51 protein-coding genes and 1 riboswitch (2 of these 52 running past the window's edge) are annotated in these 57,080 nt (G+C 65.0%); of the genes, 33 read left to right on the plus strand and 18 right to left on the minus strand.

Translation table 11 applies throughout. The features are described 5' to 3' along the window. The 3 genes from C8J36_RS03100 to C8J36_RS03110 form a co-directional block, all read left to right on the plus strand. Positions 1-1,203 carry the 3' portion of a mechanosensitive ion channel domain-containing protein gene (locus C8J36_RS03100; protein ID WP_132533015.1) on the plus strand. The gene continues 1,698 nt to the left of window position 1, outside the view, so only the last 1,203 of its 2,901 coding nucleotides appear in the window; its start codon lies beyond the left edge, outside the window; it ends in the stop codon at positions 1,201-1,203. A gap of 168 nt (positions 1,204-1,371) precedes the next feature. Beyond that, complete coding sequence (locus C8J36_RS03105; RefSeq protein WP_062592669.1) at positions 1,372-2,205, plus strand: response regulator; 834 nt, start codon at positions 1,372-1,374, stop codon at positions 2,203-2,205. A gap of 273 nt (positions 2,206-2,478) precedes the next feature. After that, complete coding sequence (locus tag C8J36_RS03110) at positions 2,479-3,798, plus strand: diguanylate cyclase (RefSeq protein ID WP_132532526.1); 1,320 nt, start codon at positions 2,479-2,481, stop codon at positions 3,796-3,798. Between the two features lie 49 nt (positions 3,799-3,847). On the opposite strand, the gene C8J36_RS25705 is transcribed toward C8J36_RS03110, so the two are convergent. The 3 genes from C8J36_RS25705 to C8J36_RS03125 form a co-directional block, all read right to left on the minus strand. Then, a complete protein-coding gene (locus tag C8J36_RS25705; RefSeq protein ID WP_062592672.1) occupies positions 3,848-4,876 on the minus strand; it encodes a GlxA family transcriptional regulator in 1,029 nt (342 codons plus the stop codon). Between the two features lie 420 nt (positions 4,877-5,296). Further along, the gene (locus C8J36_RS03120) at positions 5,297-5,503 is read right to left on the minus strand and encodes a hypothetical protein (protein WP_132532532.1); all 207 of its coding nucleotides are present in this window, start codon (positions 5,501-5,503) and stop codon (positions 5,297-5,299) included. A gap of 72 nt (positions 5,504-5,575) precedes the next feature. Next, positions 5,576-5,827: a hypothetical protein gene (locus tag C8J36_RS03125; RefSeq protein WP_132532535.1), complete on the minus strand. Its 252-nt coding sequence runs from the start codon at positions 5,825-5,827 to the stop codon at positions 5,576-5,578. Between the two features lie 120 nt (positions 5,828-5,947). On the opposite strand from C8J36_RS03125, the gene C8J36_RS03130 reads away from it, so the two are divergent. After that, positions 5,948-6,832, plus strand: a complete 885-nt coding sequence (locus C8J36_RS03130) for a LysR substrate-binding domain-containing protein (RefSeq protein WP_062592678.1) — start codon at positions 5,948-5,950, stop codon at positions 6,830-6,832. 9 nt (positions 6,833-6,841) lie between these two features. Here the strand turns inward: C8J36_RS03130 and C8J36_RS03135 are convergent, their stop codons facing one another. Beyond that, positions 6,842-8,044, minus strand: a complete 1,203-nt coding sequence (locus C8J36_RS03135; protein WP_348631347.1) for a DNA topoisomerase IB — start codon at positions 8,042-8,044, stop codon at positions 6,842-6,844. An 87-nt stretch (positions 8,045-8,131) separates the two neighbouring features. Here C8J36_RS03135 and C8J36_RS03140 point away from each other — a divergent pair, with 87 nt between their 5' ends. Further along, positions 8,132-8,290 carry an entericidin gene (locus C8J36_RS03140; RefSeq protein ID WP_062592680.1) on the plus strand — a complete coding sequence of 53 codons (159 nt, stop codon included), beginning with the start codon at positions 8,132-8,134 and terminating at the stop codon, positions 8,288-8,290. A gap of 131 nt (positions 8,291-8,421) precedes the next feature. Then, the gene (locus C8J36_RS03145) at positions 8,422-9,165 is read left to right on the plus strand and encodes a phosphodiester glycosidase family protein (protein ID WP_245506455.1); all 744 of its coding nucleotides are present in this window, start codon (positions 8,422-8,424) and stop codon (positions 9,163-9,165) included. Between the two features lie 10 nt (positions 9,166-9,175). Here the strand turns inward: C8J36_RS03145 and C8J36_RS03150 are convergent, their stop codons facing one another. Continuing rightward, on the minus strand, positions 9,176-9,556 hold the full coding sequence (locus tag C8J36_RS03150; protein WP_245506434.1) for a hypothetical protein: 381 nt from the start codon (positions 9,554-9,556) through the stop codon (positions 9,176-9,178). Positions 9,557-9,639: 83 nt separating this feature from the next. After that, on the minus strand, positions 9,640-10,632 hold the full coding sequence (locus C8J36_RS03155) for a glycine betaine ABC transporter substrate-binding protein (RefSeq protein ID WP_132532543.1): 993 nt from the start codon (positions 10,630-10,632) through the stop codon (positions 9,640-9,642). A gap of 630 nt (positions 10,633-11,262) precedes the next feature. Between C8J36_RS03155 and C8J36_RS03160 the strand changes: the two genes are divergently transcribed. Then, on the plus strand, positions 11,263-12,720 hold the full coding sequence (locus C8J36_RS03160; RefSeq protein ID WP_132532546.1) for a cobyric acid synthase: 1,458 nt from the start codon (positions 11,263-11,265) through the stop codon (positions 12,718-12,720). 30 nt (positions 12,721-12,750) lie between these two features. On the opposite strand, the gene C8J36_RS03165 is transcribed toward C8J36_RS03160, so the two are convergent. Then, on the minus strand, positions 12,751-14,511 hold the full coding sequence (locus tag C8J36_RS03165; protein ID WP_062593384.1) for a chloride channel protein: 1,761 nt from the start codon (positions 14,509-14,511) through the stop codon (positions 12,751-12,753). Between the two features lie 153 nt (positions 14,512-14,664). Continuing rightward, a riboswitch (cobalamin riboswitch) is annotated at positions 14,665-15,065 on the plus strand. Positions 15,066-15,260: 195 nt separating this feature from the next. On the opposite strand from C8J36_RS03165, the gene cobU reads away from it, so the two are divergent. Genes cobU through cobO form a run of 4 tightly spaced genes read left to right on the plus strand, consistent with a single transcriptional unit; the run spans position 15,261 to position 21,311 of the window. Continuing rightward, the gene (cobU, locus tag C8J36_RS03170) at positions 15,261-15,785 is read left to right on the plus strand and encodes a bifunctional adenosylcobinamide kinase/adenosylcobinamide-phosphate guanylyltransferase (protein ID WP_132532550.1); all 525 of its coding nucleotides are present in this window, start codon (positions 15,261-15,263) and stop codon (positions 15,783-15,785) included. Positions 15,786-15,788: 3 nt separating this feature from the next. Further along, entirely contained in the window at positions 15,789-16,883 is a 1,095-nt protein-coding gene (gene cobW / locus C8J36_RS03175) for a cobalamin biosynthesis protein CobW (RefSeq protein ID WP_132532553.1), read from the plus strand. 19 nt (positions 16,884-16,902) lie between these two features. Beyond that, positions 16,903-20,664, plus strand: a complete 3,762-nt coding sequence (gene cobN, locus C8J36_RS03180) for a cobaltochelatase subunit CobN (protein WP_132532556.1) — start codon at positions 16,903-16,905, stop codon at positions 20,662-20,664. Positions 20,665-20,681: 17 nt separating this feature from the next. Next, entirely contained in the window at positions 20,682-21,311 is a 630-nt protein-coding gene (gene cobO / locus C8J36_RS03185; protein ID WP_132532559.1) for a cob(I)yrinic acid a,c-diamide adenosyltransferase, read from the plus strand. A gap of 99 nt (positions 21,312-21,410) precedes the next feature. Here cobO and C8J36_RS03190 read toward each other — a convergent pair whose 3' ends face one another. Further along, positions 21,411-22,196, minus strand: a complete 786-nt coding sequence (locus C8J36_RS03190; RefSeq protein WP_132532562.1) for a TSUP family transporter — start codon at positions 22,194-22,196, stop codon at positions 21,411-21,413. Positions 22,197-22,634: 438 nt separating this feature from the next. Here C8J36_RS03190 and C8J36_RS03195 point away from each other — a divergent pair, with 438 nt between their 5' ends. The 12 genes from C8J36_RS03195 (at position 22,635) to C8J36_RS03250 (ending at position 34,029) form a co-directional block, all read left to right on the plus strand. Beyond that, the gene (locus tag C8J36_RS03195; RefSeq protein ID WP_348631348.1) at positions 22,635-23,132 is read left to right on the plus strand and encodes a cobalamin biosynthesis protein; all 498 of its coding nucleotides are present in this window, start codon (positions 22,635-22,637) and stop codon (positions 23,130-23,132) included. After that, positions 23,129-23,974, plus strand: coding sequence for a uroporphyrinogen-III C-methyltransferase (gene cobA / locus C8J36_RS03200; RefSeq protein ID WP_132532565.1), 846 nt, complete (start codon positions 23,129-23,131; stop codon positions 23,972-23,974). Before C8J36_RS03195 ends, cobA begins: the two co-directional genes overlap by 4 nt. Beyond that, positions 23,971-25,305, plus strand: coding sequence for a cobyrinate a,c-diamide synthase (locus C8J36_RS03205; RefSeq protein ID WP_132532567.1), 1,335 nt, complete (start codon positions 23,971-23,973; stop codon positions 25,303-25,305). Before cobA ends, C8J36_RS03205 begins: the two co-directional genes overlap by 4 nt. Then, complete coding sequence (gene cobD, locus C8J36_RS03210) at positions 25,302-26,303, plus strand: threonine-phosphate decarboxylase CobD (protein WP_132532569.1); 1,002 nt, start codon at positions 25,302-25,304, stop codon at positions 26,301-26,303. Before C8J36_RS03205 ends, cobD begins: the two co-directional genes overlap by 4 nt. After that, positions 26,303-27,277 carry an adenosylcobinamide-phosphate synthase CbiB gene (cbiB, locus tag C8J36_RS03215; protein WP_132532571.1) on the plus strand — a complete coding sequence of 325 codons (975 nt, stop codon included), beginning with the start codon at positions 26,303-26,305 and terminating at the stop codon, positions 27,275-27,277. Before cobD ends, cbiB begins: the two co-directional genes overlap by 1 nt. Before the next feature lie 193 nt (positions 27,278-27,470). Then, positions 27,471-27,755 (plus strand): acyl carrier protein, encoded by a 285-nt coding sequence (locus C8J36_RS03220; protein WP_132532573.1) that lies wholly within the window; start codon positions 27,471-27,473, stop codon positions 27,753-27,755. A gap of 238 nt (positions 27,756-27,993) precedes the next feature. Next, positions 27,994-28,500: a 3-hydroxyacyl-ACP dehydratase FabZ family protein gene (locus C8J36_RS03225; protein ID WP_132532575.1), complete on the plus strand. Its 507-nt coding sequence runs from the start codon at positions 27,994-27,996 to the stop codon at positions 28,498-28,500. Between the two features lie 4 nt (positions 28,501-28,504). Then, entirely contained in the window at positions 28,505-29,722 is a 1,218-nt protein-coding gene (locus C8J36_RS03230; RefSeq protein ID WP_132532577.1) for a beta-ketoacyl-ACP synthase, read from the plus strand. Next, a complete protein-coding gene (locus tag C8J36_RS03235) occupies positions 29,719-31,002 on the plus strand; it encodes a beta-ketoacyl-ACP synthase (RefSeq protein WP_132532579.1) in 1,284 nt (427 codons plus the stop codon). Before C8J36_RS03230 ends, C8J36_RS03235 begins: the two co-directional genes overlap by 4 nt. Before the next feature lie 63 nt (positions 31,003-31,065). Next, entirely contained in the window at positions 31,066-32,094 is a 1,029-nt protein-coding gene (locus C8J36_RS03240; protein ID WP_132532581.1) for a zinc-binding dehydrogenase, read from the plus strand. Then, positions 32,091-33,059 (plus strand): lipid A biosynthesis lauroyl acyltransferase, encoded by a 969-nt coding sequence (locus C8J36_RS03245; protein WP_132532583.1) that lies wholly within the window; start codon positions 32,091-32,093, stop codon positions 33,057-33,059. The genes C8J36_RS03240 and C8J36_RS03245 overlap by 4 nt, the downstream gene beginning before the upstream one ends. A 238-nt stretch (positions 33,060-33,297) precedes the next feature. Next, positions 33,298-34,029 (plus strand): PAS domain-containing protein, encoded by a 732-nt coding sequence (locus C8J36_RS03250; protein ID WP_132532585.1) that lies wholly within the window; start codon positions 33,298-33,300, stop codon positions 34,027-34,029. An 82-nt stretch (positions 34,030-34,111) separates the two neighbouring features. On the opposite strand, the gene C8J36_RS03255 is transcribed toward C8J36_RS03250, so the two are convergent. Then, positions 34,112-34,513 (minus strand): SRPBCC family protein, encoded by a 402-nt coding sequence (locus C8J36_RS03255; RefSeq protein ID WP_132532587.1) that lies wholly within the window; start codon positions 34,511-34,513, stop codon positions 34,112-34,114. A gap of 280 nt (positions 34,514-34,793) precedes the next feature. On the opposite strand from C8J36_RS03255, the gene gndA reads away from it, so the two are divergent. After that, complete coding sequence (gene gndA, locus C8J36_RS03260; protein ID WP_132532589.1) at positions 34,794-36,233, plus strand: NADP-dependent phosphogluconate dehydrogenase; 1,440 nt, start codon at positions 34,794-34,796, stop codon at positions 36,231-36,233. 101 nt (positions 36,234-36,334) lie between these two features. Here the strand turns inward: gndA and C8J36_RS03265 are convergent, their stop codons facing one another. Further along, entirely contained in the window at positions 36,335-37,414 is a 1,080-nt protein-coding gene (locus C8J36_RS03265) for a LacI family transcriptional regulator (RefSeq protein ID WP_132532591.1), read from the minus strand. Between the two features lie 443 nt (positions 37,415-37,857). Between C8J36_RS03265 and C8J36_RS03270 the strand changes: the two genes are divergently transcribed. From C8J36_RS03270 to mgrA, 8 genes are all read left to right on the plus strand, one after another. Then, on the plus strand, positions 37,858-39,093 hold the full coding sequence (locus C8J36_RS03270) for an ABC transporter substrate-binding protein (RefSeq protein WP_132532593.1): 1,236 nt from the start codon (positions 37,858-37,860) through the stop codon (positions 39,091-39,093). Positions 39,094-39,290: 197 nt separating this feature from the next. Next, positions 39,291-40,217, plus strand: a complete 927-nt coding sequence (locus C8J36_RS03275) for a sugar ABC transporter permease (RefSeq protein WP_132532595.1) — start codon at positions 39,291-39,293, stop codon at positions 40,215-40,217. After that, the gene (locus C8J36_RS03280) at positions 40,210-41,154 is read left to right on the plus strand and encodes a carbohydrate ABC transporter permease (RefSeq protein WP_062592733.1); all 945 of its coding nucleotides are present in this window, start codon (positions 40,210-40,212) and stop codon (positions 41,152-41,154) included. The genes C8J36_RS03275 and C8J36_RS03280 overlap by 8 nt, the downstream gene beginning before the upstream one ends. A 5-nt stretch (positions 41,155-41,159) precedes the next feature. Next, positions 41,160-42,248 (plus strand): ABC transporter ATP-binding protein, encoded by a 1,089-nt coding sequence (locus C8J36_RS03285; protein ID WP_062592736.1) that lies wholly within the window; start codon positions 41,160-41,162, stop codon positions 42,246-42,248. 155 nt (positions 42,249-42,403) lie between these two features. After that, entirely contained in the window at positions 42,404-44,869 is a 2,466-nt protein-coding gene (locus tag C8J36_RS03290; protein ID WP_132532597.1) for a glycoside hydrolase family 2 protein, read from the plus strand. A 50-nt stretch (positions 44,870-44,919) separates the two neighbouring features. Next, positions 44,920-45,681 (plus strand): sugar phosphate isomerase/epimerase, encoded by a 762-nt coding sequence (locus C8J36_RS03295; RefSeq protein WP_132532599.1) that lies wholly within the window; start codon positions 44,920-44,922, stop codon positions 45,679-45,681. A 30-nt stretch (positions 45,682-45,711) separates the two neighbouring features. After that, a complete protein-coding gene (locus C8J36_RS03300; RefSeq protein WP_132532601.1) occupies positions 45,712-46,845 on the plus strand; it encodes a Gfo/Idh/MocA family oxidoreductase in 1,134 nt (377 codons plus the stop codon). A 202-nt stretch (positions 46,846-47,047) separates the two neighbouring features. Then, positions 47,048-48,079: an L-glyceraldehyde 3-phosphate reductase gene (gene mgrA, locus C8J36_RS03305; RefSeq protein WP_132532603.1), complete on the plus strand. Its 1,032-nt coding sequence runs from the start codon at positions 47,048-47,050 to the stop codon at positions 48,077-48,079. 55 nt (positions 48,080-48,134) lie between these two features. Here mgrA and C8J36_RS03310 read toward each other — a convergent pair whose 3' ends face one another. The 4 genes from C8J36_RS03310 to C8J36_RS03325 form a co-directional block, all read right to left on the minus strand. After that, positions 48,135-49,160 carry a sulfate/molybdate ABC transporter ATP-binding protein gene (locus C8J36_RS03310; RefSeq protein ID WP_132532605.1) on the minus strand — a complete coding sequence of 342 codons (1,026 nt, stop codon included), beginning with the start codon at positions 49,158-49,160 and terminating at the stop codon, positions 48,135-48,137. Further along, the gene (gene cysW, locus C8J36_RS03315) at positions 49,157-50,083 is read right to left on the minus strand and encodes a sulfate ABC transporter permease subunit CysW (protein ID WP_132532607.1); all 927 of its coding nucleotides are present in this window, start codon (positions 50,081-50,083) and stop codon (positions 49,157-49,159) included. The genes C8J36_RS03310 and cysW overlap by 4 nt, the downstream gene beginning before the upstream one ends. A gap of 2 nt (positions 50,084-50,085) precedes the next feature. Further along, positions 50,086-50,907, minus strand: a complete 822-nt coding sequence (cysT, locus tag C8J36_RS03320; RefSeq protein WP_165914932.1) for a sulfate ABC transporter permease subunit CysT — start codon at positions 50,905-50,907, stop codon at positions 50,086-50,088. Between the two features lie 175 nt (positions 50,908-51,082). Further along, positions 51,083-52,060: a sulfate ABC transporter substrate-binding protein gene (locus tag C8J36_RS03325; protein ID WP_132532609.1), complete on the minus strand. Its 978-nt coding sequence runs from the start codon at positions 52,058-52,060 to the stop codon at positions 51,083-51,085. A 340-nt stretch (positions 52,061-52,400) separates the two neighbouring features. Here C8J36_RS03325 and C8J36_RS03330 point away from each other — a divergent pair, with 340 nt between their 5' ends. Beyond that, positions 52,401-53,507 carry a TRAP transporter substrate-binding protein gene (locus tag C8J36_RS03330; protein WP_132532611.1) on the plus strand — a complete coding sequence of 369 codons (1,107 nt, stop codon included), beginning with the start codon at positions 52,401-52,403 and terminating at the stop codon, positions 53,505-53,507. Between the two features lie 226 nt (positions 53,508-53,733). On the opposite strand, the gene C8J36_RS03335 is transcribed toward C8J36_RS03330, so the two are convergent. The 4 genes from C8J36_RS03335 to C8J36_RS03345 all read right to left on the minus strand — a co-directional run. Then, a complete protein-coding gene (locus C8J36_RS03335) occupies positions 53,734-54,405 on the minus strand; it encodes a nucleotidyl transferase AbiEii/AbiGii toxin family protein (protein WP_165914933.1) in 672 nt (223 codons plus the stop codon). Next, positions 54,365-54,703, minus strand: coding sequence for a hypothetical protein (locus tag C8J36_RS24760; RefSeq protein ID WP_165914934.1), 339 nt, complete (start codon positions 54,701-54,703; stop codon positions 54,365-54,367). Before C8J36_RS24760 ends, C8J36_RS03335 begins: the two co-directional genes overlap by 41 nt. Positions 54,704-54,905: 202 nt before the next feature. Next, on the minus strand, positions 54,906-56,669 hold the full coding sequence (locus C8J36_RS03340) for a TRAP transporter large permease subunit (RefSeq protein WP_132532614.1): 1,764 nt from the start codon (positions 56,667-56,669) through the stop codon (positions 54,906-54,908). After that, positions 56,666-57,080, minus strand: partial view of a TRAP transporter small permease subunit gene (locus tag C8J36_RS03345; protein WP_132532616.1) — the 3' portion only. Its footprint extends 185 nt past the window's final position; 415 of the gene's 600 nt are visible here — the last part of the coding sequence; the start codon falls outside the window, past its right edge; its stop codon occupies positions 56,666-56,668. The genes C8J36_RS03340 and C8J36_RS03345 overlap by 4 nt, the downstream gene beginning before the upstream one ends.

A 57,080-nucleotide genomic window follows, 5' to 3' on the forward strand; every position in this document is an offset into this window, starting at 1 on the left:
CTTCTGCAATGGGGCTTCAAGATCGCGGATATCGAGGCATGGGCCTACCGGATCTTCACCGAGATCCGCATCGGCACGATCACCATCTCGCTGGTCGGCATCTTCGCCGGGATCCTGCTGTTCATCCTCGGCTTCGTCATCACGCGCTGGCTGCAGCGCTGGATCGACGGCAGCGTGCTTGCGCGCAGCCGCGTCGATCTTGGCGTGCGCAACTCGGTCAAGACGGGCATCGGCTATCTCGGCGTCGGCATTGCCGGGCTGATCGGCATCTCGGCGGCCGGCCTCGATCTGTCGAGCCTCGCTCTGGTGGCCGGCGCCCTGTCCCTCGGCGTCGGTTTCGGCCTGCAGAACATCGTCTCCAACTTCGTCTCCGGCCTGATCCTGTTGGTCGAACGACCGTTCAAGGTGGGCGACTGGGTCATTTCGGGCACGACCGAGGGCTTCGTCAAACGCATTTCGGTGCGCGCGACCGAGATCGAGACGTTCCAGCGGCAGACGATCATGGTTCCGAACTCGCTGTTCATCAACGCCTCCGTCGGCAACTGGACCCACAGGAACAAGCTGGGGCGCGTGGACATCACCTTTACCGCCCATTCCTCCAACGACCCGCGCAAGGTCGTGGAATCGCTGCGGGCCGCGGTGACCGGATTGCCGAACATCCTGCGCAATCCCGAGCCGATCATCGTCTTCCGCGGCTTCACGGCCGCAGAACTCGAGTTCGAGGTGCGCGTTTTCCTCGCCGATATCCTGCAGGGCGTCTCCGTCCGCACGGATGTCCGCATGGCCGTTTTCGAACGGTTCCAGGCTGACGGCATCACGCTTGGCGGGCCCGCGGCGCCCGAAGTGCCGATCAAGATCTCGCCCGAGGACGCCGAAGTCCTCTCGGCTCTCTTCCAGGGCACGCGGTCGTCGGAAGGCAGCCGCGCCTCGACCCAACTGCCGGGAGATGCCGGCGGCTACGTGGAGCAGCCGGGCGCCGAGCCGCCGGACAGCCGGAGCAACGACATCCCGGATTCCTCGGAAAGCGGGCGCAACGATGCGCTGCGCGGAGAGGAACTGCGCGCCGACGTAAAGCCGCCCATGTCCGCCCCGCCGTCGCAGGTCTCGCCAGCGCCGGTGCAGAAGAGCGATGTCGATCCCGAGACCGGGCCGGGTGCCCCGACCACCGGCGCGCGCAAGAGGCGACCCGGCCGAACGCGCTGATCGTTCGCGGTCTGGAGGAGAGAAAAGCAAGCTGGCGGAGGAGATGGTGTAAATGCCGCCGGCTTTCTCCCGTTATTGATGAAAAACAGATATAAAGGTCTCGACCTTTAACGACTGCGAAAACCTTTGTTGCTACCGTTCCTTTCAGTTCAGAAAAGAGAGCGCTCAATGTCGTTTTTCGGTGTGTCGGGGATGTATTACTCCGGAGAGTCCCTGCAACAGCACCGTATCGTGCTCGCAGAAGATAGCAATCTGTTCGCGGCGATGGTGTCGAAGCGCCTTAAGGAACTTCTCGATATCGACGTCATCGTCTGCAAGGACTATGACGAAGTCACCTTCGCCATCGAGAATGCCTCCTTCCCGGCGACGCTCGCCATCTCCAACATCAATCTTCCGGGTGCCGAGAACGGCGAGGCGCTGTCCTATCTGGTCGATATGAGCGTTCCCACGATCGTCTTCACGGGCACCTTCCAGGAGAGCACGCGCGAATCGATCCTCGCCCGGGATATCGTCGATTACATCATCAAGGACAGCGTCTTCGCGGTGGATATGCTGGTGGAATCGGTCTGCCGTTTCCTCACCAATCATCGCCACCATGTCATGATCGTGGACGACAGTCCGACGGCGCGGGCGCTGCTGACGTCGCAGCTCAAGCGGTTCAACTTCCGCGTCAGCACGGCCGATTGCGGTGCGACCGCGCTCGAACTCTTGAAACGCCACTCGGATATCGGCCTCGTCATCACCGACTACAACATGCCGGATATCGACGGTTTCGAGCTGACGCGCCGCATTCGCGGCGCCTACGGCCCGCATCAGTTGCGGATCATCGGGGTGTCCTCCTCCACCAACCGCCTGCTCTCGGCGCGGTTCCTCAAGGCTGGCGGCAACGACTTCATCATGCGGCCGTTCGTCAACGAGGAATTCTACTGCCGGGTCAACCAGAACCTGGACACGCTGACGAAGATCCGCACGCTCGGCTCGCAGATGGCGCTCAGCGCCTGAGCCCATCCGGGCAGATCCCGCGCATCCTCACGACGTTGCAAACGCCCGGTCTCGGGCGTTTGTCGTTTCATGCCGTCGGCAGAGTTTCCCGCTGCAACCTTTTCGAAAATTTCCGTTTCGCTACCTGCTTTTAGGGGTGACGTTAACGGATCACAAAAGGCTTCATGGTAAGCCATATGAAACAGAATAGATCGTAACCGCGCACTTTCGACGGCTGGGATCTGGGAGGAGCAGAACCGTCACGCGGTCGCCTGCTCGAAAAGGGTGGGAACCTTGACGTTCAGCAAGCAAGAGCCGAAGGGGGAGGCCGCGCCGAGAGCCAGCGGCAGGCACCTTCTGCTGATCGAAGACTCGCGCGTCTTCTCGACGCTCATCCGACACGAGATCCAGAACGGCCCCGTCACCACGGTCACGCACTGCGCATCCCTCGAGGAGGCCAAGCGGGCGCTGGAGTGCCAGAATGTCGATGTCGCCGTGCTCGACCTCAACCTACCGGATGCGCCCAATTGCGAAGCGCTCGACCTCGTCCTTTCGCACGGCATTCCCGCCATCGTCTTCACCGGCAGCTTCAACGACAGCACGCGCGAGCGGGTCATGGCGCGGGGCGTGGTGGACTGCATCATTAAGAACGAGCGCGAGTCGGTCGCCGCCGTGGTGGCGGCCGTCAATCGCGTGCTGAGCAATGCCGGCACGACCGTGCTCGTGGCCGACCACGATCCGGAGCGTCGCCACGCCGTCGCCCTGATGCTGCGCGAGCAGCGCTTCCAGGTCATGGAGGCGGAGGCGGCTGAGGACGTTCTCAGCGCGGTAACGGAGGGGTCCGTCGATCTCGTGGTTTCGGAATATGTGGCGGGCGACCTTTCCGCGCAGCAGCTTCTCATCGGCATGCGATCCTACGAGGCCGAGACGGCCGTGCCCGTGATTGCGGTGGCGTCGCAGGCCGCGCGCGGCGACGCTGCACGGTTTCTCAAGGCAGGCGGCGCCGATTTCATCGAGCGACCCTTCGACCGCGACGAGTTCGTCAGCCGTGTCAATCGCTCGATCGTCGTTCACCGCCGGATCACCGCCCTGCAGCAACTCGCCTCGCGCGATTATCTGACGGATCTCTACAATCGGCGCTTCTTCTTTCAGGAGGGGCCGCGCATCGTCGAGAAGTGCTTTCGCAACAAGGCGGGATCGTCGATCGCTATCCTGGATATCGACCACTTCAAGCGCCTGAACGACACGTTCGGCCATGAGGTCGGCGATCTCGTGCTCAAGGCGGTGGCGCGGACCCTGCGCAATTTCGTCGGCAACGATCATCTGCTGGCGCGGCTCGGCGGCGAGGAGTTCGGCGTCTTGTTCGATGGCCTGGATATCACGGCGGCGACGCTCTATTGCGAGCAGCTGCGCGAAACGATCGCCCGCACGCAGGTGGTCACCGACGACGAGGATCTCTCGATCACGGTCTCGATCGGCCTTGCCCCGATCGAGCAGCGCGAGGTGTTCGACAACTACCTGCACGCCGCCGACCAGTTTCTCTACATGGCCAAACATGCCGGCCGAAACCGGATCGTCTCCGAACTGACGATGATCAACACGATGGTGTCCTGAGGCGGAAGCGCCGGGCCCGTCGAAGAAACGAGCCGTCCCGCCCGCAGCGTCAGGCGGACCGTGCCGTCTGCGCCAGCGTCACCTTGCGGTCGGCACGCTCCTGCTGCGGCGAGCGATTGTAGAGTTCGCGATAACACTTGGAGAAGTGCGAGGCGGAGACGAAGCCGCAGGCGACGGCCACCTCGACCACCGGCATGGCAGACTGCACGAGGAGGTGGCGGGCGCGGTCGAGGCGGATCTCCAGATAGTAGCGCGCCGGCGACCGACCCATTTCCTGCCGGAAGAGCCGCTCGATCTGGCGCCGGGAGAGACCGGCGCTGTCGGCCAGTTCCAGGAGCGACAGAGGCTCTGCCAGATTGCCTTCCATGAGTTCGATGATCGACAGGACCTTGGCATTCTGCACGCCGAGGCGGGCGCGCAGCGGCAGCCGCTGGCGATCGTGCGGGCCGCGGACGCGGTCGGTCAGCGCCTGTTCGCAAACGCGATTGACGAGGTTCTCGCCGAAATCCTGGTCGATCAGGTTGAGCATCATGTCGAGCGAGGCGGTGCCGCCGGCGCAGGTGTAGATATTGCTGTCGATCTCGTAGAGATCCGCGAAGACATCGACCTGCGGAAAGGCCTCGGCAAAGCCCGGCAGGTTCTCCCAGTGGATGGCGCAGCGCTTGCCCGTCAGCAGGCCGGCCGAGGCCAGCACATGGGCGCCCGTACAGAGGCTGCCGACCGCGACGCCGCGATTATAGACCTCGCGCAGCCAGGCATTGACCGACTTGTTCTGGAAGTCCTCGACGAAGACGCCGGAACAGACCAGCACCATCGACGGCCGGCTCTCGCCGCCCAGATGCTTGCGCTCGTCGGCGACCGAGGAATTGACCTCGAGCGCGATGCCGCTGGAGGAAACCACCTGCGCCCCGTCCGTCGAGGCGAGCCGCCAGGAATAGGCGTCGTAGCCAAGCATGCGGTTGGCGATCCGCAGCGTTTCGATCGCCGCCGAAAACGGCAGGAGCGAGAAGTTGGGAACAAGGAAGAAGACCAGCGAGCGCTTGGCGGTGAGCGGCTTGTTCACGAGCGATATCTCCATGCGGGGCGGATGGCTAAACGTCGCGCGGACACGGCCGCCGAGCTTGCCTGAATGCGACACTGGCATGGATGGTCGCGACTGCCAAGAGAATAAATTTGCGACATTCCGCACGATGCCTGAAAAAGCATCCGCCGATGGTGCAAACGCCTCATTATATTGCTTTGCAGCATTCGTAGGAGAGGTGCGAAGTCGGACAGGGCCGCCACCGCCCGCTCATACTTCTCTGTTTGCGACGCTGGCGCCCCCGCGTGCCTTTGTCGGAAACAGGCAGATCGAACCATCCGGATGCCGCACGCAAAAAAGGGCGCTTTGCCGTCTGGCAAAACGCCCTTCTGATCTGACTATCGGTTCCTCGACACGGCGGGCCGCTCGCCGCCCGTCCGGCATTGGCCTGTTGTCTCGGCCATCTGGCGGCTGCGATCATGGCGTGGGCGTGTTCCGCGGATCGGTCGTGGAGGGGAAACCGATATCCTTGAGCGTGTCATAGGACAGCGACGCCAGCGCGCGTTCCGCGCGCCTGTCCTGCCAGCTCTTGACGATCCGATGGGCGAGCGTGGAAACGCCCGCGCGTGCACGCGACCCGAACGAGGGCGACGAGAGGGAATGGGAAAATCCTGAGATAGACATTGCACTGGTTCCTTTTGATGAGGGTTCTCAAAAGGTCGCGACCATGAGGTGAGAATGTCGCAACCTTGTCCATCAATCCAACGAATAGAATTGATGCGTCAGTTCAGTATTCTTGATGCCCGGACGATCGGAGAGACCGACATCCCGGCGCACCACGCTCGGCAGTGCCTGCAACTGCCGGCGGGTGGCCCGCCGCGTTGCCACGAGCTTCTGCCGATCGATCGCCTTCCGCACCGCAGAGAGGAATGCGGGAAGGGAAGCGCGTTTCGGGGGCGTCGCGACCGGCGTCTTCCGCACGTCCAGAAAAATGACATTGCTGTTCATGGCCGCTGCTCCCATCTTTGCATCGTGTCTGCTTGCACCTTGACAATGCGCGCCATCCGAAGTTCAATCAAACGAATAGAACTTACGATATCGTTCAGTTTTTCTGATGATGGAGTCGTCATGAACATGATGATGCGGCACGCGCTGCCGATGCTTGAAATCGACGTCCTCAAGACCTTCGTCGCCATTGCCGAGACCGGCAATTTCACGACGGCGGCCGAGGCGGTCTACCGCACCCCGTCGGCCGTCTCCATGCAGATCAAGAAGCTGGAAGAGCTGCTCGGATGCGCGCTGTTCCTGCGCGATGCGCGCTCGGTCTCGCTGACGCCGAAGGGGGAGGTGCTGCTCGGCTTTGCGCGTCGGATGCTGGCGCTCAACAACGAGGCCGTGACGCGCTTCCTGATGCCGGATATGCAGGGCGTCGTCCGGCTTGGCGCGCCGGAGGATCTCGGCGAGCGTATCCTTCCCGATGTGCTCAAGCGGTTCGGCGAGACGTTTCCGAACGTCACGGTCGATGTGATGATCGGGCAGAGCAACGTCATGCGCAAACGCGTCGAGGAACGGCGCATGGACATCGTCATCTACAACAGCTTTCCGAGTGAGACGCTGCGGGAGGGCGAGGTGCTGATGCAGGAACGGCTTGTCTGGGTGGGTCGGCGCTGCGGCACCGCGCATCTGCGGGAGCCGCTGCCGGTCTCGATGTGGGAGGACGGCTGCGTTTGGCGCGCCGACGCGATCGACAAGCTGAACAAGGCCGGACGCGCCCACCGCGTGGCCTTTCTCAGCGCCCACACGACAGGCCAGAAAGCGGCGATCCTCGCGGATCTCGCGATCGCGCCGCTGCCGCGCTACCTCGTGCAGGGCGAGCTGGTGGAGCTGGGCCCGCTGGAAAGCCTGCCGGATCTCGGCACCTACAATATCGGCATCCAGACGATCGAGGACGCCTCGGCGCCGGTGTTGGCAGTGGCCGAGCATGTGCGCGCTGCCTGCCTCGCCCTCGTCTGAGGCGGTCCGTTACGCGCTGTTGGTGGTTTTCTTCAGCCAGCGCAGCACGCGGATTTCATCGTCGTTCATCCAGCGCGTCATCGTCTCGCTCGCGCTCTTGCGCTGGGCGCGCAAGGTTTGCAATTCGCCGTTCTCGAAATCCTCGAACACTTTCGGGTGGATATAGGAACTGCGGCAGACCGCGCGGGTGTTGACGAGGGCGGCCGCGATACCATCGACCGCTTCGTTGATCTGGCGCTTGCGCTGCCGCTCAGTCTCTGCGGGTTCCACCGTCGACAGTGCGGTCGCGGCCATCTGGGTCGCGCCCCAGGTGCGGAACTGGCGCGAGCTGAACTCGCCGCCGGTCGCCTCGCGAATATAGGCGTTGACGTCTTGCGAGCGGATCTGGTGGCGGTCGCCGTCTTCGTCGAGATACTGGAAAAGCTGCTGGCCGGGCAGTTCCTGCAGCGAGCGGATGATGCGGGTGATCCGGCGGTCGCTGTGGCTAAGGCGCCATTCCTTGCCCGATTTCCCCTTGAACTGGAAGTGTACGCTCGATCCGGACACCTTGACGTGCCGGTTCTTCAGGGTCGTGAGACCGTAGGAGCCGTTTTCCTCGGCATAGACCGTATTGCCGACGCGGATGAACAGATGGTCGAGCAGCCAGACGATGGTGGCAAGCGCCTTCTCCATGCCCGGCGTTCGCATGCGCAGGTCGTGATCGACGCGCTCGCGGACTTTTGGCAGGCGCGACGCGAAGGACGGCAGCAGGGCAAACTTGGCCTTGCCGCGCTCGGCGTGCCAGTCCGGGTGGTAGCGATACTGCTTGCGGCCGCGCGCATCCTTGCCGATCGCCTGAAGATGCGTCTGCGGATCGGGCGAGATCAGCACCTCGGTGTAAGCGGGGGGAATGGCGAGCGCCGCGATGCGATCGACTTCGCCCGTATCCGTGATGCGTGCGCCGTTCGGCCCGTAATAGAGGAAGCCGCTCTTGCCCTGCTTGCGGGTGATGCCCTCGTCGAGGCGTGAGAGATAGACGAGTTCCGGGGTCGGCGTGCCCTCGGGCTGTCCCGCGTCGCGTTTCTTGCCGACCGAAGCGGCGATGGAGGCTGTGATCTGGTCCACGATGGCAGATGAACTGGATCGCAGCGTGGAAGTTCCCGCGTTCTGCGTCGTTTCCGGCGTCGGAAAACAGAGGCCGGCCGACGCCGTCACGTTCACGATTTTCTTCACGATGCGGTGAACTTTTCCGGTGTTCGCGCGTTGTGAGGCCGAAGACATTTGTCTTTCCCCATCTGGCGTTATTCAAGGACCCAAGCCATGACCGCAAAGACCATCGCTACCGTCGGCATCGTACTCGTTTCTCTCGTTTCGCTGTCCGCTTGCGGCAACACCATTCGCGGCATGGGCAAGGACACGGCCAACACCGTCGACGCCACGCAGGACGCGGGCCGCAACGTCGAACGCGCTGCCAAGTGATCTGATCGACCTTTCGTGGTTGGAAAACGCCGGCGACATCGTGTCCGCCGGCGTTTTCGTGTCTCGCCATCACGGCGCGATCGGATAGTCTGCAGCCTATGATCCTGAAACTCTGTCTGGCGTTTTTGCTGATGCTCACCGTCGCTCAAGATGCGCGTGCCGCGTGTCGCATTGTCCGGCACCTCGGAACGGATTACGCCGTCTGCGATGTCGATCCCGCCTCCTCGACACTCTCCATCTTTCATGCCGACGAGACCGGTCGCGCCTATGGCGGCTTTACCGCTCTGAAAACCGACCTGCTGCGCGATCAGACGCGTCTCGACGTCGCGATGAATGGCGGCATGTACGAGAAAGACCTGTCGCCGGTCGGTCTGCTGGTCATCGATGGCGTGGAGCAAAAGCCGATCGCGACAGGCGAGGGCTGGGGCAATTTCTATCTGCTTCCGAACGGCGTCTTCGCGCTCTCAAACGGCAGGGCCATCGTGCGCGAGACGGAGGCCTATCGGCGCTCGGTCCTGACGACGCCGGATTTTGCCACCCAGTCCGGGCCGATGCTGGTCATCGACGGGGCCGTTCACCCCGCCTTCAAGCCGGAAAGCGACAGCCTCCAGATCCGCAACGGTATCGGCGTGGATGAGAAGGGCATTGTTCATTTCGCGATCTCGCTGTCACCGGTGCGGTTTCACGATGTCGCGACGCTCTATCGTGACGCCCTCGGCTGCCCGAATGCGCTGTTTCTCGATGGTCACATCTCCAGTCTTTACGCGCCGGAGATCGGCCGCATCGACGAAACCTATCCGATGGGACCGATTATCGCTGTGACCAGGCCCATGTGGCATGGTGCCGGTTCTTCCAGGGTTGAGAATGAGCGCTGAAGCTTGAGGTTCAGGCCTTCGGAAAAGCCCGTTCCAACCCGCCGGACTTGGTGAGGCCGGTGCGGAAGGCCTGATAGGCCGCGTGCTGGGACGAGCGTGCCGCCTCCGTCAGGCGGATCTGCAGCCGGGCAGGGGCGGCATGGCCGAGCCAGAGGCCGCGTTGTTCCAGCTTCAGCGTGTGCAGGAAGCGTGCACCGGCCGAGCGGTCGAGGAAGCGGTGAAGACCGTCGATCAGGGCATCATCCTGTTTTGGGTTGTCCATCATGAGCGACAGGAAGGCCGTGTCCGGAGCCTGCAGGCGCTCGATGACATCGGCAACCGCATCGCGGTCCGTCGGCGTCGTCTGCTGCATCGGGCTGCTCGTGGTGTTCATCGTCGCGTGCGTGTTCATCGGGGTCCCCTCAAGCCGGTTGTCGCGCCTTCATGGCATGCGAGGCTGAAGCCGGACTGGAGCGTCGTGGCCGGCCACGCTGCTCAGAGCGCCGCCTTGACCTTCGCGACGACATCCGCCGGCAGCCATGTGCTCCAGACGGGCTCGAACGTTTTGAGGAAAAACAGCGCCGCCTCATCCCGGCCCCCGTTCGTCTGGTCCATATGGGCAAGCACGCTGTTGACGGTCTGGTTGTCCCATTGGCGCTTTGCCAGATAGTCCATCGCGGCGGGCCCGGCCTTTTCCGGCACGCCTTTCGTCACGATCGTGTAGACATCGGTGGTCGGATAGCCGTTGACGACAGGCGTGCTGCAATCCGGCACCGCGGTGCAGCGGTTCCACTCGGCGCGGTCGTGGCCGACGCCGAAAGACAGTTTGACCATCTCGTATTTGCCGAGCACGGCGGTCGGTGCCCAGTAATAGCCGAGCCAGCCCTTCTTTTCCGCGAAGGCTCGCGCGATGGAGCCGTCGAGGCCCGCCGCCGAGCCGGAATTGATCAGCTCGAACCCCGATTCGTCGCCCTTCAGCGCGCGGTAGAGGTTGGCAGTCGGAATCTGGCAGTTCCAGTCCGACGGACAGGTGTGCACGGCGCCCTTCCCGGCATCGGTCGGCGAGGGGAAGAGGTCCGGACGTTTCAGCGCATCCTGCACGGTCTTGATGTCGGGATGGGCCTCGCTGATATAGCGCGGGATCCACCAGCCTTCGACGCCGCCATCGGTCAGGACGCGCGTGGTTTCGATCAGCCGGCCGTCCCGCAGCGCCTCATCGAGCGGCCGCTGCAGCGATGCCGCCCAGATTTCCGGGGCAATGTCGGGCCGGCCGTCGGCATCCATCGAGGCGAAGGTCGGCATCGTGTCGCCGGGGACAAGCGCGACTGTGCAGCCAAAGCCCTTTTCCAGAATGAACTTGTCGATATGGGCGGTGACCGCGGCCGACCCCCAGGTCATCTCGGCAATCGACAGCGCGCCGCAGCCTGCCGCCCGTGCCGGCGTGCCCGAGGCCAGAAAGCCGCTGCCTACCAACAATCCGATTGCCATCGCCAAACGCGCGCCGAGGTACCTCCTCCTCCCGGCCTTCCCAAAGCTGTCGCGAACTGTCTTCATCAGGCCGATGCCTCCGGCGCATCTGCATGCGTATCCACGATGATTGTTTTCGACATGGTGCCGATCCCGTGTTCCGGATCGTCCTGCCGTCCGCGGTGCAGCCTAGAAGCTCTCAAGCAGAAATCAACGCCGTTCTCGGTCCGTCCGATCGCAAAGCCTTCACAACCCCTTGAATGTCTTCTCCTTCAAATGTGCCGCGTGACGAACATCTCGCCGGTCTGTCCTCGTCCGTTTGCGCGTCATGGTCAGAGGCCTCCGGTCTAGCCCGGCTGTGGCACTGACAAAAACGTGATCCGATGTCCGCAAGGTAACGCTCTGGTAACTGTCTCGGCCTAAGGATGGTGGCGTGGCTGGTAACAGCGGCTCTGCCGGATCAGGTTTTGCGTCCCGGCGGTCGGCCAGCCTGTCGGCATCCGTTCGATGCCGCCCGCTTGCCCGCCCCGCGCCGTGCGTCTTTCGGCGTCGAGGACGGAAAACCGCAGGGCCCCGGCTGCTGCGGTTTTCGCGCGTGCCGCGTCCGTCGCGATCGATGGCGCATGCTCTTCCCGGATGCTATCAGGCCGCATGGCAAACACGATCATGCTTCAGGGAACAGGTTCGGATGTCGGCAAGACGGTGCTGGTCGCCGGTCTTTGCCGGATCGCATCCAATCGCGGCTACCGCGTCGCGCCCTTCAAGCCGCAGAACATGTCGAACAATGCCGCCGTTTCCACGGATGGTGGCGAGATCGGCCGGGCGCAGTGGCTGCAATCGCTCGCCGCCCGCATCCCGTCCTCGATCCACATGAATCCGGTCCTCTTGAAGCCGCAATCGGAGACCGGCAGCCAGGTCGTCGTGCAGGGCAAGGTCGTCGGACAGGCGCGTGGGCGCGACTATCAGGCGATGAAGCCGAAGCTGCTCGGCGCGGTGCTGGAAAGCTTCGAGATCATCCGGGCCGGCTGCGATCTCGTGGTGGTCGAGGGCGCCGGCTCGCCGGCCGAAATCAACCTTCGCGCCGGCGATATCGCCAATATGGGCTTTGCGACGCGCGCGGGCGTGCCCGTGGTTCTGGTCGGCGATATCGACCGCGGCGGCGTCATCGCATCGCTGGTGGGCACGCATGCGGTGCTCGCGCCCGAAGACCGGGCCATGGTCACCGGGTACCTGATCAACAAGTTCCGTGGCGACGTCACCCTGTTCGACGATGGGCTGAGCGCCATCCAGGGCTTTACCGGCTGGCCCTGCTTCGGCGTCGTTCCCTGGCTGAAGGCGGCCCGCCAGCTTCCGGCGGAAGATTCCGTGGTTCTGGAACGCCTGTCGCAGGGCACAGCCCGCGCGCTGACGATCGCCGTGCCGGTCCTGCCGCGCATCGCCAATTTCGACGATCTCGATCCTCTGGCCGCAGAACCCTCTGTGGATCTCCGTTTCATCCGGCCGGGCGAGCGTCTGCCGCAAGAGGCGGCACTCGTCATCCTTCCCGGTTCGAAGGCGACGATCGCGGATCTCGCGGCCTTGAAGGCGGCGGGCTGGGACAGGGACCTTGCCGCGCATCTGCGCCGTGGCGGCCGCGTGATCGGCCTCTGCGGCGGTTACCAGATCCTCGGGCATCGCATCTGCGATCCGCTCGGCATCGAAGGGGGAGGCGCCGCCATCGACGGTCTCGGTCTGCTCGATGTGGAGACCGAGATGGCCCGCGAAAAAGTGGTCCGCAACAGCGGCGCCCGTTCCACCGAATATGACGTGGCGCTCGACGGCTACGAGATCCATCTCGGCCAGACGACCGGGCCGGACTGCGCGCGTCCTCCGGTGACGATCGACGGCCGGCCGGACGGCGCGCTGTCGCCGGATGGCCGCGTCATGGGCACCTATCTGCATGGTCTGTTTGCCAGCGATGCCTATCGCGCGGCCTTGCTGCGCAGCTTCGGCATCGAGGCGGAGGCCTTCGACTATCGCGGGTCCGTGGATGCCGCGCTCGATGCCGTCGCGGCAGAGCTGGAAGCCGTGCTCGATCCCCGCTGGCTCGACGGTTTAATGCGTCGGTAAAGAGTTACCTCTCTTGCCGTTGACGGTGCACTAGAATTCTCCCGATGCCTCGCGGCGGCGGCGGTCCAGTTCCTCGCTGTAGCGGCGCAACGTGTAGCTCTCCGTCAGCACGCCGACGACGCGGCGCTCGATCAGGTTGTTGCAGACGGCAAGCGCGTCGCTTTCGGTCTTGTCGAACAGGGCGGCGGCCTGCCGGGCATTCATGTTCGGCTGCAGAAAATCGTTCGACAGCTTGATATAGTCTTCGATGCCCTTGCCGGTGGCGTCCTTTTCCACCGGGCTCGCATAGACCTCGGGAATGAGGATGACGCCGCCATAGCGGTTGGTGTCGTCGACGACGATGGCGCGCTGGGCCGAGCCGAGCGGAAATTCGGCCTTCAACTCGTCCAGCGTCGCCTTGGCGTTGATGGTGCGGACATCGGGGCGCATCAGCCGGCCGACCGTGAGGTTGCGGATCCAGCCGACGTCGTGCGCGCTGCGAATGCTCTCGCCGCGCAGATGGAAGCGCCAGGTGGCAAAGGAGTAGCCAAACGTGGTGCGCACCACCAGCGACGACGTGATGACGGCGGCCAGCACCAGCGCGGTGATCGGAAAGTCGCCGGTGATCTCCAGCGCGAGGAAAGTCATGGTCAGCGGTCCGCCGATGATGGCGACCGCAAGCGAGCTCATGCCGACGACGGCATAGATGACGGGCGTCAGCGTGGTGTCGCCGAAGACATACGGCACGAGGTCGGCAAAGACCTTGCCGAGAAGCGCGCCCATGAACAGCGAGGCGAAGAACAGCCCGCCGCGAAAGCCCGAGCCGATGGAAACCGCGGTCGCCACGGATTTCAGCAGGAAGAGGCCGACGAGCATGGCGATCGGCGTCGTCTGCGCGAGGTTGAGATGCAGCGCGCCATGACCGCCCGAGAGCACCTGCGGCGAGATCGTCGCGAGCAGGCCGACCACCGTGCCGCCGATGGCAGGGCGGATGGGGGCGGGGATGGCGCTCTTGCGCGCCACCTCTTCGGTCAGCGACACGCCTTTCATGATGAGGATGGCGACGCCGGCCGACAGGGCGCCGAGAAGAATGGCCGGCACGTAGTCGCCGGGCACGACATCGCCGAAAGCGCCGATATCGATGGTGAATTCGTCGCCCCAGAGCAGGCGCGTGACCAGATTGGCGACGAGCGCGGAAACGACGACCGGGGTGAGGGAGGCGATGGTGTAGGAGCCGATGATCAGCTCGAAAGCATAGAAGGCGCCGGTGAGCGGCGCATTGAAGGCCGCAGCGATGGCGCCAGCCGCACCGCAGCCGAGCAGCGTGCGCAGATCGTTGCGCCGCAGTTTCAGGTTCACGCCGATCTTGGAGGCGAGCCCGGAGGCGAGCTGCGTGTATCCGGCTTCCAGACCCACGGATGCCCCGAAGCCGTTGGAGACGAGGTTCTGCACCGCGACCACGATGCTGTCGGTCAGCGACATGCGCCCGCCATGCAGGGCATTGGCCTCGATCGGGTCGACCATCGCCTTCTTGCGCCAGAGCGAAAGGCCCATCATCAGGAGGCCGAGCAGCAGCCCGCCGACGATCGGCGCCATGAGCACCGCGATCTCGCCCTTGAGGTCGGCCGAACTGACGCGCTCATAGTCGGAAATCCCGAAGATCAGCTTGTGAAGCTGCAGCGAGACGAAGCTCATGGCGATGACCGCGAGCCCCGAGGTGAGGCCGACGACGATGCCGGCGACGAGCAGCCCGATCTCGCTGCGGCGGGCGAAGATGCGCCACTCCGAAAAACTCACGGATTTCAGCGCCATGCGCTTCACGCGGGCAAGGGTCAGCGATTTCAGGACGTCAAACATTTCAGGCGCGATCTCGTCGGGCGCTCAACAGTCGTGAACGCACTGAGCTTCGGGTCGGTCGAAGTGCCGGACATAGCGCGGATGATTGACTTGATCCAGCGACGGGCCTAATCTTGAGCGATGGATGGTTCCCGTGCGGCGCATGTCGTTCGGGAGTAAATGGGAATGCGAAGGGATGGACCCAGACAGGGCATCCTCATCGCAGCCGACCCCGCGACTGTAGAACGGTCAGGGTTCGCCATCCGGTCTCGTCCGATGGACGACGGATCATGCCGCGTGGTGCGGCTGGCGTCGCTCAGAGGGTGCGGCCGGAAAAGCCACTGAAGCAGCGATGCGAGCAACCGGGGTCGGACGCCTCCTTATCTACGAATCGTCCACCTCTTCGACATCGATCCGGCCGTCAGACGCCGGGCACACTGTTTCGGGAAGGCGAGGCGAACCCGTTCTCAGGGCCTTTGCCCTGCGTGACGCCGTGAGCCAGGAGACCTGCCAGCCACACCGCGCCGCGTCCTCATGATGCAGCGTTCCAGCGCCAGCACGGAGGTTGTCGTGGCACACGAAACGCTCGCCCACCGGGTCATCCGGGCCGGCGATTTTTACGCATGCGATCTTGGCCCATACAATCTTGGCCCGGCTGCTGCACGCAGCAGCGGCGGATCGCCCGCGCGTTTTCCGTATCATATCAGCGGGATAGCGGCGCGATCATGACATCTCCCCTTCACGGTACCACGCTCGTGCTCGGTGGCGCACGCTCCGGCAAGTCGAACTTTGCCGAGCGCCTGGCCGCGGAAACCGGTCTGGTCCGGCATTACATCGCCACCGGCCGCGCCTTCGACGACGAGATGCGCACGCGGATCGACACGCACCGGACGTCGCGCGGCGATCTCTGGACGACGCATGAGGAACCGGTCGATCTCGTCGGCCAGCTCGCGGCCATCGATGCGGTCGGCTGCGTCGTGCTGGTCGATTGCCTGACGCTGTGGGTTACCAATCTCATGCTGGAAGAGCGCGATGTCGCCGCGGAAACGGCGCGCCTGGTCGCGAGCCTTCCCGCGCTCCGCGCCTGCGTCATTTTCGTTTCCAACGAGGTGGGCCTCGGGATCGTCCCCGACAACCGCATGGCGCGCGACTTCCGCGATCATGCCGGCCGGCTCCACCAACAGGTCGCGGCCGAAGCGCGCGACGTCTATTTCGTGGCGGCAGGATTGCCGCTCAAGATGAAAGGCTGATCCATGACAGATTCTCATCCGGCTTCCAAAGCCGGCGACCGGAAACCATCGGGCGCCAAGATCCCCGCAACCGTCATCACCGGATTTCTGGGTGCGGGCAAGACGACGATGATCCGCAACATTCTGGAAAACGCTGACGGCCGGCGGATCGCGCTGATCATCAACGAGTTCGGCGATCTCGGCGTCGATGGCGACGTCCTGAAGGGCTGCGGGGCCGAGGCCTGCCGCGAGGACGATATCATCGAGCTCACCAATGGCTGCATCTGCTGCACCGTTGCCGACGATTTCATCCCCACCATGACGCGCCTTCTGGAGCGTGAGGGCCGCCCGGATCATATCGTCATCGAGACATCGGGTCTCGCTTTGCCGCAGCCGCTGATCGCCGCATTCAACTGGCCCGATATCCGCACGCAGGTGACGGTGGACGGCGTGATCACGGTGGTGGACAGCGCGGCCGTCGCCGCCGGGCGTTTTGCCGACGATCACGACAGGGTGGATGCCGCGCGCGCCGAAGACGACAATCTCGACCATGAGAGCCCGATCGAGGAACTGTTCGAGGACCAGCTGACCGCAGCCGATCTCATCGTTCTCAACAAGACGGACCTGCTCGATGCCGCCGGGCTCGAAACCGTCCGCCGCGAGGTCGCCGCGCGCACCACGCGCAAGCCGAGGATGATCGAGGCCGCCAATGGCGCCGTGCCGGCCTCCGTGCTGCTCGGCCTCGGCGTCGGCACCGAAGACGACATCGCCAATCGTAAGTCCCATCACGAGATGGAGCACGCGGCCGGCGAGGCGCACGATCATGACGAGTTTTCGAGCTTCGTCGTCGAGCTCGGCCCCATCGCCGATCCCACCGGCTTCGTGGCCAAGCTGAAGGAGGTCGTCGCCGCACACGATGTGCTGCGGCTGAAAGGTTTTGCCGATGTTCCCGGCAAGCCGATGCGCCTCCTGATCCAGGCCGTGGGAACGCGGATCGACCCCTATTTCGACCGTGCCTGGGCGGCCGGCGAAGCGCGGCGCACGCGCCTCGTCGTCATCGGGCTCGATCATCTGGACGAGGCGGCCGTCCGCACGGCCATCGTCGCGGCAGCGACATAGCAGGCGGGACCGGCGGCGGATGCATCTTCTTCTTGCGCAGAAAGGCACGATCTCGGACGGGGACGAGGCCATCGACCTCGGGCAGACGCCGGGCGAGATCCTGTTTCTGTCCGCGGCCGATACGGAGCTTTCCTCCGTCGCCGCGGCCTGCAAAGCCGCGTCCAGCGGGCGGACGGTCCGGGCGGCGAGCCTCCTGTCGCTGAAACATCCGATGTCGGTCGATACCTACGTCGAGCGCACGGCGCGGCATGCGAAGCTGATCGTCGTGCGGGCGCTCGGCGGCGCCTCCTATTTCCAATATGTGCTGGAGGCCCTCCACGCCACGGCCGTCACCCATCGCGCAAAAATCGCCGTCCTCCCGGGTTACGACAAGCCGGATCCGGCGCTCGACGCCTATTCCACCGTGTCGGCCGAGGACCGGGCGGAGATGCTTGCCTATTTCACCGAAGGCGGGCCGGAGAACATGCAGCGGCTTCTGGCCTACGCCGAAGCCGTCATCGATGCGCGCGAGCGGCCGGCCGCGGCAACGCCTTTGCTGCGGGCAGGCCTCTGGTCGCCGGACGAAGGCATCATCGGCGCGGACGACTGGGCGCGCGCGCACGGGGGCGAGCAGCCGATCGTGGCGCTCTGCTTCTATCGCGCGCTCGTCCAGTCCGGCGAGACCCGGCCAGTCGCTGCCCTGGTCGAGGCGCTCGCCGCCGAGGGCATGCGGGCGCTGCCGGTCTTCGTCTCCAGCCTGAAGGACAAGCTCTCGGTCGGCACCGTCGAGGCGATCTTCGCGCGGTTCAAGCCCGATGTCGTCCTCAACGCCACCAGCTTTGCGGTGTCCGCGCCGGGCGCCGATCACAAAGGCACCGTGCTCGATGCCGGCGGCGCGCCGGTCATCCAGGTGCTGTTCTCCGCCTCGACGCGGCAGGCCTGGGAGGCCTCGTCGCAAGGCCTGATGGCGCGCGATCTCGCGATGAACGTCGCGCTGCCCGAGGTGGACGGGCGCATCCTCTCCCGCGCCGTCTCGTTCAAGGCGGCCGCGATCTATGACGAGGCGGTCGAGACGAACATCGTCGGCCACGCGCCCCTGGCCGACAGGGTGGCCTTCGTCGCGAAACTTGCGGCGAACTGGGCGCGCCTGCACCACACGCCGCCGTCCGGACGAAACGTCGCCATCGTGCTCGCCAATTACCCGAACCGGGACGGACGGCTCGGAAACGGCGTCGGGCTGGATACCCCCGCCGGAACGGTCGAGGTGCTGCGCGCGATGGCTGCGGCCGGCTATCCGGTGCGCGATGTGCCTGCCGATGGCGATGCGCTGATCCGGCATCTGATGGCCGGCCCGACCAATGCCGCACGCGACGGGCGCGACATCCGCGAAACGCTGTCGTTCAACGATTACAATGCGTTCTTCGCAACGCTTCCCGAACGGATTCAAGCGGAGGTCACCGCACGCTGGGGCGATCCGTCGCGCGACCCTTACGCAGATGGCGACCGTTTCGCGCTGCCGCTCGCCCGTCTCGGCGGCGTGCTGATCGGCATCCAGCCGGCGCGCGGCTACCAGATCGACCCGAAGGAGACCTACCATTCGCCGGACCTCGTGCCGCCGCATGGCTATCTCGCCTTCTACGCCTTCCTGCGCCGATCCTTCGGTGCGCACGCCGTGATCCATATGGGCAAGCACGGAAACCTCGAATGGCTGCCGGGCAAGTCGCTGGCGCTGTCGGAAAACTGCTATCCGGAAGCCGTCTTCGGCCCGCTGCCCCATCTCTATCCCTTCATCGTCAACGATCCCGGCGAGGGCACGCAGGCCAAGCGCCGGACCTCGGCCGTCATCATCGACCATCTGACCCCGCCGCTGACCCGGGCCGAGACCTACGGCGCGCTACGCGATCTCGAAGGGCTGGTCGATGAATATTACGACGCGGCCGGCGGCGATCCGCGGCGCCTGCGGCTCCTGTCCAACCAGATCCTGCACCTCGTGCGCGATATCGGGCTCGATGCGGATGCCGGCATTGCCGAGACGGATGGCGAGGATGCAGCCCTTCAGAAGCTCGATGCCTATCTCTGCGACCTGAAGGAAATGCAGATCCGCGACGGTCTCCATGTCTTCGGGGTCTCGCCGGAGGGGCGGCTTCTGACCGACCTGACGCTGGCGCTCGCCCGCGTGCCGCGCGGCAGCAGCGAGGGTGGGGACGCCAGCCTGCAGCGGGCGATTGCGCGCGATTGCCGGCTCGTCAACGGGGAGGGTGCCGAGAGCGCGGCGTTCGATCCGCTCGACTGCGCCCCGGCGACGCTCTGGCAGGGGCCGCGTCCGCCTCTTTTGCTGGCCGTCAGCGACGATCCATGGCGCAGCGAAGGCGACACGGTCGAGCGTATCGAGCTTCTCGCGGCAAAATTCGTCGGTGGCGAAATCGCCTGTCCCGACGACTGGAGTGCCACGCGCCTTGTTCTGGACGCCATCGAGACGCAGCTGAAACCCTCGCTCGTCGCCTGCGGACCGGCGGAAATCGTCGGTCTTCTCGCCGGCCTCGACGGGCGCTTCGTCGCCCCCGGGCCGTCCGGCGCGCCGACGCGCGGGCGGCCGGATGTGCTGCCGACCGGGCGCAATTTCTACTCCGTCGACAGCCGTGCCGTGCCGACGCCGGCCGCCTTCGAACTCGGCAGGAAATCGGCCGATCTGCTCATCCGTCGCTACCTTCAGGATCACGGCGAATGGCCGACCGCGCTCGGCCTCACCGCCTGGGGCACCTCGAACATGCGCACCGGCGGCGACGATATCGCCCAGGCGCTGGCCCTTATCGGCGCCAGGCCGCTTTGGGACCCGATGTCGCGGCGGGTCACGGGTTACGAGATCGTCCCGCCGGCGCTTCTCGGCCGCCCGCGCGTCGATGTCACGTTGCGCGTCTCCGGCTTCTTCCGCGATGCCTTCCCCGAGCAGATCGCCCTGTTCGACAGCGCGGTGCGGGCGATCGGCGCGCTGGAGGAGGACGACGAGGACAATGCGATCGCCGCCCGCATCCGCCGCGAGAGCGCGGACTGGCGCGACAAGGGGCTGAGCGCTGCGGAGGCCGAACGCCGCGCTTCCTACCGCGTCTTCGGCTCCAAGCCCGGCTCCTATGGTGCCGGCCTCCAGGCGCTGATGGACGAGAAGGGCGGAGCGGAGCGCGCCGAGCTTGCCGATGCCTATCTCACCTGGGGCGGCTATGCCTATGGCGCGCATGCGGAGGGTCGCGAGGAGCGCGGCGTTCTGGAAACGCGTCTCGCCGGCGTGCAGGCGGTGGTGCAGAATCAGGACAATCGCGAACACGATCTCCTCGACAGCGACGATTACTATCAGTTCGAAGGCGGCATGAGCGCGGCCGTCGAGCAACTCTCGGGCACGCGCCCGGTCATCTATCACAACGATCATTCCCGGCCGGAAAAGCCGGTCATCCGCTCGCTTGAGGAGGAGATCGGCCGGGTCGTGCGCGGCCGGGTGGTCAATCCGAAATGGATCGCCGGCATGATGCGCCACGGCTACAAGGGCGCCTTCGAGATGGCGGCGACCGTCGATTATCTCTTCGCCTTCGCCGCCACCACAGGCGCCGTCCGCAGCCAGCATTTCGAGGCGGTCTACCAGACCTTCGTGCTCGACGATGCGGTGCGCGCCTTCCTGGAGGCGGCGAACGGCCATGCTTTGCGGGATCTGCAGGCGCGGCTGACCGAGGCGATCGACCGGGGCTACTGGCAGCCGCGCTCGAACTCGGCGCGTTTCGAGCTTTCAAACAGCCTGACGCTCAGGGCGTCTTGAACCTTCAGGGGGACGATATGACCGAAGACACACCGGCAAGCGAGATCGATCTGGAGCGCCACGCCATGAAGATGGCGAAGAAGAAGGTGGCGCGCGAAAAGATCATGGCGACGAAGACCGACGGCAAGGGCCTCATCATGGTCCATACCGGCAAGGGCAAGGGCAAGACCACGGCCGGCTTCGGCATGATCTTCCGCCACATCGCCCATGGCATGCCGTCCGCCGTCGTGCAGTACATCAAGGGCGGCTGGGAAACCGGCGAGCGAACGCTGATCGAGACGCATTTCCAGCATCTTTGCCGTTTCTATACGCTCGGCGAAGGTTTTACCTGGGAAACGCAGGACCGCGCCCGCGATGTCGCGATGGCGCAGAAGGCGTGGGAGACCTCGAAAGAGCTCATCCGCGACCCCGCCAATTCGATGGTGCTGCTGGACGAGATCAACATCGCGCTGCGCTACGATTACATCGACATCCACGAGGTCGTGCGGTTCCTCACCGAGGAAAAGCCGCCGATGACCCATGTGGTGCTGACCGGCCGCAATGCCCGCGAGGAACTGATCGAGATCGCCGATCTCGTGACGGAGATGGAGCTGGTCAAGCACCCGTTCCGCTCCGGCATCAAGGCGCAGGTGGGTGTGGAATACTGACGCATGTCGCGCAAAAGTGCGCAGCGGTTTTGCGATGACGACATGCGCAAGATCAGGAGCTGAAGCGCAAGGAGCGACTCTGAAAGATCGCGACGCGCTTCAGAACCCAAGCCAGACACGGACGGGATTTGCGGGATCGGCGAGCAGGCGGATGGCCAGCGCGATGCAGGTGATCACCAGCAGCGGCTTGATGATCGTCGCGCCGCGCTTCATGGCGAAGCGCGAGCCGACCTGCGCGCCGGCGAACTGACCGACACCCATCATCAGCCCGACCTTCCACAGCACGACGCCATATCCGGCGAGCACGAGGAAGCCGCCGATATTGGAGCCGAAATTCAGCAGCTTGGTATGCGCCGTCGCCTTCAGCACGCCAAAGCCGGCAAGGGCGATGAAGGCCAGCATGAAGAAGGAGCCGGTGCCGGGGCCGAAAATGCCGTCGTAGAAGCCGATGGCGGGAACGATGGTCAGGCCGAAGACGAAGGGCGTGATGCGCTGGGTGCGATCCAAATCGGCCACGTTCGGCTTCAGCGCGAAATAGAGCGCGATGCCGATCAGCAGGAAGGGGAGCACGGCGCGTAGCACGTCGCCGGGAACCACGGTCGCCACCACGGCGCCGATCGCGCCGCCGGCAAGCGACAGGAGCGCCATCGGCAGCTGGCCTTTCAGATCGACATGCCCGGCCCTGGCATAGGCAAGGCTCGCCGAGCCCGAGCCGAACAGCGACTGCAGCTTGTTGGTGCCGAGCGTTTCGAGCGGCGGCAGGCCGGCCAGCAGCATGGCCGGCACGGTGATCATGCCGCCGCCGCCGGCGATGCTGTCGATGAAGCCGGCGATGAAGGCCGCCACGAAGAGGAAGAGAAGCAGATGAAGCGCGAGATCGTGCACGATGGACCCTCGCCGTATCGCCGGCAGCGGAATGTTTGAAGATAGCCCGCTCTTTGGCAGAGCCGGCCGCCAAAGGAAAGTGTTCTCGGGCGGCAATGGCTTTGCGAGCGTTCTCCCTGCGGGCGCGTCGCGCTCTTCATGATGATTCTGCGACAGGGTCTCCATAAGCAATTCCGGTCCGCGCAAATCTCTTGTAAGAGATCCCGATGCGACGGCGCCCGGTTCGGGCTGAAAACGCGTCCGGTGCGGCCGACCCTGATCGGGGGCTCATGCCGGAGCTGTCGAGGCCTCGACCGGAGAGACATCTCCGGCCATCTGGCGTCTGCGCGTCTGCTGCCTGCGGTGTCGTCCCCGACCGCCGTCCGGCTACAGGATCTGAAACGAGACCTGCCTTGCCCTCATCTGCGGGATCCGGCGGTTCGCAGTGGAGCGCGCGCGATGACGATGAGCGGTGAGACGATGGAGCGCGGGCTCGTTCTCGGCCTTGGCTGCCGACCGGGCACGGCCGCTGCCGAGGTCCTCGATCTTGCGCAGGCCGTCCTGTCCGAGGCCGGTTACCCCGCGCTTCCGCTCCGCGCCGTCGCGTCGCTCGATGTGCGCGCCGCCGAGCCCGCCCTTCTCGCCCTTGCCGCGCATTTCGCCGTCCCGCTTCTCACCTTCGCGGCTGCCCGGCTGGAGAGGGAAACGCCGCGGATCGCCACGCCCTCGGCCGCGATCTTTCGCCTGACGGGATGCCACGGCGTCGCCGAAGCCTCTGCGCTCGCCGCGGCAGAAGCCGGTGGCCGGCTGGTGGTGGCGAAGCGCACATCCGCCCGGGTCACGGCCGCCGTGGTAGACGTCGAATCGAATCAACCGCTTGCGACAATGTCTTCGACCGTCCTGCTCGCATCTTCAGAGAGTGAATCATCGTCTCCCGTTCTGGAGTTGGCGGGATGAGCGATGCCCTGTTCGAAGGCCTGCCGGTGATGGCGCCGGGTGCGGTCTGGCTCGTCGGTGCCGGTCCCGGCGATCCCGGGCTGCTGACGCTGCATGCGGTCAATGCGCTGCGTCAGGCGGATGTGATCGTGCACGATGCGCTGGTCGATGCCGCCTGCCTGTCGCTGGCGCGGCCCGGTGCCGTGCTGGAGTTTGCCGGCAAGCGCGGCGGCAAGCCCTCGCCGAAGCAGCGCGACATTTCGCTCCGCCTCGTCGTGCTCGCACGGGAGGGCAAGCGGGTCCTGCGGCTGAAGGGCGGCGATCCCTTCGTCTTCGGCCGGGGCGGCGAGGAGGCGCTGGTTCTGGTCGAGCACGGCATTCCCTTCCGCGTCGTGCCCGGGATCACCGCCGGCATCGGCGGGCTCGCCTATGCCGGCATTCCGGTCACCCACCGCGACCTGACCCATGTCGTCACCTTCCTCACCGGTCACGATTCCTCCGGTCTCGTGCCGGATCGGGTCGATTGGGCGAGCGTCGCCAAGGGCTCGCCGGTCATCGTCATGTATATGGCGATGAAGCATATCCGCGAGATCACCACCAATCTGCTGGCTGCCGGCCGCGCGCCGGACGAGCCGCTGGCCTTCGTCAGCAATGCCGCGACGACGCGTCAGTCCGTCCTCGAAACGACCCTGGGGCAGGCGGCAGACGATGCGGCCGCGGCGGGCATCCTGCCGCCCGTTATCGTCGTGCTCGGCGAGGTCGTGCGGCTGCGGCCCGTTCTCGACTGGCTCGGCCCCGCCGCCGCGCAGGCCGAAATTGCCGCCGCGCCGGCCGATGTCGCTGCAAAGGCACAGGAAGCATGAGCGGCATCCTCATCGCCGCCCCGTCCTCCGGCTCCGGCAAGACCACGATCACGCTCGGCCTGTTGCGCGCGCTCCGCCGACGCGGCGTCGCCGTATCTCCGGGAAAGGCGGGGCCGGATTATATCGATCCCGCCTTCCACACGGCCGCCTGCGGCATCGCCTGCGTCAATTACGATCCCTGGGCCATGCGCTCCGCCTTGCTCGATGCGCAGGCCGCGCAGGGGCGAAGCAAGGGCCGGCTGCTCGTCATCGAGGCGATGATGGGGCTGTTCGACGCGGCGATGGACGGCACCGGCGCGCCGGCCGATCTTGCCGCAGCGCTCGGCCTGCCCGTCGTTCTCGTGGTCGATTGCGGCCGGATGGCGCAGTCTGTCGCGGCCCTCGTCTCCGGCTATGCGCGGTTTCGCCCCGATGTGCGGCTTGCCGGCGTCATCCTCAACAAGGTCGGCAGCCCCAAGCATGAGGCCATGCTGCGCGGCGCGCTCGCGGGCATCGACATGCCGGTGCTCGGCACCATCGGCCGCGATCCCGCCCTTGCCTTGCCGGAGCGGCATCTCGGCCTTGTGCAGGCGGGCGAGCATGGCGGTCTCGATCGCTTCATCGAGCACGCCGCCGATGCCGTCGAGGCGGGGTGCGATCTCGACGCGCTCGTGGCCTTGGGCGCCGAGGCGCATCCCGCCCGGTTGGTCCACGGGCCGGTCCACGGCCAGGTTGCGGCCATGGATCCGCTCGGCGCCCGGATCGCCATTGCGCGCGACGTCGCCTTCGCCTTTGCCTATGAGCACCTGCTTGCCGGCTGGCATGCCTCCGGCGCGCGCCTGTCCTTCTTCTCGCCGCTTGCCGACGAGGCGCCGGCCGAGGATTGCGACGCGGTCTATCTTCCCGGCGGCTATCCCGAGCTTCATGCGGGCCGGCTCGCGGCGGCGTCCACCTTTCGCAGCGGCATGCAGGCCGCAGCAGACCGGCAGGCGCGGATCTTCGGCGAATGCGGTGGCTATATGACGCTCGGCGAGGGGATGATCGATGCCGCGGGCGCGCGCCACGCCATGCTCGGCCTTCTCCCGCTCACCACGAGCTTTGCCGAGCGGCGCCGGCATCTCGGCTATCGCCGCGTCCGGCCGCTGGACGAGACCGGCTTTTTCCGGCCGATGATGGCACATGAATTCCACTATGCGACGATCGTGTCGGAAGGCGATGCCGCACCCCTCTTTGCGGTGGAGGATGCCACGGGCACCTCGCTCGGCACTGCGGGCCTGCGCGTCGGTTCGGTCTCGGGCTCTTTCATGCACCTCATCGATCGCGCGCCCGACATCTGCGCGGTGCCGGCATGACGGCGCCGATCCAGCATGGCGGCGGCCTGTCGCGCGCCATGGCACGCTATGGCGGCGTGGCTGCGGACTGGCTCGATCTCTCCACCGGCATCAATCCCTGCCCACCGCCCTTGCCGGAGATTTCCGCCGCCGTTTGGCATCGCCTGCCGGATGCCGACCTCGTGCAACGCGCAGAAGCCGCCGCCGGGCGCTTCTACGGCACCGGGCACCATCGTCCGCTCGCGGTCCCCGGAACGCAGTCCGTCATCCAGCAACTGCCGGCATTCGCCGGGCCGGGCCGTCCTGTCGCCATCCTCGGCCCGACCTATGGCGAATATCGGCGGGTGTTGTCGCTTTCGGGTCTCGGCGTCGATCCGGTCTCCGATCCGCACGACATTCGACCCGATCACGGCCTCGCCGTCGTCGTCAATCCGAACAACCCGACCGGCCGCCTGTTGCCGCGACAGACCTTGCTCGATCTCGCCGACCGCATGGCGGCGCAAGGCGGGCGGCTGGTCGTGGACGAGGCCTTCGGCGACGAGGTTTTCGCAAACAGCGTCGCAGCCGAGGCCTTCGTGCATCCCGGCCTCGTCGTCTTCCGCTCCTTCGGCAAGCTGTTCGGTCATGCCGGCATCCGGCTCGGCTTCGTCATGGCCGTGCCGGAAGTGCTGGAGACCCTGGCGACCGCGCTTGGCCCGTGGGCCGTCTCCGGGCCGGCGCTCGCCGTCGCCGAGGCGCTTTTCCAGGGCGATCTCGACGGTCTTCGATCGCGCATCGCGGAGCGGAAAGCGGGTCTGGAGAGCGCTCTGTCGGGCGCGGGCCTCCGCACGATCGGCGGCACGCACCTCTTCTCGCTCCTCGCGGTCCGCGACGGCGCCGCCCTGCAGCATGCGCTCTGCGAGCAGCATATCCTCACCCGCAGCTTCGATTACGCGCCGCAGTGGCTGCGGCTGGGTCTCACGCCCGATCCGGCATCCGACCGGCGGCTTCTGTCCGCGCTCTTGAAGGCCGCGGCCTGATGCGCCTCGTGATCCTCGCGGCTGGCCTTCTCATCGACCGTATCGTCGGCGATCCCGATGGGCTGTGGCGCCGCCTGCCGCATCCCGTCGTCCTGTTCGGCACGGCGATCGGGTTCTGCGAGCGCCGGCTGAACCGGCCGGATCTCACGCCCTCGCAAGGCCGGTTTCGCGGCGTGGTGGCCATCTCCGGCCTCCTCCTCCTGTCGGCTGTGATCGGGGTGGTCATCCATGTCGCCGTGTCGCGGCTCGGTCTTCCCGGTGCGGCGCTCGAAGCCCTGATCGTTGCCGTCTTCCTCGCCCAGAAAAGCCTGTCGGATCACGTCCTGCGGGTGGCGGCGGGGTTGCGGGACGGCGGGCTTGCCGGCGGGCGGCAGGCGGTCTCGATGATCGTCGGGCGCGATCCGCAGAGCCTGGACGAGGCCGGCGTCTGCCGGGCGGCGATCGAGAGCCTGGCCGAGAACTTTTCGGACGGCGTCGTGGCGCCGCTCGTCTGGTATGCGATCTGCGGGCTGCCCGGGCTTCTGGCCTACAAGATGCTGAACACGGCCGATTCGATGATCGGCCACAAGACCGAACGCTATCTCCATTTCGGCTGGGCCTCGGCGCGGCTCGACGATGTCGCCAATCTGCCGGCCGCCCGGCTGTCGATGCTGCTGATCGCCGGTGGCGCCTGGTGGCGGCTCGGTGGCGGGGCAGGGCAGAACGCGCTGTCCGTCGCGCTGCGTGATCAGGGTCTGCACCGCTCGCCCAATTCCGGCTGGCCGGAAGCGGCGATGGCCGGGGCTCTCAATCTGCGGCTTGCCGGACCCCGTCTCTATGCCGGCGCACGGGTCGAGGAGCCGATGATGAACGCGGCCGGCCGTCCGGTGGCCACCGCCGGCGATATCGTGCGGGGCGTCGGCGTCTTCCATTCCGCCTGCACGCAGGCGCTCGGCCTCGTGCTCTTCGCCGCACTCTGCCGTCTTTTTCTGTAGAGCCAGCATCCGCCGATCGGCCCGAGGGAAGGACGCGCATCCACAGGGTCATCGCCGTTCGATGCCTACCGATGCTGCAACGCGGTCCTTTCGGCAACAGGACGGCGCAAAAATCCCCGCACCGCCGCAAGGCCATTGGCTTTTCCTGCGCAGTTACCCTATAGCTTCGGCAAAACTTGCCACACAAAGAGGTTTGCGCGTGACAGCCACATTCGACAAGGTCGCCGACATCATTGCAGAGACTAGCGAGATCGATCGCGAGACGATCACGCCGGAAAGCCACACGATCGACGATCTCGGCATCGACAGCCTGGATTTCCTCGACATCGTCTTTGCGATCGACAAGGAATTCGGCATCAAGATTCCGCTGGAAAAGTGGACGCAGGACGTGAACGAAGGCAAGGCCTCGACGGAGGAATACTTCGTCCTGAAGAACCTCTGCGCCAAGATCGACGAACTGCGCGCTGCCAAGGCCTGATCGGCCTTTCACCTGCTCCCGTTCCGCGATGCCGCCCGACGCCGCTCTTGCGCGCTTGACAGGCGGCATCGCCGTTTCTACCTGACGGCCTCGAACGCAATGTCCGGGTGCCGCCGTCACCGGTCCTGTCGCGTGTTGGGCCGCCCGTCGAGGTTTCCTGTTGCAGATCGCCCGTTCCGGGCTTTCTGGTTCGGGGTCGCTCCTCGCAGGCTTGGAGGTGGTAAGCGGATGATGTGTTATGCTGCTTGAATATTTCCAGATGATCGACCGCGTCGAGACTGTCGACATGACGGCGAAGACGCTGCGCGCCCGCTCCGTCGTGCCGGCGCAAAGCCCCGTGTTCGAAGGGCATTTCCCGGGCTATCCGCTGGTCCCCGGCGTCCTTCTCATCGAAACGATGGCGCAGGCGTCCGGTTTCCTCGTGCTCGCTGTCACCGATTTCGCCGCCATGCCGTTCCTGATGACGGTCGATGGTGCGAAGATGCGCTCCTTCGTGGAGCCGGAAGCCGTGCTCGACATCGATGTGGTGCTTGAACATGACGGCTCGGGCTTTGCGGTGACGAAGGCGAAGATCTCGTCGGCCGGAAAGCGCATCGCGGATGCCCAGCTGAAGCTGCGCACCGTCCCCTTCGATCAGGTGCCGCTTGCGCCGATCGTCCGCAAGCGGGCGGAAGAGGTCGGGCTCATGGCGGCGCTGGCCGCCCGGGGTTCTCCGGAATTGCCCCCAGAATTGTCTCAGGAGTGACCGCATGAAGGCCGCCAATGACGTCGTGATCACCGGGGTGGGGATCGTCACCAGCCAGGGCGTGGGTGTCGCGCCGCATATCGCCATGCTGACGGCGGGGGAAACACCGTCGGTCGTGGTGGAGACGGAGCGCTTCGCGCCCTATCCGGTGCATCCGCTGCCGGCCATCGACTGGTCGGCCCAGATCGCCAAGCGCGGCGATCAGCGGCAGATGGAGAACTGGCAGCGCCTCGGCGTCTTCAGCGCCGGGCTCGCGCTCGACGATGCCGGCCTCAAGGACGATGCGGAGGCCTGCGGCACGATGGACATGATCGTCGCGGCCGGCGGCGGCGAGCGCGACATCGCCGTCGACAGCCTGATCGTGGACGAGGGCCTGAAGCGCAACGACCGCGAACATCTGCTCAACGAGAAGCTGACGACCGAACTGCGCCCGACGCTGTTCCTCGCGCAGCTCTCCAATCTCATGGCCGGCAACATCTCGATCGTCCACAAGGTCACCGGTTCGTCGCGCACCTTCATGGGCGAGGAAGCGGCCGGTATCTCCGCCGTCGAAACCGCCTTTGCCCGCATCAAGGCCGGGCAGTCCAGCCACACGCTGGTGGGCGGCGCCCTTTCGGCCGAGCGGCTCGATATCATCCTGCTCGTGGAAGCCCTGCAGGCCCATGCGACCGGTCCCTGGCATCCGCTCTGGTCGCGCGGCGAAGGCGAGGGCGGCGGCATCATTCTGGGGTCCATCGGCGCCTTCCTGGTGCTCGAATCGCGCGACCATGCGGAGGCGCGCGGCGCGCATATCTATGCGACGATCGATGCCGTCGGCGGCGACCGCGGCCATCGCGAGGACGGACGGCTGGAGGCGCGGCTCGACCGGTTGAGCGCGGCAGCGCCGGCCGAGGATACCGTCGTGTTCTCCGGCGCAAGCGGCCTTGCGGCCCTTGCCGCACAGGAGCGGACGTGGCTGGAGAAGCGGTTTCCGCATGCGCCCGTGCGCGGTTACAGCGGCGCCGTCGGACATGGGATCGAGGCGCAGTTTCCGCTCGGCCTCGCGCTGGCGGCGCTTGCGCTCGATGCCGGCGCCGTCGTGCCGCCGTTCGATCCGTCCGAGCCGCCCATGACCCGCGCGCCGAAGCATGCGATCGTCACGACGCTCGGCCATGGCCGGGGCGAGGGGGTCGCCGTGCTGACGGCGCATGCCGGAACCGGTGCAGAGGAGCTTTCGTCATGACCAATGCCTATCAGGACCATCTCGGCCGCCCGCTGATCGCCGTCACCGGCATGGGCGTCATCACCTCGCTCGGACAGGGACTGCAGGACAACTGGGCCGCGCTCACCGGCGGCGTGTCCGGCATCCACAAGATCACCCGCTTCCCGACCGACGGCCTGTCGACGCGGATCTGCGGTACGGTCGATTTCATCGACGTGCCCAACGAGAACTCGGTCGAGCGCTCTTATGCCATGGCGCGCGAGACGACGCTGGAAGCGCTGGCGCAGGCCGGAATCTCCGGCGATTTCGATGGCCCGCTGTTTCTCGCCGCGCCGCCGATCGAGCCGGAATGGAGCGCCCGCTTCGCGCTCGCCGACCGTTCGCCGCCGTCCGAAAAGCCGGCCGATGCCTATAACCGCTTCCTCGCCGCCATGCGCGAAAAGGCCGATCCGGTCTTCTACGAGGCCGCACTCTTCGGCGCGATTTCCGAGCGCCTGTCCGACCGGTTCGGCACGCGCGGCCTGCCGGTGACGCTGTCCACCGCCTGCGCCTCGGGCGCCACCGCCATCCAGCTCGGCGTCGAGGCCATCCGCCAGGGCCGCACCACGCGCGCGCTGACGGTGGCGACCGACGGGTCGGTGAGCGCGGAAGCGCTGATCCGCTTCTCGCTCCTCTCGGCGCTCTCCACCCAGAACGATCCGCCCGAGAAGGCCTCCAAGCCGTTCACGCGCGACCGCGACGGCTTCGTCATCGCCGAGGGTGCGGCGACCCTCGTGCTCGAATCGCTCGAAGCCGCCATTGCGCGGGGTGCCAAGGTTCTCGGCATTCTCAAGGGTTGCGGCGAAAAGGCCGATCTCTTCCACCGCACCCGGTCCTCGCCGGATGGCGGCCCGGCGATCGCGTCGATCCGCGCGGCGCTGGCCGATGCCGGCATTGCCGAAAGCGATGTCGGTTATGTCAACGCGCATGGCACGTCCACGCCGGAAAACGACAAGATGGAATATGGCGCGATGTCGGCCGTCTTCGGCGAAGGGCTCGCCCGTATCCCCGTGTCCTCGAACAAGTCGATGATCGGCCACACGCTGACGGCGGCGGGTGCCGTCGAGGCGGTGTTCTCGCTGCAGACCATCCTCACCGGGACGCTGCCGCCGACCATCAACTATCAGAACCCCGATCCGGCCATTGCCCTGGATGTGGTGCCGAACGTCAAGCGCGATGCGCAGGTGACGGCCGTGCTGTCCAACTCCTTCGGCTTTGGCGGGCAGAATGCCAGCCTGGTCATGACGGCCGAACCTGCCTGACGCCCTGATATTGACACGCATGAAGACGACAGACGAACCCGCGGAAACGATAAGGAAAAGACCATGCGCGCGCTGCAACTGATCGACGACCGGAAGCTTGAAGTCACCGACCTGCCGGAGCCGGACGCACCGGGCCCCGGCGAGGTGACGCTGCGCGTCAAGGCCGTCGCGCTCAACCACATCGACGTCTGGGGCTGGCGCGGCATGGCCTTTGCCAAGCGCAAGATGCCGCTCGTCATCGGTGCGGAAGCGGCAGGCGTCGTGGAGACGATCGGGCCGGGCGTCGCCAACGTTCTTCCCGGACAGCTGGTGTCGATCTACGGCGCCCGCACCTGCGGCCTCTGCCGCCCGTGCCGCGAAGGTCGCGACAATCTCTGCGAACATGTGAGCGGCGTTCACGGCTTCCACCTCGATGGTTTTGCCCAGGAGAAGGTCAATCTTCCCGCCCGCCTTCTCGTGCCGGCACCGCCCGGCATCGATGCGGTTGCGGCGGCGCTCGCGCCCGTGACCTTCGGGACGGTGGAGCATATGCTGTTCGACAATGCGAAGCTCGAGCCGGGCGAGACGATCCTCGTCCATGCCGGCGGTTCGGGCATCGGCTCGGCGGCGATCCAGCTTGCCAAGAAGATCGGCTGCACCGTCATCACCACGGTCGGCTCAGACGACAAGATCGAGAAGGCCAGGGCGCTCGGCGCCGATCACGTCATCAACTACCGCACCGACCGTTTTGAAGGCGTCGTGCGCAAGCTGACGAAGAAGAAGGGCGTCGATGTCGTGTTCGAGCATGTCGGCAAGGACACCTGGGCCGGCTCCATGCTCTGCATGAAGCGGGGCGGGCGGCTCGTCACCTGCGGCTCCACCTCGGGCGTTTCGGCCGACATGAACCTGATGATGCTCTTCCAGCAGCAACTGAAGCTCATCGGCTCGTTCGGCTGCCGGATGGAGAACATGGCCGATGCGATGCAGAAGATGGCGCGCGGTCTCGTTCATCCTGTCATCGATACGGAAGTGACCTTCGAAAACATCGACCGCGCGTTGGAGCGCATGGAGGGTCGCCAGGTGTTCGGCAAGATCGTCCTGCGGCTGGATTGACCGCCGTGCGCAGCCTGATCACGCGGCTCGTGCTGTTTGCCCGGCACGCCCAGGACTGGATCGTCGCGCAACTCGCCTTCCTGCCGCTGATGCTTTTGAAGCTGCTGCCGGCGGATACGGCGCTGAACCTTATGGATCGCGTCTCGCGGTTCGCCGGACCGCGCTTCATGCGCGGCCGGCATCTGCTGACGCTTGCCAATCTGCGGGCCGCCTATCCGGAAAAGAGCGACGACGAGATCCAGGCGATCGCGCTCGAAAGCTGGGGGTCGATCGGCCGGCTCGCTGCGGAATATGTCTTTCTCGACCGGTTGTTCGACTATGATCCGACACGCGGCGCGCCCGGCCGCGTCGAGGTGGTCGGTGCGCCGATCTTCCTCGATCTGCGCGACAATCCGCGCCCCTTCATCGTTTTTACCGCCCATACGGGCAGCTTCGAGATGCTGCCCGTCGCGGGCTCGGCCTTCGGCCTGGATGTGACGGTGCTCTTCCGCCCGCCGAACAATGCGACCATGGCCAAGAAGGTCTTCGAGTTCCGTGCCAAGCGCATGGGCACGCTCGTGCCGTCTCACGCGGGCTCATCCTTCACGCTGGCCCGCAAGCTGGACGAGGGACACGGGATCGGCGTGCTGGTCGATCAGAAGTTCCGCAAGGGTCTGGAGACGACCTTCTTCGGGCAGCCGGTGAAGACCAATCCGCTTCTGGCCAAGCTCGTTCGGCAGTTCGGCTGCGAGGTCTATCCCGCCCGCTGCATCCGACTTCCCGGCAATCGCTTTCGCCTGGAGATCGAGCCCGCCGTGACCATTCCCCGCAAGGAAGGCGGCAGCGTCGACGTCGAGGCGACGGCGCAGCTGCTCAACGACACGGTGGAGCGCTGGGTACGGGAATATCCCGGCCAATGGCTCTGGTACCATGATCGCTGGCACGTGAAGCGCAGAGTTGCCCGCGAGACCAGGACGAAAATGTAGCGAAGCGAGCGTCCCTCGGCCGCCTCCCGAAAAACGTGCAGGAACGGCCAGAGCGCGTGTGTCCTCTCTAAAAAAGGCATGTGAAATTCACGATACTGTAAGGGATCGGTTGAAAGGCGTCGCGGCGGGTGTAAAGTCGTATCCCACTGGTTCGAGCAATTGATGAGACATGCTGATTCATGCCCTTGCAGAGAGACGACAGTCCCTTACCGGGCACGCTTGAATATGGAGATGACGCGTGAGGACGCTGATCGATTTATTCTGGATGAAATACTCCAAGCTGTACGAGGCTGTTGATCAGGGCGATGCTTTGCTGATCGACGGGCTCGATCGTGAAATCAAACCGTTGGTCAAGGCCATCGAGAACAAGCAGGCCAGGAGCGCCGAGGAAGCCCGGCTTCAATTCGACTTTCTTCTGGATCTCCTGCGGCAGGAAGCCGACGACCGCGCCCATGTGATCCGGCACAGCAGTACATTGTCCCGGCTTGCCGAGCGCTACTTCGTCGAGGCGGAGACGGGGCGATTCCGGATTCGCGATCCGGGCATCTCCCTGACCTGCGATTCGCCGCCGCCCGAAAAGACGCAGGAGCCGTCTTTGGACGAGGATGTCCTCGACAGCCTTCCCGACCACGTCTTCGTCATCACGACCGACTACCGCTATCTCTACACGAATGCGCTGCATGCGCGGGCGGTCGATTCGAAGGTCCTGTCTCTCGTCGGCCGGCCGGTGGTCGAGCGTTCCGATCAGCAGCCATTCTTCGAGGACAGTCTGAAGCCTCGTCTCGAGCGCTGTTTCCGCGGCGAGATCGTGGACACCACCTATGCCCGTGAGGTGAACGGGCGAACGATCGTGATCCGCTCCCGCATGACGCCGGCCCGTTGCGATGCGGGCGAGATCATCGGCGCCATCGTCGTCTATCAGGAACTGGCCAACCGCCGCCGCACGGTCGCGGCCGAGGCGGCAGCCTGACGCTGCGGCGGGAACCGGCAGTCTGAAGCCGCGCGTCACGGAGCGTCGTCAAACGCCGAATCCGGACCCCGACGGGCCTCGGTTAAAGGCCGGGTTCCAGGATGTGCTTGAGCTGCATCAGGTCCTTGCGGACCCATTCCACATCGCGCCGAAAGCTCTGCGCGTCGGCGCCCGGCTGCTGCAGAACCGTAAACACGACCACCGCACCTTCACCGTTCGGCGTCACGCGGAAGGCGTTGTAGGTTGTCTCGCCCGTCTCCAGCACCACTGTGTGGTCCATGACGCCGAGACTGTTGGTCGGGGTGAAAAAGATCTTCGCCGTGCCGAGAGGGCCTGTCGCGATCCAGTGATCGCCGGCCGGTTGCAAGCCGCTTGCAAGCCCTGAGGCCCAGAGCGGCATGGTCTCCGGGTGGCTCGCATAGGCATAGACCGCAGCCGCGTCGCGCGCGATGACCACATCGACCGTTTGAACGTTCCGGATCATTTCCGCTCTCCTCCAGGACCCGATGCGCCGGCGCGCCGGCGCAGGCCGAAGCCGTCCTCGCAGGCTTGCCGATCGTCCGCCGCTCTCCCGGCGTCGCGCCGGAAATGTAGCTTGCGACTTCAACAATGTCTTGTGGTTCCTTCTTTCCGGTGCCAAAACTTGCGGCGTTCACCCATCGGGCAACCGGCTGCGACGGTCGGCATTGCGGGTAGGGCACATGGATGGAGCGCCTGCCGGACACCGGCATCCCCGCGTTCCAGGATCTAACGGAGGCATACACGTGGCACAGGCGGAAATCGGCCTCATCGGGCTCGGCGTCATGGGGTCCAACCTCGCGCTCAACATTGCCGAAAAGGGCAACACGATCGCGGTGTTCAACCGCACGGTGGAGCGCACGAGAGAATTTTACGAAGAGGCCGGCGATCTGAAGGATCGCATCATCCCCTGCGAAACGATCGAGGATTTTGTTGCGGCGATCAAGCCGCCGCGGCCGATCATCATCATGATCAAGGCCGGCGATGCCGTCGATCAGCAGATGGAAATCCTGAAGCCGCATCTGGAAGCGCACGACATCATGATCGATGCCGGCAACGCCAATTTCCGCGACACGATGCGCCGCTTCGACACGCTGAAGGACAGCGGCCTGACCTTCATCGGCATGGGCGTGTCCGGTGGCGAGGAAGGCGCGCGCCATGGTCCCTCGATCATGGTCGGCGGTCTGGAGGAAAGCTGGAAGCGCGTCGAGAAGGTTTTGACCTCGATCGCCGCGCGCTACGAAGGCGATCCCTGCGTCGCCTGGCTCGGCGAGAACGGTGCGGGTCATTTCGTCAAGACGATCCATAACGGCATCGAATATGCCGATATGCAGATGATCGCGGAGATCTACGGTATCCTGCGCGACGGCCTGAAGATGAGCGCCGCCGAGATCGCCGAGGTCTTTGCGACCTGGAACAAGGGCCGTCTCAACTCCTTCCTGATCGAGATCTCCGAAATCGTCCTGCGCGCCGGCGACCAGCTCGGCTCCGGTCCGCTGGTCGATGTCATTCTCGACAAGGCCGGCCAGAAGGGCACCGGCAAGTGGTCGGTGATCGAGGCGCAGAACATGGGCGTGCCGGCCACAGGCATCGAAGCCGCCGTTGCCGCCCGCAGCCTGTCGTCGATGAAGGCCGAACGCGAGGCCGCCGAAAAAATTCTCGGACTGCCGGACGTGCCGCCGCTGTCGATCGGCGACAAGGCGGCCTTCCTGGCCGATCTCGAAAACGCGCTGCTTGCGGCCAAGATCGGCGCCTATGCGCAGGGCTTTGCCGTCATGGCGGCAGCGTCGCGCGAGTTCGGCTGGAACCTGCCGATGCCGACCATCGCCCGCATCTGGCGTGCCGGCTGCATCATCCGCTCGCAGTTCCTCGATGAGATTACCAAGGCGTTTACCGAATCGCCGGATGCCGCGAACCTCATCGTCACCCCGGCCTTCGCCGCCATGGTCAAGGATACCGACGGCCCGTTGCGTCGCGTCGTCTCCACGGCGGTGCTGGGCGGCCTTCCGGTTCCGGCGCTCGCCTCGGCGCTCGGCTATTTCGACAGCTATCGTCGCGCCCGGGGCACGGCGAACATGATCCAGGCCCAGCGCGACTATTTCGGCGCCCATGGTTATGACCGCACCGACGGCAAGGATTCGCATCACGGCCCCTGGGGCAGCGGCCTCGTCGCCGAACGCTCGTAAGCCGGCGATCTGCGTCTCCACGAACAAAAGGGCCGCGCGACATTCTCGCGCGGCCCTTTCTGTTCTGGTTTTCCTCAATCCGACGCTGACGAAGCGCCGGCCTATCTGTCGACGCCGCTCAGGCTCTGCAGCTCTTCCGCCGGTTTCCCGGCGATGCGGGCGAGAACGGCCTTGGCGAGTTCATGGCCGGCATGGCGGATGTCCTCCTTCATGGTGATGACCTCGGGGCGCAGCCAGCCGAGAAAGTCGCTCGGCACCTTCGAGACGACATCGAGATCCTGTCCGATCTTGCGGCCGGTGGCTTCGATCGCGGCGATCAGGGCGATCGTTCCGGCGCCGCTTCCCGACACGATGCCATCCGGCACGACGCCGCCGCGCAACAGCGTTTCGAAGGCGGCGCGGATATCGATCAGCGAGTGATCGATATCGACATCGTCGAACGGGACGGTCTCGACGCCGAAGTCGCGGACCGCGCGTTCGAAGCCATGGCGCATGTGCCGGTGGAAGGTGAGGTGGGGCGGCGGCTGCAGCAGGGTCAGCCGACGACGACCGCGTTCCACCAGCGTCCGCACCGCCGCATAGGCAAAGCCCTCATTGTCATAGTCGTGATAGGGGTGTGCGAGCCCCATCTCGGTGCGCCCATGCGTGGCGAAGGGAAAGTTGCGCTCCAGCATCAGCGCCACGCGCGCATCCTTCGGCTCGGTGCGCGAAATGATGACGCCGTCGGCCGCGCCCGTGTCCAGCACGTAGCGAACCGGGGCGAGGGCGTCGCGCGAGGGGCTGTAGGGCGTGACCACGAGATGGTAGGGCGTGGCCGCCAGCACCTCGGAGATGCCGACGACGATCGGGCTGGTCAGGCCCATGATCTCCTCTTCCAGCGACAGGACGAGGCTGATGACGTTGGTCTTGCCGGTCCGCAGCCGGACGCCGGCGCGGTTCGGTTGGTAGCCGACCTGCCGCGCGACGAGACGGACGCGCTCCTTGGTTTCCGCGCCGATATCGGGTGCATCCTTCAGCGCCCGCGACACGGTGGTGATGCCCAGTCCCGTCATGAAGGCGATCGTCTTCAGCGTCGGCCGATCGTTGGCAGGCAGGCTCGATGCGGGGCGGGCACTGCCGGTCTGGGCGCCTGTCTCGGCTGATACGGGCGTGGAACCACCGGTTCGTTTCGTGTCGTCCATCCTTGCCTGCCCTTCCATTCCGGCCCATGAAGCCGGCTATCCCTACCACTTCGATGCAGCTTGACCAAACTCGCTCCTGTCGTGCCTACACCAAAAATCTGCAACGATACAGTTGATCCGATGTTCATTTGATGGGACGCGCGCTCGGTTGCAATCGTCACACGAGCGGTCCGCCCGTCGTTTCCGTTTGCTGCACTGCAGAGCGGCAGTCAGACGTTCTTTTAGGCAGTCATTCTAATGACATCATCGTTTCAACGGCTTCTTTGCCTCAGACGCGGATCGTGCACTGCACCTAAGGGTCGGAGGGTCCGTTCCTCATGGGCGAATAGATCGCGTTAAAGTAGAAATTCGTGGATCACAAGAAATTTGCTCTCTGCCGTGTTGCGCGCATTCCCGACATCCGCTAGGTTTTTACGGCAACGTTACAGTGAGGGAGGAGACTCATGATGACACGGTTTCGCGCAGCAATTCTGGCTGCCAGTGTAGTTCTGCCGCTGGGTGCGGCTCATGCCACCGATCTGGAGGTGACGCATTGGTGGACGTCCGGCGGGGAGGCCGCGGCGGTCGCGGAACTGGCCAAGGCGTTCGATGCCACCGGCAACAAATGGGTGGACGGCGCGATCGCCGGCTCGGGCGGCACGGCGCGTCCGATCATGATCAGCCGCATCACCGGCGGCGACCCGATGGGCGCCACGCAGTTCAACCATGGCCGTCAGGCCGAGGAGCTCGTTCAGGCCGGCCTGATGCGCGACCTGACCGATGTGGCGACGGCCGAAAAGTGGAAAGAGGTCATCCGGCCCGCGAGCCTGCTCGACGCCTGCACGATCGACGGCAAGATCTATTGCGCCCCCGTCAACATCCACTCCTGGCAGTGGCTGTGGCTCTCCAACGCGGCCTTCAAGACGGCCGGCGTCGAGGTTCCCAAGACCTGGGACGAGTTCGTGGCGGCCGGCCCGGCGCTTGAGAAAGCCGGCATCGTTCCGCTCGCGCTCGGCGGTCAGGCCTGGCAGTCCGCCGGTCTGTTCGATGTGCTTCTCCTGTCGCTCGGCGGCAAGGATTTCTACCTCAAGGCCTATGGCGACAAGGACGAGGCGGCGTTGACCGGCCCGGATATGGCCAAGATCTTCAAGGCGGCTGACGATGCGCGGCGCATGGCCAAGGGCTCGAACGTCCAGGACTGGAACCAGGCGACCAATCTGGTCATCACCGGCAAGGCCGGCGGGCAGATCATGGGCGACTGGGCGCAGGGCGAATTCCAGATCGCCAACCAGAAGGCCGGCACCGACTATTCCTGCCTTCCGGGCCTCGGCGTCAATGCCATGATCTCGACCGGCGGCGACGCGTTCTACTTCCCGCTGCTCAAGGACGAAGCCAAGGCCGAGGCGCAGAGCGTCCTTGCCAAGACCATCCTCGATCCGGCGACGCAGGTCGCGTTCAACCTCAAGAAGGGGTCGCTCCCGGTTCGTGGCGACGTCGATATGTCGGCCACCAATGACTGCATGAAGAAGGGGATCGACATCCTCGCCAAGGGCAATGTGGTCAAGAGCGCCGACGAGCTTCTCTCGGCCGACATCCAGAAGCAGAAGGAGGACCTGTTCTCCGAATTCTTCTCGAGCACGACCATGACGCCCGAGGACGGGCAGAAACGCCTCGCCAGCATCATCGCCTCTGCCGAGTAAAGGCGGGACGAAGGGAGGGTGAAGGCTTTCCGCCTTCGCCGCCCCGTCGCCGCCGTCCTCTGGGATGGCGGCATGCCCGCCGCAGATTATGCTTGGCATCCGCGCCCGGACCTCGATGAGGCCCGGGACCGCCCCGCCCTTGCTCCATGTTCGTCGCGCTCTGCCTGTCGGGGAGAGCCAAGAGGAGGCGCCTGCCGATGACGGTTCCAGCAACGACAGTTGCCACGCCGGTCCGGAAATCCACCCGGCCCAACCAGTATTTCCGCAATATGAGCGCCAAGATCGCGTCGATCCCGATGATCCTGACCGCAGTCGTCATCTTCGCCGGCGGCACGCTGTGGACGGTGCTCTATTCGTTTACCAATTCCCGGCTGCTGCCGCGGATGAGCTTTGTCGGTTTCGACCAGTACGAGCGCCTGTGGGCCGCTCCGCGCTGGACGATGTCGATCATCAATCTCGGGATCTACGGCATCTTCTCGCTGATCTTCAGCCTGCTCATCGGCTTCCTGCTGGCGGCGCTGATGGACCAGAAGATCCGCTTCGAGAACACGTTCCGCACGATCTTTCTCTATCCCTTCGCTCTGTCCTTCATCGTCACGGGCCTTGTGTGGCAGTGGATCCTGAACCCGGAATTCGGCATCCAGTCGGTCATCCGCTCGCTCGGCTGGACCTCCTTCCGCTTCGATCCGCTCTACGATCCCGCCCTCGTGATGTACGGCATCCTGATCGCCGCACTCTGGCAGGGAACGGGCCTCGTCATGTGCCTGATGCTCGCCGGACTGCGCGGCATCGACGGGGAGATCTGGAAGGCCTCGCGGATCGACGGCATTCCCGCCTGGAAGACCTATCTCTTCATCGTCATCCCCATGATGCGCCCGGTGTTCATCACCACCCTCGTCATCATCGCCTCCGGCATCGTCAAGGTCTACGACCTCGTGGTGGCGCAGACGAGCGGCGGTCCGGGCATCTCCTCCGAAGTGCCGGCGAAATACGTCTACGACTACATGTTCCAGGCCCAGAATCTCGGCCAGGGCTTTGCCGCCTCCACCATGATGCTGCTCACCGTCGCGATCATCATCATCCCCTGGGCCTATCTCGAATTCGGAGGACGCAAGCGTGGCTGATATCGCCTCCCTCAACACCACGGCCGTCGCCATCGACGCGTCCAAGCGACAGCTTGCGGCCGGTCCGCGCGGCAAGCGTCCGGCGCGCGCCTTTTCCGGCACCAACATCATGGTCTACGGCACGCTGCTGGTCTTTGCCTGCTATTACCTGCTGCCGCTCTACGTGATGATCGTGACCTCGCTCAAGGGCATGCCGGAAATCCGGCTCGGCAACATCTTCTCGCCCCCGGTCGAGATCACCTTCGAGCCCTGGGTCAAAGCCTGGTCGAGCGCCTGCACGGGGCTGAATTGCGACGGCCTGTCGCGCGGCTTCTGGAATTCGGTGCGCATCACCGTGCCCTCGACCATCGCCTCGATCGCGCTTGCCTCGATCAACGGCTATGCGCTCGCCAACTGGCGCTTCAAGGGGTCGGAGGTGTTCTTCATCATCCTGATCATCGGTGCCTTCATTCCCTATCAGGTGATGATCTACCCGCTCGTCATCATCCTGCGCGAAATGGGCATCTACGGCACGCTGAGCGGCCTCATCATCGTCCATTCGATCTTCGGCATGCCGATCCTGACGCTGCTCTTCCGCAACTATTTCGTCTCGCTGCCGGAGGAACTGTTCAAGGCGGCCCGCATCGACGGCGCCGGGTTCTGGATGATCTATTTCCGGATCATGCTGCCGATGTCGCTGCCGATCTTCGTGGTCGCGATGATCCTGCAGATCACCGGCATCTGGAACGACTTCCTGTTCGGCGTCGTGTTCACCCGGCCCGAATACTATCCCATCACCGTCCAGCTCAACAACATCGTCAATTCGGTGCAGGGCGTGAAGGAATACAATGTCAACATGGCCGCAACGCTGCTCACCGGCGCGGTGCCGCTCATCGTCTACTTCATCTCCGGGCGACTGTTCGTGCGCGGCATCGCCGCCGGCGCCGTGAAAGGCTGATCCTCATGACGTCAAGCGTTTCCATCCAGGATCTGTCGCTGAGCTTCGGCGCAGTCACCGTTCTCGAAAACCTCAATCTCGATATCCGCGACGGCGAGTTCCTCGTGCTGCTCGGCTCGTCCGGCTGCGGAAAATCGACCTTGCTCAACTGCATCGCCGGGCTCCTCGAAATCTCCGACGGGCAGATCTTCATCAAGGGCAAGAACGTCACCTGGGAAGAGCCCAAGGATCGCGGCATCGGCATGGTGTTCCAGTCCTATGCGCTCTATCCCCAGATGACCGTCGAGAAGAACCTGTCCTTCGGCCTGAAGGTCGCCAAGATGCCGCAGCCGGAGATCGACAAGCGCGTCGCCCGTGCCGCGGAGATCCTGCAGATCCAGCCGCTCCTGAAGCGCAAGCCGGCGGAGCTTTCCGGCGGCCAGCGCCAGCGCGTGGCAATCGGCCGGGCCCTTGTTCGGGATGTCGACGTCTTCCTGTTCGACGAGCCGCTGTCCAACCTCGACGCCAAGCTCCGGTCCGAGCTGCGCGTCGAGATCAAGCGGCTGCACCAGTCGCTGAAGAATACGATGATCTACGTCACCCACGACCAGATCGAGGCGCTGACGCTCGCCGACCGCATCGCCGTGATGAAGAGCGGCGTCATCCAGCAGCTGGCCGATCCGATGACGATCTACAACGCGCCGGAAAACCTTTTCGTCGCGGGCTTCATCGGTTCGCCGTCGATGAACTTCTTTCGCGGAACGGTGGAGGAGAAGGCCGGTCGCAAGGTTGTCAGCGTCTCCGGCGTGGATTTCGCCATCGACGCCTATCCCGCCCGCAGCCCGATCCTCCCCGGCACCTCCGTCGTCCTCGGCATCCGGCCGGAACACGTGACGGTGGACGAGGTGCCCGCCGGCGGCGACGCGCATGCGGCGGTCGTCGATATCGAGGAGCCGATGGGCGCGGACAATCTTCTCTGGCTAAAGCTTGCCGGTCAGACCATGTCGGTCCGGATCGCCGGCGCGCGCCGCTACGCGCCGGGATCGCAGGTCCGCCTCGGCATCGACATGAGCATGGCCTCGATCTTCGATGCCGGCACGGAGCAGAGGTTGTGAAGACGACCGTGCCGTGACGTTTCGAGAGAAGCGCTGCCCTTCACCCTGGCCTCTCCCCGCAAACGGGGAGAGGGGACGGCAGCCGGATGAGGGGCGGGGGCCCGACCTCCGCGACCCGACGACGTGAGCAAACCCGACCGAACAGAGACGACAAGATGCCCGATACCACCCCGACCATCACCACCGATCTCTCCGGCACCTGGACCCTGTCGAGCCTCGATGCGGCGCATGCGCTGACCATGCCGGTCCCCGGCGACGTCCACAGCGCGCTGCTGTCCGCCGGCGTCATTCCCGACCCCTATGTCGGGCGCAACGAGGCCGACGTGCAGTGGGTGGCCGAGCGGGATTGGGTGCTGGAGCGGACGTTCGATCTCGACGATACCGCTTCGACCGACCGCTGGTATCTCGACCTTGCCGGTCTCGACACGGTGGTCGACGTCTTCCTCAACGATGCGCTCGTGCTTGAAGCCGACAACAGCTTCCGCCGCTATCGTCCCGACGTCACGGGCAAACTCGTGTCCGGCACCAACCGGCTGAAGCTCGTCATCAAGTCCTCCGTGCGCGAGAGCGCCGAGCGGCAGGCCAGGCAACCGTTCTACATTCCCTATTCCACGGCCAACTCGCCCATTCCCAACGGCAGCATGCTGCGCAAGGTCCAGTGTCATTTCGGCTGGGACTGGAACATCGCCATCGCTCCCCTCGGCGTCTACGAGCCGCCGCTGCTGAAGCGCCTCGTGGCGGCCCGGATCGAGCATGTGACGACGCGTCAGGATTGGCATGCGGACGGCTCTGTCGATCTCGTGGTCTCCGCCGCGCTGTTCGCCGCCGAGGCAGGACACGCGTCCGTCGCCTTCGACCTCGATGGCGTCGTCGGGACGATCGATGTCGATGTCTTCAAGGGCATCACCACGGTCGAGCATGTCTTTCCTGTGCGGCAACCGAACCTCTGGTGGCCGGCCGGCAGCGGCGCGCAGGCGCTCTCGCGTCTCGTCGTGTCCGTCGGCGGCGACCGCGTCCGCAAGACCATCGGCTTTCGCCGGATCGAACTTCTCACCGATCCGGACGAGGCGGGCAGCCGCTTTGCGTTCCGGGTCAACGGCGTCGAGATCTTCTGCCGCGGGGCGAACTGGATCCCGGCCGACGCGCTCTTTTCCCGCGTCACCGAGGCCGGCGTCGAGGATCTGCTGCAGTCGGCGGTCGGTGCGCATATGAACATGATCCGCGTCTGGGGCGGCGGCTTCTACGAGCCCGACTGGTTCTACGACCTCTGCGACGGGCTCGGCCTCATGGTCTGGCAGGACTTCATGTTCGCCTGCAACCTCTACCCCTCGACGCAGGATTTCCTCGACAATGTCGCAGCCGAAGTGGACGACCAGGTGCGGCGTCTGTCGTCGCATCCCTCGATCGCGCTCTGGTGCGGCGACAACGAGCTGGTCGGCGCGCTCACCTGGTTCGAGGAAAGCCGCCGGGATCGCGATCGCTACCTCGTCTCCTACGACCGCCTGAACCGGACCATCGAGACGACGATGAAGAAGGCCGCGCCGGACCTGATCTGGTGGCCGTCCAGCCCGGCGGTGGGGCCGTTGAACTTCGGCGATGCCTGGCACGCCGATGGGGCCGGCGACATGCACTACTGGTCGGTCTGGCACGAGAACAAGTCGTTCGACAATTACCGGACCGTGCGGCCGCGCTTCTGCTCGGAATTCGGCTTCCAGTCCTATACGTCGATGCCTGTTATCCACGACTTCGCGGCGGCCAGGGATCTCAACATCGCCTCGCCGGTGATGGAGAGCCACCAGAAGAATGCCGGCGGCAACGAGCGGATCGCCGGCACCATGTTCCGCTACTTTCGCTTTCCCAAGGATTTCGCGAGCTTCGTCTATCTCAGCCAGGTCCAGCAGGGCCTCGCCATCAAGACGGCGGTGGAGTTCTGGCGCTCGCTGAAGCCCCATTGCATGGGCACGCTCTACTGGCAGCTGAACGACACCTGGCCGGTCGCTTCCTGGTCGAGCCTCGACTATGGCGGCAGCTGGAAGGCGATGCACTATATGGTGCGCCGCTTCTTCCAGCCGGTCGCGGTGGCCGCCATTCCGTCCGACGACGGGAAGACGCTATCGCTATCGATGGTCAACGACACCCGCGCCCCGCTCAGCATCGAGGTCCAGACGTTTCTCGTCACCCTGGCCGGCGAACGCCGTCCGCTGGTGGCGGCGAGCGGCACCTGCCCGGCCGATCGCGCGGCGACGCTGGTCGAGCTTCCCGCCGCCGATATCCCCGAAGGCATGCTGCTCTTCTGGACCTTCGAGGCGTCCGATGGCGCGCGGGGCGAGGGGCACCACGTTCCCGGAACCTACAAGGCGCTCGATCTCGAACCGTCGGGCCTCACCATCGCCACGTCGGCCGTTGCGGGCGATGCCGCCGGTGGCATCGACGTCACGGTCTCCGCCAAGGGTCTGGCCCTCCATGTGATGGTCGAGGCGGGCGTTTCCGGTCGCTTCAGCGACAACGCCTTCGACCTGACCGCGGGGGCAAGCCGCACGGTGCGCTTCACGCCATCGACGCCGGGCGAGGGCCCGACGCCGGTCTTTACCGCCTACGATCTGCAATCTTCGGCCGGTTGACGCCTCCAGCAGGGCGAAGACCGACCCGCATTCATGAAAAGGACAGTTCCATGAGACCGCTCAGCTTCCAGCTCTACACCGCCCGCAATTTTCCGCCGCTCTCGGATGCCCTGCATCTCGTGGCCAAGGCCGGCTACAGCCAGGTCGAGGGCTATGGCGCGCTTTATGGCGATCATGACGACAGCGCGGTCAAGGCGCTGAAGGCGGATCTCGACCGCAACGGCCTGACGATGCCGACCGGCCATTTCAGCCTCGACATGCTGGAAACCAATCCGGATCGCGCCATCGAGGTGGCGAAGATGCTCGGCATCGAGACGATCTACTGCCCCTATGTCCTGCCCGAAAACCGTCCGACGGACGCTGCGGGCTGGAAGGCGTTCGGCGCCCGGCTGCAGAAGGCGGGCGAGCCGGTCCGGGCGGCCGGTCTCGGCTTCGGTTGGCACAATCACGATTTCGAATTCGTGGCCTTGCCGGACGGCTCCGTGCCGATGGACCTGATCTTCGAAGGCGGCCCGGATCTCGAATGGGAAGCCGACATCGCCTGGGTCATCCGCGGCGGCGCCGATCCGCTCGCCTGGATCGACCGCTATGCCGACCGCATCACCGCCGTCCACGTCAAGGACATCGCGCCGGCCGGCGAGAACACGAACGAGGATGGCTGGGCGGATGTCGGGCATGGCACGGTCGACTGGAAGGGCCTCTATGCCCGTCTCGCCGCGACGCCGGCCAAGACCTACATCGTCGAGCACGACAATCCGAGCGATCTCGCCCGGCTTGCCGAACGCTCCATCGCCTCCATCAAGACCTTCTGACAGCACGACCTTTTCAAGGGAACACACGTCATGACACAGGATCTCGGCGTCGGCATCATCGGATGCGGCAATATTTCCACCACCTATTTCCGGCTCGCACCCTTGTTCAAGGGCATCGAGATCCGCGCCTGCGCGGACATCGATCCGGCGGCGGCCGAAGCCCGCGCCGGCGAATACGGCGTGAAGGCGCAGTCGATCGATGAACTGCTCGCCAATCCGGAGATCGACATCGTCGTCAATCTGACGATCCCGGATGCGCATTTCCCGGTCTCCCGGCAGATCCTGGAGGCGGGCAAGCACGTCTATTCGGAGAAGCCGCTCGTGCTGACGCTGGAGCAGGGCGAGGAATTGCGGTCGCTGGCCGCATCGAAGGGTCTCACCGTCTGCTGCGCGCCGGACACGTTCCTCGGCGGCGCGCATCAGCTGGCGCGCTCCCAGGTCGACAGCGGCCGCATCGGTCGCGTCACCTCCGGCACCTGCCACGTCATGAGCCCCGGCATGGAGATGTGGCATCCCAATCCCGACTTCTTCTTCCTGCCGGGTGCCGGTCCGGTGCTCGATCTCGGCCCCTATTACGTCGCCAACCTGATCAACCTCATCGGTCCGGTGAAGCGCGTCGCGGCGCTCGCGTCCAAGGCCGCCAAGACCCGCACCATCTCCAGCGAACCGCGCAAGGGCCAGGTCATCCCGGTGAAGACGCCGACCAATATTCACGCGCTTCTCGAATTCCACAGCGGCGCGACGGTGACGCTGACGGCGAGCTGGGATGTCTGGTCGCATCGCCACGGCAATATGGAGCTCTACGGCACCGAGGGTTCGCTCTACGTGCCGGACCCCAATTTCTTCGGCGGCAAGGTCGAGGTCAGCGGCAAGGGCAAGGAGATCTCGCCGGTCGATCGCTGGGATCATCCGTTCTCGGTCGAGAACCAGGAGCATCCGCAGGGACCGATCGCCAATTACCGGACGGCCGGGCTTGCCGACATGGCGCAGGCGATCACCGAGAAACGCGACCCGCGCTGCTCGCTGGAGCGCACGCTGCATGGCGTCGATGTCATGGTCTCGATCCTGAAGTCGGGTGACGAAGGCCGGTTCGTGGACCTCACCACCACCTGCACCCAGCCGGCCCCGCTCGGCATCGAGGCGGCGCGGGCGCTGTTGCGCTGATCTCCCGCACGTCATCCTGCAGAAGCCCGGAAACCGGTTTCGGTCTCCGGGCTTCTGCGTTACATGGAAGAGCCGCGTCTGACGAACCGAAGCGGCCGCGCCGGCCCCGTTCGTCCGGCGCTGATAACAATCAGGGACCCACACGCCGCCGCCGCCGGATCTGCGCGGCGGCCCGTCGGGACACTCCCATGGAGGAACCACCATGACCTGGCACCCCGCCGACACCCGCTACGACACGATGATCTACAACCGCTGCGGCCGCTCCGGCCTCAAGCTGCCGGCGATCTCGTTCGGGCTCTGGCACACGTTTGGCGAGACCACGCCGCATGCGCTGAAGCGCGAATTGTGCCAGACCGCCTTCGATCTCGGCATCACCCATTTCGATCTCGCCAACAATTACGGCCCGCCCTATGGCGCTGCCGAAACGGCCTTCGGCGAGATCTTCCAGCAGGACTTCAAGCCCTATCGCGACGAGATGATCATCTCGTCCAAGGCCGGCTACGATATGTGGCCGGGTCCCTATGGCGAATGGGGCAGCCGGAAATATCTGATCGCCTCCTGCGACCAGAGCCTGAAGCGCATGGGCCTCGACTATGTTGATATCTTCTATTCCCACCGCTTCGATCCGGACACGCCGCTCGAGGAGACCTGCGGTGCGCTCGATCATATCGTCCGCTCCGGCCGGGCGCTCTATGTCGGCATCTCCTCCTACAACTCGCAGCGGACGCGCGAAGCCGCCGCCATCCTCAAGGATCTCGGCACGCCGCTGCTGATCCACCAGCCGAGCTATTCGATGATCAACCGCTGGGTCGAGGAGGACGGCCTGCTGGATACGGTGGACGATCTCGGTGTGGGCACGATCGTGTTCTCGCCGCTGGCGCAGGGCATGCTGACGACGAAGTATCTGAACGGCATTCCCGACGACAGCCGCGCGGCGCTGAACCATTATCTCAACCAGCGCCTCATCCGCCCGGAGGTCATCGACAACGTGCGCAAGCTCAACGACATCGCCGCGCGTCGCGGCCAGACGCTGGCACAGATGGCCGTCGCCTGGGTGCTGCGCGGCGGACGCGTGACCTCGGCCCTGATCGGCGCCAGCAAGACGTCGCAGATCGTGGATTGCGTCAAGGCGATCGACAACCTGTCGTTCACGGCCGAGGAACTGGCCGAGATCGACACCTATGCCCGCGAGGCCGACATCAATCTCTGGGCGAAGTCGGCCGAACTGGCCTGACGATCTGGCTTCAGTCTCACGTTCGACAGGCCGGTCTGATGGCCGGCCTGTCGGATCAGGTTGACGCCGCGAACACTTTCGGGCGCAGGATTTCGAGCGTTCCCCGGGCCTGCATGCGGAAGGGGAATTCCGGCGCGGTGTCGAATTCGACATGCTGGCCGTCCGCGGTCACGGCGAGGATGCGCTTGGAATCCGGGCGGTCGATGACGCGCAGGATGACGGCGGGAATGCCGGCACCCTCTTCGCGCCAGATGACGTCGGCCGGGCGGAAGAACAGTTCGGCCGGACCGTCGGGCACGCCTGCCGCATCGAACAGGATCTCGTTGACGCTGGCCCGGCCGGCGGTCACGGTTGCTCTCAGGCGGTTGGCGTCGCCGAGGAAATTCATCACGAAGGCATTGTCCGGCGCGCGGCAGACCTCTTCCGGTGTGCCCGCCTGCACGATGCGTCCCTTGTCGAGGATGACGACACGATCGGCGAGGTCGAGGGCTTCGGCCTGATCGTGGGTGACGAACAGCGTGGTGATGCCGAGGTCCTCATGGATCTTGCGCAGCCAGCGGCGCAGGTCGCGCCGCACATTGGCATCGAGCGCGCCGAAGGGCTCGTCGAGCAGCAGCACCTTCGGATCGACGGCAAGCGCCCGTGCCAGCGCCACGCGCTGGCGCTGGCCGCCGGAGATCTGCGCGGGGAAGCGATCCTTCAGGCCGTCGAGCTGGACGAGGCGCAGAAGCTCCTCCACCCGCTCGGCAATCTCGGCTGAGGACCTCCGGGTCTTCGAGACCTTCATGCCGAAGGCGATGTTCTCGCCGATCGTCATATGCGGGAAGAGCGCATAATGCTGGAACACGAAGCCGACGCCGCGGTGGCGGACCTCGATGTCGGTGGCGTTCTCCTCGCCGAAGAAGATCGCGCCTTCGTCGGGATATTCGAGACCCGCGACCATGCGGAGAATCGTCGTCTTGCCGGAACCCGAAGGGCCGAGCAGGGCGACCAGTTCGCCGCTTTCGATCTCCAGCGACACGCCGTGGACGGCGCGGAAGGTGTCGAAGGTCTTGACGATCGTATCGAGGCGGATCTTCACGGCTTGGACATCCCGGGTTCAGTCGTTTCAAGGGTTGGGCCCGCAAGCCCAGGCCCGGCCAGGGCCGGGCGCCGGACGCGGCCGGCGCCGCGGCGCTCCAGCGCGACCTTGGCGATCAGCGTGACGATGGCGAGGCTTGCAAGGATCGAGGCGGCGGCGAAGGCGCCGACCGCGTTGTAGTCGTGGTAGAGCAGTTCGATATGGAGCGGCAGTGTGTTGGTCTGGCCGCGGATATTGCCCGAGACGACCGAGACGGCGCCGAATTCGCCCATGACGCGCGCGTTGCAGAGGATGACGCCGTAGAGCAGGGCCCATTTGATGTTGGGCAGGGTGACCGAGAAGAAGGTGCGCCAGCCGCTCGCCCCGAGCGAGGTCGCCGCCTCCTCAAGATCGCGGCCCTGAGCCTGCATCAGCGGGATGAGCTCGCGGGCGACGAAGGGCGCGGTGACGAACAGGCTGGCCAGCACGATGCCCGGCAGCGCGAACAGGATCTTAATGTCGGCCGATTGCAGCGCGTCGCCGAACAGGCCCTGAAGGCCGTAGACGAAGAGATAGGCGACGCCGGCCACGATGGGGGAGACCGAGAACGGGATCTCGATGACCACGAGCAGCAGGCGGCGTCCGGGGAAGTCGAACTTGGTGATGGCCCAGGCGGCGGCGACGCCGAAGACGGTGTTGATCGGCACGGCGATCAGCGCGGTCAGCGCCGTCATCCAGATGGCGTGCGCCGTGTCGCGGTCGGTGATCGACTTTGCGAAGAAGGCGGCGCCCTTGGAGAAGGCCTGGACGCCGATGATGGCGAGCGGGGCGACGATGACGAGCAGGACGAGCACGAGGACGATCGCGATCAGGCCGTTGCGGAAGATCGGCTTCTCGCCGATGCGCGGCGGGCGGCGGTTTCTCGGTTTCGCTGCGGTCGCCATGGTCAGCCCTTCACCGTGTAGCGCAGGGCGCGGGTCTGCAGGATATTGGTGATCGCCAGCATGAGGAAGGCGGCCATGAGCATGACCGAGGCGATGGCGGCGGAGGCGGGATAGTCGTATTCCTCGAGCCGGATGAAGGCGAGGAGGGCGGTGATCTCCGTCTCGTAGGGCTGGTTCCCGGCGATGAAGATGATGGCGCCGAACTCGCCGAGGCTGCGGGCGAAGGAGAGCGACAGGCCGGCGAGGAGGGCCGGGAACAGCTGCGGCAGCAGCACTTTGCGAAAGATCTCGCCATCGCTCGCGCCGAGCGTCTGGGCGGCCTCTTCCAGCGCGCCGTCGAGCTCTTCGAGAACCGGCTGGACCGTGCGCACGATGAAGGGCAGGCTGGTGAAGGCCATGGCGACGATGATGCCGAGGGGGGTATAGGCGACCTTGAGCCCGAGCGTCGACAAGGCGCCGCCGAACCAGCCGTTGTTCGCAAACAGGGTCGTCAGCGCGATGCCGGCCACGGCCGTCGGCAGGGCGAAGGGCAGGTCCACCAGCGCATCGACGATGCGGCGGCCGGGGAAGCGATAGCGCACGATGACCCAGGCGAGCGCCATGCCGAAGACGAGGTTGAAGGCGGTCGCAGCGGCAGCGCAGAGCATCGTCACGCGATAGCTGGCGACGGCCCGATCCGAGGAGACGATGGTCCAGTAATCGGCCGGGCCGAGACTTGCCGCCTTGAAGATCAGCGCGCCGAGCGGCAGCAGCACGATCACGGCGACATAGACCAGCGTGATGCCGAGCGTCAGCGGCAGGCCGGGAAGAATGCGCCGAGCCAAGGCCGGTCCTCTTATCTCTTGGATCGCGCGGCGGGCGAGGGCCATCCGGCGGTCGGTGACGGGCCGCAGCGCGGGGCCCTTGTCACTGGTCAAGGGCGATGCTGCAAACGGATGGAAGCCGCGGGGGACGTCGTGTCCCGCCGCGGCTTCCGTTTTCCATAGATTACGCCTGCGATCAACGGCTGCCGTAAAGTTTGTCGAGATGGCCGCCTTCGGCAAACTCTTCCTTTTTCACCTTGGCCCAGCCGCCGAACACGTCCTCGACCTTCAAGAGCCGGATGTCCGGGAACTGATCCTTGAACTTGGCGGCGACCGCCGGGTCGTTCACACGGTTGCCGTTCTCGGCAAGGATCGTCTGGCCTTCGGGCGTGTAGAGGAAGTCGAGATAGGATTTCGCCAGATCGCGGGTGCCATGCTTGTCCACGACCTTGTCGACTACGGCGACCGGAAATTCCGCGAGCAGGCTGACGGAGGGCACGACGATGTCGAACTTGTCCTCGCCGAATTCCTTGGCGATGCCCTTGGTTTCCGCCTCGAAGGTGATCAGCACGTCGCCGGTCTCGCGCTCGACGAAGGTGGTGGTGGCGGCGCGACCGCCGGTGTCGAACACGGGCACGTTGTCGAACAGCTTGGCGATGAAGGTATCGACCTTGGCCGGATCGTCCTTGAAGGTCTCCTTGGCGAAGGCGAGCGCTGCCAGATAGGTATAGCGCGCATTGCCGGAGGTTTTCGGATTGGGGAACACCACCTTCACGTCGTCGCGGACGAGGTCGCTCCAGTCCTTGATGCCTTTCGGATTGCCTTCGCGCACGAGGAAGGCCGGGAAGGAGTAATAGGGCGAGGCATTGTTCGGGAAGTCGCTCTTCCAGTCGTCGGTGACGAAGCCGCCCTTCACCAGCGCATCGATGTCGATCACCTGGTTGAAGGTGACGACGTCGGCCTCGAGGCCCTCGAGAATGGCGCGCGCCTGCTTGGACGATCCGCCATGCGACTGGTCGACGGTGACGCCGGGATGTTTGGCGACGAAGGCCTCGTTGACCGTCTCGAACAGTTCGCGCGAGACGTCGTAGGACGCGTTCAGCAGCTTGTCGTCGGCATGGGCGGAAGCGGTCAATGCGGCAAGGGCGGCACCGATCAGGAGGAAGCGTTTCATTCGGATCTCCGGTGGGTTGATGGCGGCATCATAGGGTGGTGGCACTCTCTGTCCGAGGTCGGCTATCGCAGGTTGTTCGACCATCCGGGAAAAATATTGCCGGGAAGGAGGCCGAGGCGGAAAACCTGTCGTCGTCACGGGGCATTCCGGTCTTTGCTGCGAAAGTCGATGTTTCCGGCCGCCGCCCCTGCTGGACACGGCGACCGGGGCGTGTAATCTCCCTTCGGGCAAGCGGTTTCGTTACGCAAACCGCTTCTTGGATCAGGTGCTTGGGAATGGCACCCGCAGGGAGGACAGCCGGCATCCTATCGGCTGACTGCGACACGAGGAGAGACAAGATATGGATCGTCGTTCATTTATTCGTCGTGCAGGGATCGGTGGCGCCGGGGCGGCTGCTGCAACCGTTCTGGCGGCGCCGGCCATCGCGCAGACGATGCCGAAGGTCTCCTGGCGACTGACGTCGTCCTTCCCGAAATCGCTCGACACGATCTATGGCGGCGCCGAAGTCATCTCGAAATACGTCTCCGAAGCGACGGACGGCAATTTCAAGATCCAGGTCTTTGCCGCCGGCGAAATCGTGCCGGGCCTGCAGGCCGCCGATGCGGCCTCGTCCGGCACGGTCGAAGCCTGCCACACCGTTTCCTATTACTACTGGGGCAAGGACCCGGTCTGGGCGCTGGGCGCCGCCGTTCCCTTCGCGCTCAACGCCCGCGGTCACAATGCCTGGCAGTATCATGGCGGCGGCATCGACATGTTCAACGAGTTCCTGGCGCCGCAGGGTCTGGTCGCCTATCCCGGCGGCAATACCGGCGTGCAGATGGGCGGCTGGTTCCGCAAGGAAATCAAGACGGTGGCCGACCTGCAGGGCCTGAAGATGCGCGTTGGCGGCTTTGCCGGCAAGGTCATGCAGAGCCTCGGCGTCGTGCCGCAGCAGATCGCCGGCGGCGACATCTATCCCTCGCTCGAAAAGGGCACGATCGACGCGGCCGAATGGGTCGGCCCCTATGACGACGAGAAGCTCGGCTTCTACAAGGTCGCGCCCTATTACTACTATCCCGGCTGGTGGGAAGGCGGCCCGACCGTCCACGCCATGTTCAACAAGACGGCCTTCGACGGCCTGCCCAAGTCCTACCAGTCGCTGCTGCGCACGGCCTGCCAGGCGGCGGATGCCAACATGCTGCAGAAGTACGACTATCTGAACCCGGCTGCGATCAAGCGGCTGGTGGCATCGGGCGCCAAGCTCAGCCCGTTCAGCGCGGAAATCCTCTCCGCCTGCTTCGACGCCTCCAACAAGGTCTATGCCGACATGGAAGCGACGAACCCGACGTTCAAGAAGATCTGGGGTTCGATCAAGGCCTTCCGGGCCGAGTTCTACCTCAATGCGCAGATCGCCGAATACAACTACGACACGTTCATGATGATCCAGCAGCGCAACGGCAAGCTCTGATCCCATCCACCCTCTCAAAGACCGCCGCCGGAGCCCGATTTCACCACGGGCTCCGGCGGCTTTCGTTTGTCGATTCTACCATGTGAAAAACGGCCGGGGATGAGCCCAGCCCTCAACCAAACTGGGGAACCTTCGTTGACATCCCTTGCAAACCCCTTGGAGACCGGCGCGCGAAAGGATTCTGTCTTGATGAAGAAATCTGAAGGACGTCAAATTCATCCGCATGTCAGCAGGTCGGCTTCGGCCTGTGCTGCATGACGTCGAGTGCTTCGAGTGCAAGTTCGCAGGCACTTTCCAGGTAGCTCTTGCCGAAATCGGTCGGATTGACCTCGACGGACAGATCTTCTTTGAAGGCATCCATTTTGGTCTTGATCCGGAGCCGTGCGCGCTCGTAGATTTCAGGGGTCATGAAGACGGATCCGGCGGCATCGGAAAGCTCATCCGGCATCACGAGAAATATTCCGGCTAGATCGAAGACGTCGCGGCTTTTGAAGGTCGAGCCACGATAATAGATCTTCTTCGCGATCACTTCACAGGGGCGTTCACGATCGATGATGCGTCCGTTGAAATCGAATTCCGTCGTGGAACCGTCGACAAGCGAAGACGCGCTCAGGAAGTCGATCTCACCGATACCTGTGACGATCAGCTTGAGGTCGTGACCGGGATACCGGTAGTTGGACGTCTGTCTCGCAGCATCCCAGCAGATCTCTCTGGTGATTGGATTGTTGACGGGAACGAGTTCCTTGATGAGACGTGCGGAGTCCATGAATGCGTCGATGTCGTAGCTGATCCGGTGTCCCAGATCGATCGAGAGGGCCGTGCCGCCACCGAAGGTCCAATAGGGCGGGAGCGCGTTTTCAGACGTGACGGAGTCGATCGCCTGAAGCGTCAGTCTCATGAGGTGTTGCCACTGAGACGGCATCCATCTCCCGTATCCATCGCGCATTTTCGTCATCCTCATCGACATCCCAGAAGGAGATGGTCTGAGCAAGATCATCGAACGTGACCGAGCCTTCGACAACCATGTCCATCAGGATATCGACGCCGACCTCACGGAAAAAGGCGCGCACATGGGGTCGCCACCGACGCTCTATTGTCCGGCGACGCAGGCAGGCCAGGAGTGTATCCGCGTCGATGTGAAGCGGAAGCGGCGCGTTGACCGTGGTCAATGCTTGCCAGATCGCCTGACTGTTCACCCCATGATCATTCATAGGGTGAATTTACCAGAGAACGGAGCAGCTCACAATCAACCAAGCTGTCTCGGGTCATGCCGCAGAACCGTCCGGCAACCCGCATCGTCGATGCCTCCGCTCAACACTGTTCTGACGCCTCCACATTCAGGTTGGTGGCTGGGGGACGAACCGGCCGTTTTTTCTGGAGGAGCGATATGCGCCGGCCTTACTTGAACGAGGGTGGGGCGCTGAGATCGTTCGCAGGCGGCGGCGATGGCGGCGGGGCGCTGAGCGGGTCGGCGGGCTTGGTGCCGTCGAGCGGATTGCCGGAGGGCAGTTGCAGGCCGCCGGGGAGGCTTAGGCCGCCGCCCGTGTTGCCGAAGCCGGGAACCTCGATCTTGATCGTGTTCGGATCGACCACAGCGCCATCGCCCTTGTAGTGCATGACCATCTGCGGAAACATGATGGTCAGCGCCACCATCACGATCTGGATGCAGACGAAGGGCACGGCGCCCCAGTAGATCTGCCCGGTCGTGACTGGCGGCGTCATCTTTCCCGTGAGACGATCGAGATAGGGGATCTTCGGCGCGACCGAGCGCAGGTAGAACAGCGCGAAGCCGAAGGGCGGGTGCATGAAGCTCGTCTGCATGTTGATGCCGAGCAGCACGCCGAACCAGATGAGGTCGATGCCGAGCTTGTCGGCCGCCGGCGCGAGCAGCGGCACGATGATGAAGGCGAGTTCGAAGAAATCGAGGAAGAAGGCGAGGAAGAAGACGAGCGCGTTGACCGCGATCAGGAACCCGGTCTCGCCACCCGGCATGGCGGTGAGCAGGTGTTCGACCCAGATATGGCCGTTGACGCCGTAGAAGGTGAGCGAGAAGACGCGGGCGCCGATGAGGATGAAGAGCACGAAGGCCGAGAGCCGCGTCGTGGCGGTGAGGGCCGAGCGGATGACCTCCATCGACAGGCGACCCTTGGCGCCGGCCATGATGAGGGCGCCGACGGCCCCCATGGCGCCGCCTTCGGTCGGCGTGGCGATGCCGAGGAAGATGGTGCCGAGCACGAGGAAGATCAGCGCCAGCGGCGGGATGAGGACGATGATGACCTGCTGGGCCAGCCGCGACATCCTGTTGAGCCCGGTCGCGCGATCGATCAGGGCGACGACGTAGATGAAGGCGACGCCGCAGGTGCCGCCGAGGATGTCGGCATCCGCCCCGTAGGTCGGCGACAGCATGACATGGGCCGCATAGGCGAAGGCGAAGGCGACGGCCAGCGCGACGATGAGCGAGGTGACGCCCGAGCCGAGCGTGCGGGCTTCGAGCGGCAAAGCCGGCATGGCGTCGCGCTTCAGGAACGACACGAGCAGGATATAGCCCATATAGAGGCCGGTGAGGACGAGGCCCGGAATGAGCGCGCCGGCATACATGTCGCCGACCGAGCGGCCGAGCTGGTCGGCGAGCACGATCAGGACCAGCGAGGGCGGGATGATCTGCGCCAGCGTGCCGGAGGCGGCGATGACGCCCGAGGCGACGCGGCGGTCGTAGCCGTAGCGCAGCATGATCGGCAGCGAGATCAGGCCCATGGCGATGACCGATGCCGCGACGACGCCGGTGGTGGCGGCGAGCAGCGCGCCGACGAAGATGACGGCATAGGCAAGGCCACCGCGCACCGGGCCGAACAGCTGGCCGATCGTGTCGAGCAGATCCTCGGCCATGCCGGATTTCTCCAGCACGATGCCCATGAAGGTGAAGAAGGGGATGGCGAGCAGCGTGTCGTTCGACATCACCCCCCAGAAGCGATCCGGCAGGGCGTTCAGCAGCGGCCAGGAGAGGTTGATGCTGTCGGAGAACGGCGCGAGCTCGACGCCGATGACGAAGAACAGGAGGCCGTTCGCGGCGAGCGAGAAGGCGACGGGATAGCCGACCAGCATGAAGACGATCAGCGACAGGAACATGATCGGGGCGAGATTTTCGGCGATGAATTCGATCACGGGCGCACCTCCTGATCGGCGTGCGGCAGGCCGGCGTGAGGCTGGGCGATGTCGAGCGGCGCATGCGTCGGCACGTAAGGCGCGGGATCGTCGATGACGCCGCGCATGATGGCGATCTTCTTGATGATTTCGGAGACGCCCTGGAAGGCGAGCAGGACGAAGCCCGCAAGCAGGATGGCCTTGGCCGGCCAGAGGATGAGACCGCCGGCGCTGGAGGAGACTTCGCCGGAGACGTAGCTCATCCGGACATAGGGGATGAGATAGGCGATCATCATCAGCACGAAGGGCATGAGGAACAGGAGGTGGCCGAGCAGGTCGATCCAGTGCTGCACCCGGCGCGAGAAATTGCCGTAGACCACATCGATTCGGATGTGCTCGTTCTGCTTCAGCGTGTAGGCGGCGGCCAGCATG

This window comes from Rhizobium sp. PP-F2F-G48 (assembly GCF_004342335.1).
In the GTDB taxonomy this organism is placed as follows: Bacteria; Pseudomonadota; Alphaproteobacteria; order Rhizobiales; family Rhizobiaceae; genus Ferranicluibacter.

Bases quoted from the DNA above. Each gene is read 5' to 3' on its own strand.
- C8J36_RS03105 (WP_062592669.1), top strand. From the start codon at position 1,372: ATGTCGTTTTTCGGTGTGTCGGGGATGTATTACTCCGGAGAGTCCCTG.
- C8J36_RS25705 (WP_062592672.1), bottom strand. From the start codon at position 4,876: ATGGAGATATCGCTCGTGAACAAGCCGCTCACCGCCAAGCGCTCGCTG.
- C8J36_RS03120 (WP_132532532.1), bottom strand. From the start codon at position 5,503: ATGTCTATCTCAGGATTTTCCCATTCCCTCTCGTCGCCCTCGTTCGGG.
- C8J36_RS03125 (WP_132532535.1), bottom strand. From the start codon at position 5,827: ATGAACAGCAATGTCATTTTTCTGGACGTGCGGAAGACGCCGGTCGCG.
- C8J36_RS03130 (WP_062592678.1), top strand. From the start codon at position 5,948: ATGAACATGATGATGCGGCACGCGCTGCCGATGCTTGAAATCGACGTC.
- C8J36_RS03140 (WP_062592680.1), top strand. From the start codon at position 8,132: ATGACCGCAAAGACCATCGCTACCGTCGGCATCGTACTCGTTTCTCTC.
- C8J36_RS03145 (WP_245506455.1), top strand. From the start codon at position 8,422: ATGCTCACCGTCGCTCAAGATGCGCGTGCCGCGTGTCGCATTGTCCGG.
- C8J36_RS03150 (WP_245506434.1), bottom strand. From the start codon at position 9,556: ATGAACACGCACGCGACGATGAACACCACGAGCAGCCCGATGCAGCAG.
- C8J36_RS03155 (WP_132532543.1), bottom strand. From the start codon at position 10,632: ATGGCAATCGGATTGTTGGTAGGCAGCGGCTTTCTGGCCTCGGGCACG.
- C8J36_RS03160 (WP_132532546.1), top strand. From the start codon at position 11,263: ATGGCAAACACGATCATGCTTCAGGGAACAGGTTCGGATGTCGGCAAG.
- C8J36_RS03165 (WP_062593384.1), bottom strand. From the start codon at position 14,511: ATGGCGCTGAAATCCGTGAGTTTTTCGGAGTGGCGCATCTTCGCCCGC.
- cobU (WP_132532550.1), top strand. From the start codon at position 15,261: ATGACATCTCCCCTTCACGGTACCACGCTCGTGCTCGGTGGCGCACGC.
- cobW (WP_132532553.1), top strand. From the start codon at position 15,789: ATGACAGATTCTCATCCGGCTTCCAAAGCCGGCGACCGGAAACCATCG.
- cobN (WP_132532556.1), top strand. From the start codon at position 16,903: ATGCATCTTCTTCTTGCGCAGAAAGGCACGATCTCGGACGGGGACGAG.
- cobO (WP_132532559.1), top strand. From the start codon at position 20,682: ATGACCGAAGACACACCGGCAAGCGAGATCGATCTGGAGCGCCACGCC.
- C8J36_RS03195 (WP_348631348.1), top strand. From the start codon at position 22,635: ATGACGATGAGCGGTGAGACGATGGAGCGCGGGCTCGTTCTCGGCCTT.
- cobA (WP_132532565.1), top strand. From the start codon at position 23,129: ATGAGCGATGCCCTGTTCGAAGGCCTGCCGGTGATGGCGCCGGGTGCG.
- C8J36_RS03205 (WP_132532567.1), top strand. From the start codon at position 23,971: ATGAGCGGCATCCTCATCGCCGCCCCGTCCTCCGGCTCCGGCAAGACC.
- cobD (WP_132532569.1), top strand. From the start codon at position 25,302: ATGACGGCGCCGATCCAGCATGGCGGCGGCCTGTCGCGCGCCATGGCA.
- cbiB (WP_132532571.1), top strand. From the start codon at position 26,303: ATGCGCCTCGTGATCCTCGCGGCTGGCCTTCTCATCGACCGTATCGTC.
- C8J36_RS03225 (WP_132532575.1), top strand. From the start codon at position 27,994: ATGCTGCTTGAATATTTCCAGATGATCGACCGCGTCGAGACTGTCGAC.
- C8J36_RS03230 (WP_132532577.1), top strand. From the start codon at position 28,505: ATGAAGGCCGCCAATGACGTCGTGATCACCGGGGTGGGGATCGTCACC.
- C8J36_RS03235 (WP_132532579.1), top strand. From the start codon at position 29,719: ATGACCAATGCCTATCAGGACCATCTCGGCCGCCCGCTGATCGCCGTC.
- C8J36_RS03240 (WP_132532581.1), top strand. From the start codon at position 31,066: ATGCGCGCGCTGCAACTGATCGACGACCGGAAGCTTGAAGTCACCGAC.
- C8J36_RS03255 (WP_132532587.1), bottom strand. From the start codon at position 34,513: ATGATCCGGAACGTTCAAACGGTCGATGTGGTCATCGCGCGCGACGCG.
- C8J36_RS03265 (WP_132532591.1), bottom strand. From the start codon at position 37,414: ATGGACGACACGAAACGAACCGGTGGTTCCACGCCCGTATCAGCCGAG.
- C8J36_RS03270 (WP_132532593.1), top strand. From the start codon at position 37,858: ATGATGACACGGTTTCGCGCAGCAATTCTGGCTGCCAGTGTAGTTCTG.
- C8J36_RS03275 (WP_132532595.1), top strand. From the start codon at position 39,291: ATGACGGTTCCAGCAACGACAGTTGCCACGCCGGTCCGGAAATCCACC.
- C8J36_RS03285 (WP_062592736.1), top strand. From the start codon at position 41,160: ATGACGTCAAGCGTTTCCATCCAGGATCTGTCGCTGAGCTTCGGCGCA.
- C8J36_RS03290 (WP_132532597.1), top strand. From the start codon at position 42,404: ATGCCCGATACCACCCCGACCATCACCACCGATCTCTCCGGCACCTGG.
- C8J36_RS03295 (WP_132532599.1), top strand. From the start codon at position 44,920: ATGAGACCGCTCAGCTTCCAGCTCTACACCGCCCGCAATTTTCCGCCG.
- C8J36_RS03300 (WP_132532601.1), top strand. From the start codon at position 45,712: ATGACACAGGATCTCGGCGTCGGCATCATCGGATGCGGCAATATTTCC.
- mgrA (WP_132532603.1), top strand. From the start codon at position 47,048: ATGACCTGGCACCCCGCCGACACCCGCTACGACACGATGATCTACAAC.
- cysW (WP_132532607.1), bottom strand. From the start codon at position 50,083: ATGGCGACCGCAGCGAAACCGAGAAACCGCCGCCCGCCGCGCATCGGC.
- C8J36_RS03325 (WP_132532609.1), bottom strand. From the start codon at position 52,060: ATGAAACGCTTCCTCCTGATCGGTGCCGCCCTTGCCGCATTGACCGCT.
- C8J36_RS03330 (WP_132532611.1), top strand. From the start codon at position 52,401: ATGGATCGTCGTTCATTTATTCGTCGTGCAGGGATCGGTGGCGCCGGG.
- C8J36_RS03335 (WP_165914933.1), bottom strand. From the start codon at position 54,405: ATGAGACTGACGCTTCAGGCGATCGACTCCGTCACGTCTGAAAACGCG.